At 64.0% G+C, this 57,671-nt stretch carries 30 protein-coding genes, 1 rRNA gene and 1 pseudogene (1 of these 32 running past the window's edge); 14 read left to right on the top strand and 18 right to left on the bottom strand.

The genetic code is table 11. The annotated features are described in order from the left end of the window. Window positions 1-793, bottom strand: the 5' portion of a protein-coding gene (locus AC07Y9_RS27270; protein WP_087092309.1) for an efflux RND transporter periplasmic adaptor subunit. Its footprint begins 527 nt before the window's first position; only the first 793 of its 1,320 coding nucleotides appear in the window; it begins with the start codon at window positions 791-793; the stop codon falls past the left edge of the window. Then, window positions 790-1,578: an efflux RND transporter periplasmic adaptor subunit gene (locus tag AC07Y9_RS27265; RefSeq protein WP_102680797.1), complete on the bottom strand. Its 789-nt coding sequence runs from the start codon at window positions 1,576-1,578 to the stop codon at window positions 790-792. The genes AC07Y9_RS27270 and AC07Y9_RS27265 overlap by 4 nt, the downstream gene beginning before the upstream one ends. A gap of 241 nt (window positions 1,579-1,819) precedes the next feature. Between AC07Y9_RS27265 and AC07Y9_RS27260 the strand changes: the two genes are divergently transcribed. Continuing rightward, the gene (locus AC07Y9_RS27260) at window positions 1,820-3,991 is read left to right on the top strand and encodes a PA5441 family protein (protein WP_102680796.1); all 2,172 of its coding nucleotides are present in this window, start codon (window positions 1,820-1,822) and stop codon (window positions 3,989-3,991) included. A gap of 2 nt (window positions 3,992-3,993) precedes the next feature. Continuing rightward, window positions 3,994-4,713 carry a DUF3142 domain-containing protein gene (locus AC07Y9_RS27255; RefSeq protein WP_101336425.1) on the top strand — a complete coding sequence of 240 codons (720 nt, stop codon included), beginning with the start codon at window positions 3,994-3,996 and terminating at the stop codon, window positions 4,711-4,713. On the opposite strand, the gene AC07Y9_RS27250 is transcribed toward AC07Y9_RS27255, so the two are convergent. From AC07Y9_RS27250 to AC07Y9_RS27200, 11 genes are all read right to left on the bottom strand, one after another. Beyond that, window positions 4,676-6,145 carry an efflux transporter outer membrane subunit gene (locus AC07Y9_RS27250; RefSeq protein WP_102680795.1) on the bottom strand — a complete coding sequence of 490 codons (1,470 nt, stop codon included), beginning with the start codon at window positions 6,143-6,145 and terminating at the stop codon, window positions 4,676-4,678. The genes AC07Y9_RS27255 and AC07Y9_RS27250 overlap by 38 nt on opposite strands. After that, window positions 6,142-7,200: an HlyD family secretion protein gene (locus AC07Y9_RS27245; RefSeq protein ID WP_087092302.1), complete on the bottom strand. Its 1,059-nt coding sequence runs from the start codon at window positions 7,198-7,200 to the stop codon at window positions 6,142-6,144. The genes AC07Y9_RS27250 and AC07Y9_RS27245 overlap by 4 nt, the downstream gene beginning before the upstream one ends. Before the next feature lie 25 nt (window positions 7,201-7,225). Further along, the gene (locus AC07Y9_RS27240) at window positions 7,226-8,770 is read right to left on the bottom strand and encodes an MFS transporter (RefSeq protein WP_102680794.1); all 1,545 of its coding nucleotides are present in this window, start codon (window positions 8,768-8,770) and stop codon (window positions 7,226-7,228) included. A 222-nt stretch (window positions 8,771-8,992) separates the two neighbouring features. Next, window positions 8,993-9,910, bottom strand: coding sequence for a LysR family transcriptional regulator (locus AC07Y9_RS27235; protein WP_102680793.1), 918 nt, complete (start codon window positions 9,908-9,910; stop codon window positions 8,993-8,995). 248 nt (window positions 9,911-10,158) lie between these two features. Continuing rightward, on the bottom strand, window positions 10,159-11,025 hold the full coding sequence (locus AC07Y9_RS27230; RefSeq protein WP_025808568.1) for an ABC transporter permease: 867 nt from the start codon (window positions 11,023-11,025) through the stop codon (window positions 10,159-10,161). 20 nt (window positions 11,026-11,045) lie between these two features. Next, on the bottom strand, window positions 11,046-11,906 hold the full coding sequence (locus AC07Y9_RS27225) for an ABC transporter ATP-binding protein (protein ID WP_007928654.1): 861 nt from the start codon (window positions 11,904-11,906) through the stop codon (window positions 11,046-11,048). Window positions 11,907-11,911: 5 nt separating this feature from the next. Next, window positions 11,912-12,949, bottom strand: a complete 1,038-nt coding sequence (locus AC07Y9_RS27220) for an ABC transporter substrate-binding protein (RefSeq protein WP_102680792.1) — start codon at window positions 12,947-12,949, stop codon at window positions 11,912-11,914. Window positions 12,950-12,976: 27 nt separating this feature from the next. Then, entirely contained in the window at window positions 12,977-13,867 is an 891-nt protein-coding gene (locus AC07Y9_RS27215; protein ID WP_102680791.1) for a TauD/TfdA dioxygenase family protein, read from the bottom strand. Between the two features lie 322 nt (window positions 13,868-14,189). Next, window positions 14,190-15,557: an HlyD family type I secretion periplasmic adaptor subunit gene (locus tag AC07Y9_RS27210; RefSeq protein ID WP_007928658.1), complete on the bottom strand. Its 1,368-nt coding sequence runs from the start codon at window positions 15,555-15,557 to the stop codon at window positions 14,190-14,192. Then, complete coding sequence (locus tag AC07Y9_RS27205; protein ID WP_037035296.1) at window positions 15,547-17,703, bottom strand: type I secretion system permease/ATPase; 2,157 nt, start codon at window positions 17,701-17,703, stop codon at window positions 15,547-15,549. The genes AC07Y9_RS27210 and AC07Y9_RS27205 overlap by 11 nt, the downstream gene beginning before the upstream one ends. A gap of 38 nt (window positions 17,704-17,741) precedes the next feature. Then, window positions 17,742-19,091, bottom strand: coding sequence for a TolC family outer membrane protein (locus AC07Y9_RS27200; RefSeq protein WP_007928660.1), 1,350 nt, complete (start codon window positions 19,089-19,091; stop codon window positions 17,742-17,744). A 357-nt stretch (window positions 19,092-19,448) separates the two neighbouring features. On the opposite strand from AC07Y9_RS27200, the gene AC07Y9_RS27195 reads away from it, so the two are divergent. Continuing rightward, complete coding sequence (locus AC07Y9_RS27195; RefSeq protein WP_102680790.1) at window positions 19,449-38,090, top strand: immunoglobulin-like domain-containing protein; 18,642 nt, start codon at window positions 19,449-19,451, stop codon at window positions 38,088-38,090. A 147-nt stretch (window positions 38,091-38,237) separates the two neighbouring features. Further along, window positions 38,238-38,576 (top strand): hypothetical protein, encoded by a 339-nt coding sequence (locus tag AC07Y9_RS27190; RefSeq protein WP_007927325.1) that lies wholly within the window; start codon window positions 38,238-38,240, stop codon window positions 38,574-38,576. 66 nt (window positions 38,577-38,642) lie between these two features. On the opposite strand, the gene lapD is transcribed toward AC07Y9_RS27190, so the two are convergent. Together lapD and lapG are read right to left on the bottom strand one after the other, a co-directional pair. Further along, entirely contained in the window at window positions 38,643-40,589 is a 1,947-nt protein-coding gene (gene lapD / locus AC07Y9_RS27185; RefSeq protein WP_102680789.1) for a cyclic di-GMP receptor LapD, read from the bottom strand. Window positions 40,590-40,603: 14 nt separating this feature from the next. Further along, window positions 40,604-41,293: a cysteine protease LapG gene (gene lapG, locus AC07Y9_RS27180; RefSeq protein ID WP_007927321.1), complete on the bottom strand. Its 690-nt coding sequence runs from the start codon at window positions 41,291-41,293 to the stop codon at window positions 40,604-40,606. 276 nt (window positions 41,294-41,569) lie between these two features. On the opposite strand from lapG, the gene AC07Y9_RS27175 reads away from it, so the two are divergent. The 6 genes from AC07Y9_RS27175 to AC07Y9_RS27150 all read left to right on the top strand — a co-directional run bounded on the left by AC07Y9_RS27175 (window position 41,570) and on the right by AC07Y9_RS27150 (window position 49,419). Continuing rightward, entirely contained in the window at window positions 41,570-42,262 is a 693-nt protein-coding gene (locus tag AC07Y9_RS27175; RefSeq protein ID WP_007927320.1) for a GntR family transcriptional regulator, read from the top strand. A gap of 72 nt (window positions 42,263-42,334) precedes the next feature. Further along, window positions 42,335-43,090: a thioesterase II family protein gene (locus AC07Y9_RS27170; protein WP_102680788.1), complete on the top strand. Its 756-nt coding sequence runs from the start codon at window positions 42,335-42,337 to the stop codon at window positions 43,088-43,090. Between the two features lie 688 nt (window positions 43,091-43,778). Further along, on the top strand, window positions 43,779-44,555 hold the full coding sequence (locus AC07Y9_RS27165; RefSeq protein ID WP_053259165.1) for a DUF3050 domain-containing protein: 777 nt from the start codon (window positions 43,779-43,781) through the stop codon (window positions 44,553-44,555). Further along, the gene (locus AC07Y9_RS27160) at window positions 44,552-45,481 is read left to right on the top strand and encodes a diiron oxygenase (protein ID WP_102680787.1); all 930 of its coding nucleotides are present in this window, start codon (window positions 44,552-44,554) and stop codon (window positions 45,479-45,481) included. The genes AC07Y9_RS27165 and AC07Y9_RS27160 overlap by 4 nt, the downstream gene beginning before the upstream one ends. Window positions 45,482-45,496: 15 nt before the next feature. Continuing rightward, window positions 45,497-48,931 carry a non-ribosomal peptide synthetase gene (locus tag AC07Y9_RS27155; protein ID WP_102680786.1) on the top strand — a complete coding sequence of 1,145 codons (3,435 nt, stop codon included), beginning with the start codon at window positions 45,497-45,499 and terminating at the stop codon, window positions 48,929-48,931. Window positions 48,932-48,954: 23 nt separating this feature from the next. Beyond that, window positions 48,955-49,419 (top strand): SRPBCC family protein, encoded by a 465-nt coding sequence (locus AC07Y9_RS27150; protein ID WP_007927311.1) that lies wholly within the window; start codon window positions 48,955-48,957, stop codon window positions 49,417-49,419. 243 nt (window positions 49,420-49,662) lie between these two features. Here AC07Y9_RS27150 and AC07Y9_RS27145 read toward each other — a convergent pair whose 3' ends face one another. Beyond that, complete coding sequence (locus tag AC07Y9_RS27145; RefSeq protein WP_370686837.1) at window positions 49,663-50,448, bottom strand: methyl-accepting chemotaxis protein; 786 nt, start codon at window positions 50,446-50,448, stop codon at window positions 49,663-49,665. 69 nt (window positions 50,449-50,517) lie between these two features. Next, window positions 50,518-51,543, bottom strand: a pseudogene (locus AC07Y9_RS27140) (HAMP domain-containing protein); the annotation flags it as partial. 312 nt (window positions 51,544-51,855) lie between these two features. Between AC07Y9_RS27140 and AC07Y9_RS27135 the strand changes: the two are divergent. The 4 genes from AC07Y9_RS27135 (at window position 51,856) to AC07Y9_RS27120 (ending at window position 57,210) form a co-directional block, all read left to right on the top strand. Then, entirely contained in the window at window positions 51,856-52,356 is a 501-nt protein-coding gene (locus AC07Y9_RS27135) for a sigma-70 family RNA polymerase sigma factor (protein WP_009041561.1), read from the top strand. A gap of 5 nt (window positions 52,357-52,361) precedes the next feature. Then, the gene (locus AC07Y9_RS27130) at window positions 52,362-53,372 is read left to right on the top strand and encodes a FecR domain-containing protein (protein WP_102680785.1); all 1,011 of its coding nucleotides are present in this window, start codon (window positions 52,362-52,364) and stop codon (window positions 53,370-53,372) included. A gap of 103 nt (window positions 53,373-53,475) precedes the next feature. Beyond that, the gene (locus AC07Y9_RS27125; protein WP_102680784.1) at window positions 53,476-55,971 is read left to right on the top strand and encodes a TonB-dependent siderophore receptor; all 2,496 of its coding nucleotides are present in this window, start codon (window positions 53,476-53,478) and stop codon (window positions 55,969-55,971) included. A 63-nt stretch (window positions 55,972-56,034) separates the two neighbouring features. Beyond that, entirely contained in the window at window positions 56,035-57,210 is a 1,176-nt protein-coding gene (locus AC07Y9_RS27120; RefSeq protein WP_102680783.1) for a PepSY-associated TM helix domain-containing protein, read from the top strand. Between the two features lie 188 nt (window positions 57,211-57,398). On the opposite strand, the gene rrf is transcribed toward AC07Y9_RS27120, so the two are convergent. After that, a 5S ribosomal RNA gene (gene rrf / locus AC07Y9_RS27115) occupies window positions 57,399-57,514 on the bottom strand. Window positions 57,515-57,671: the final 157 nt, after the last annotated feature.

Below are 57,671 nucleotides of genomic sequence, written 5' to 3'. Positions count from 1 at the left end.
AATTGGCCTTCAGTTCCGCCTCGGCCACGCCCAAGGCGCGGGCGGCGACATCGGCCTGGGCATTGAGGGTGGTGTTTTCGAAACGCAGCAGCAGGTCGCCGGTCTTCACCGTCTGGTTGGGCTTGACCAGAAACTCGGCGATCACCCCGTCCAGCGGCGCCGCCACCACACGCCCGCCCAGCGGCACCACTTCGGCCGGCGCCAGCACCGACTGCCGCACCGGAATCAGCAAGCCCAGCAACACCACCGCCAACAGCGCCAGCCGGCGTTTGCGGTTCCAGCGCAGGCGCCACGGCTTGCGCGGTTGCAGCGCCAGCCAGGCGTGGCTGTAGGTGTCGCCCAGTTGCGCCAGCAATACTTGTTCGGAAGGGTTCCACGGGTTGTCGCGGGCCAGCCACAGGCCACCAAAGAGCACGCCCTGACGATCGATCAGCGGTAACCAGAACACTTGCGCCGCCGACAGGCTCTGCCAGTCGGCCCGTACCGGGGCGCTCAGTTGCTCGGCCGCGACCACCCGCGCCTGCTGCGCGAGTTCGAGCTTGAACAGTTGGGCCACCGCCTGTTCGACGAAAGCCACAAAGGGCGCATTCGGATCGAGCGCGCTGACGCCGGTCACCGCGCGGACCTTGCCGGCGATCACCAGCGCCGCGTGGCGATAGCCGAACAGTGCCTGGCTGTCGTTGACCAGGCTGTAGGCCAGTTGCTCGACCGTGCGCGCGGCGCGGGTCTGGCGCTCCAGGTCGAGGAACCGGGCGAAGACCTGCTCGGCGGCGCCCGCTACCGGCGCGTTCATTTGAGCTCCGCGAACCGCGCCGTGCCGCTCATGCCCGCCAACAGGCCCTCGGCGTTGGGTACGGCCGCCACCAGCAGCAGCGTCTGGCTGCCTTCGTCGATCCGCGCGCCGAGGCGCTTGACCGTGGCGGCCAGCGGCTTGCCGGTTTCATCGGGGACGAAGCTGAAGGTCTGCCCGGCCTTGAGCTTGCCCATCCAGCTCGACGGCACCAGCAGGTGGATTTCCAGGGAACGGTTGTCGACGATTTCCAGCAAGGGCGAGCCGGCCGTCACGCTTTCGTAGCGCTGTACCTTGCGCGCCACCACCTGCCCATCGAACGGCGCGATCACGCTGCAACGCTTGACCTGCACCTGATAGACCTGGGATTGCGCCTGGGTCTCGGAGACCTTGGCCGCGGCTCGCGCCACTTCGAAGCGGCCGACCGAGTTGAGCGAAGCCAGTTGGCGGTTGTGCGCCAGCTCTTCGTTGGCGCCACGGCTGGCGGCCTGGGCGGCATTGAGCTGGGCCTGGTAGGCCGAGCAATCGAAGCGCGCCAGCACCTCGCCTTTCTTGAAGGACTCGCCTTCGCTGTAGGGCAACTCGACGATGCGCCCGGACAGCTCGCCGGCCAGTACCGCCTGATCCTTGGCCCGCAGCACGCCGCGCGCTTCGCTGCCGCTGGCCACGGCGGCGCCGGCAGCGCTGTCATTGAGCAGTGGATCGTCTGGTGCAGGCGTCTGCGCCTGGGCCACGCACACCAGGCAGGTCAATCCGAATCCCAATCCCAATCCATGAAATCGCCGCATAACCGTAACTCCCTGACGGATGGGCGGAGTCTAAGACAGCAAGCGCAAGCGTCAAGCAAGTGGCCACTATCTTTATCGATCCCGACAACCGCATCGAGCACCCGCCTGACAGCATAGATGCCTTGTCCGGCGCGGCGTGTATCGGGTCGTGTGGGTATTTTAGATGCCAGCGAATGCCTTCTGTATGATTTGCACCACACTTGGACCTTCGGCTCCCATAGTTTCGGATTAAGGACAATTCATGCGTATCGGTCTTTTGTCGTCTTTGACACTGGCGCTCGGCGCCCTCCTCTGCAATCAGGCCCAGGCCAGCTCCGACGATTCCTGTTACCCGCACTGGACCCTGCTCAAAAAAAACCTCGACAGCTGCAGCAGCCTGCCGTTTCTCAACCCGGGCAACGACAGCCGGGTGAACCTGCGCCTGTTGCTGGCCGACAGCGGCGCCTTGCCCCTGGCGCCGAAAGCGCTGGACGCCGATAACCTGGACGAGGGTTATGGGGCGGTGCCGTTTCCAGTATTTCGCCTGCAACCCGCGCCCGGCCCTGAGGACGCGGATACCTCGCAAACCTCGGAGGACACTGACCTCAACGGCCGCCTGGAGTCCTTGCAGGTGGTGCGCGAAACCCCGCAAGCAGCCGGCGATGCCTTCCTGTCCGGCGAAGGCAGCCGCTGCCGCAGCAACTCGGACGCCAGCGCCCAGGCCTTCGTCGACCAACTGATCGCCGCCGACCTGCCGGCCAGCGAACGCCAGGCGCTGGCGCAAAGCCGGGTCAAGCTGCTCGCCGCCTGCAACTGGGACAGCCCGCAACTGGCCAGCCTGTTGCCGGCCGACCTGCAGACACCGCTGGGCAAGGGTTTCGCCACTTATCTACAGGCCGCCGGCGACTTCTACAGCGGCCGCTTCAGCGAGGCCGGCGCAGCGTTCGCCACGCTCAAGGACAGCCCGAATGCCTGGCTGAAAGAGACCGCGCTGTACATGAACGCCCGTACGCTCCTCAACAGCGCCCAGCAGAACGCCTTCGACGAATACGGCATGCCGGCGCTCGAGCATGTGGATAAGTCCACCCTGCAACAGGCCGAGGCCGGCTTCGACGCCTACCTGCAAACTTATCCACAGGGAGCCTACGTTGCGTCGGCCAAGGGCCTGCTGCGTCGGGTGCACTGGCTGGACAGCAACCCCGACAAACTCGCCGCCGACTACGCCTGGCAAATGACCCAGGCCAAGGACGAGCAGCGCAACCTGTCGCTGGACGATCTGGTGGAAGAAGTCGACACCAAGCTGCTGATGGTCAACCGCAACCCGGTCAGCACGCCCCTGCTGCTGGCGGTCAACGACCTGATGTGGATGCGCGAGCAAACCGAAGGCCGGCTGACCCGCGACGCCTTGCAACAACAGAAGGCGGTCTTCGCCGGGCAACCGGCGCTGTACGACTACCTGCAAGCGGCCTTCGCCCTGTACGTCGACAACGACCCGGACGCCGCGCTGAAACTTCTGCCCGCCGAGCCTGCGACCAACCTCGACTACCTCGCCTTCAGCCAGCAGACTCTGCGCGGCCTGGCCCTGGAAGCGAAGAACGACGCCTCGGGCGCGCAAGCCCTGTGGCTGCAACTGCTGCCCCTGGCCAAGCAACCGTTGCAACGGGAACAGCTGGAGCTGGCCCTGGCCATGAACTACGAGCGCAACCAGCAACTGGCCAAGGTGTTCGCCGCCGACTCGCCGATCCAAAGCCCGCAGGTGCGCTTCACCTTGCTGCGCCATGTGGCCGACGCCGAGTTGCTGCGCCAGCAGATCGGCCAGGCCGCCGACCCGGTGGAACGTAATACCGCGCAGTTCGTGCTGCTCTACAAGGACCTGCTGCGCGGCCAGTACGCGGCCTTTGCCAGCGACCTTGCGCAGCTTCCCGCCAGCGCCCCTGAAGACAAGCTTGGCTACAGCCTGGGTTACGTCTACAGCAACGGCCAGTCGCTCAAGCTGTTCCAGTGGAACGGCAAAGAGGCCGAGTCCGGCTACGTCTGCCCGAGCCTCGCAGAAACCGCGGCGGCATTGGAAAAGGATGGGAAAAGCCCGCAAGGCCTGAACTGCCTCGGTGAGTTCATCCTGCGCAACGGCCTGGACGGCATGCCGCTGGACAGCCAGCCCGACAAGCAGTCCCTGGGCGGCACGCCGTCGGCCTTCAAGGGCGAAGCGTTCTCCCGCCTCGAGGGCTACAAACAGGTGATCGCCAACAGCAAGGCGCCACGCGACGACCGCGCCTACGCCCTGTACCGCGCGATCAATTGCTTTGCATCCTCGGGCAACAACCGCTGTGGCGGCAAAGACGTGGAGCCCGCGGTGCGCAAGGCCTGGTTCCGCCAGCTCAAAGGCACCTTCGCCGACACCCAGTGGGGCAAGTCGCAGCAGTACTACTGGTAAGCATGAGCCGCTTCTGGCGATGCCTGCTGCCGGTCTGGCTGTTGCTGGCCGGCGGTGCCCAGGCGGCGGTCGACGCCCGCGATCACGATGCCTTCTGGCTGTGGAGCGGCGTCGCCCCGCAGCCGGTGCTGAACCAGGCCAAGACCCTGTACATCCTGCAAGGGCAGATCAGCCGTTCGCGTCGCGACCCGAGCGGCAACGTGCACTTCATCGCCCAGGGCATGGCCGTTCCGCGCCTGCGCCAGGGCGAGGTCTGGGTGGTCTATCGCGCCCACACCCTGCACTGGCCGGAGCCGGTCTACCGCCAGCTGCTGGGCCAGGTGCAGCGCTGGCAGCAGGCCGGCAACCCGGTGGTCGGCATCCAGATCGATTTCGACGCCCGCACCCGCTACCTCGACGAGTACGCCAGCTTCCTGCGCGACCTGCGCCAGCGCCTGCCTGCGCAGTACCGCCTGAGCATCACCGGCCTGATGGACTGGAGCAGCAACGCCAACCCCGAGGCCATCGCCGGGCTCAAGGGCGTCGTCGACGAAGTGGTGGTGCAGACCTACCAGGGCCGCCACAGCATCCCCAACTACGCCGCCTACCTGCCCCGCCTCGACCGCATGGGCCTGCCGTTCAAGGTGGGGTTGATCCAGGGCGGCGAATGGCAGGAGCCGGGCTATCTGCGAGACAGCCCGTGGTTCAGGGGGTATGTGGTGTTTTTGCAGAACCCGCGCTAGCCAACGGATACACCGACTCCCAGCCGCCGCCCAGGGCCTTGTACAGGCCGACCATGGCCAGGGAAACGCCGGTCGAGCTTTCCACCAGTTGTTCCTGGGTGGCGAGCAAGGCGCCCTGGACGGTGAGGACGTTGACGAAGTCCACCACGCCTTCGACGTATTGCTGTTGCGCGGTGCGCAGGGCGATCTGGTTCTGCCGCACGGCTTCGGCGAGGCTGTCGCGGCGCAGCTGGCTGCTGTTGTAGCGGGTCAGCTGGTCGTCGATTTCATGCCAGGCGCGCAGCACGGTCTGCTGGTAGGCGACGGCCGCTTCCTGCTGCTGGGCTTCGCGCAGATGCAGCATGCCGCGCAGGCGGCCGCCGTCGAACAGCGGCAGGCTGAACTGCGGGCCGATGCCAAACTGGCGCGAGCCCCAGGAGCCGAAGTCCGACAGCTGCATGGCCTGGGAGCCGAAGTTGCCCGACAGGGTGATGCGCGGATAAAAGTCGCCCTGGGCCACGCCGATGCTGGCGGTGGCGGCATGCAGGCGGGCTTCGGCCTGGCGGATATCCGGGCGGCGTTCGGCCAGTTGCGACGGCAGGCCGATGGCGACCTGGCGCGGGGTTTGCGGCACCGGCGCATCCGCCGCGAGTTCGGCATGCAAGGCCTGGGGCGGCTCGCCCATCAGCAGGCTCAGGGCGTTGATCAGTTGCGCCTGGCGCTGCTGCAAGGCCGGTAGTTGCGACTCGATGGTCGCCACCTGCGCGGCGGCTTCGGCCACGTCCAGGTCGGTGGCCACACCGTCGGCCAGGCGCAGCTGCGAGAGCTTGAGGCTGTGGCGGGCGACGTCGAGGTTCTGCTCGGTCACCGCGCGGGTGCTCTGCACGCCGCGCAGCTGGATGTAGTCCTGGGCGGTCTCGGCCAGTACCGACAGCAGCACCCCGCGCCGATCATTTTCCGCGACTTCCAGGGTCGCGTCGGCGGCCTCGGTTTCACGCCGCACGCGGCCCCAGAAATCCAGCTCCCAGGACGCCGAGAAGCCGGCGTCCCACAGGTTGAAGGCGGACTTGCCCGCGTGCCCCGACGGGTCGTTCAGGCCTTCGCCGCTGTTACGTTTGCGTGCGTAACCGCCGCTGGCGCTGCTGGTCGGATAACGCTCGGCGGTGACCACCTGGCGCGCCGCGCGGCTCTGTTGCAGGCGGCTGGTGGCCAGTTGCAGGTCGAGGTTGTCGGTCAGCACGCGCCGGCTCAACGCCGACAGCTGCGGATCGTTGAAGACCTCCCACCAGCGCTCGTCCAGGGGGCTGCTCACCACCTGGCTCGGCGCAGCCTTTTGCGGGGTGGCCCAGGCCTCGACCCGCGGCCCTTCGGGACGCTGGAAATCCGGGCCGACACTGCAGGCGGCCAGGGACAACAGGCTCAGGGCGAATACCGGCTGGAGCAGACGACTCATCGCTTCACCACCTCACGCGCGGAGCTGGCCTTGCCCAGGGTATCGACGCTCGCTTCCACCGACATCCCGACCCGCAGACGCTCGGCCATCGGCTGGCCGGGCTCCAGCAGGATCTTCACCGGAATGCGCTGCACCACCTTGGTGAAGTTGCCGGTGGCGTTGTCCGGCTTGACCGCGGCGAAGGTCACCCCGGTGGCCGGCGCCAGGCTCTCGACCCGGCCGTGCAGGGTTTCGCCGTCCAGGCTGTCGACCCGCACCTGCACCGGTTGCCCGGGGTGCATGTGGGCCAGCTGGGTTTCCTGGAAGTTGGCCACCACATAGGCCTGCTCCAGCGGCACCACGGCGAGGATCTTGCTGCCCGGCGTGACGTAGGCGCCGACCCGCACCGCGCGTTCGCCGACCATGCCGTCCACCGGCGCGACGATGCGCGTGTAGGACAGTTCGTAGCTGGCCATTTCCAGGGACGCCTGGGCGCGCTTCAGCCCGCCCTCGGCGGCATCGCGCTGGGCGGTGAGGATCTCCACCTGCTTGCGTTCCGCCGCCAGCGCCGCGGTGGCCGTGGCCAGCCGCGCGCTGGCCTGGTCGATGCGGGTCCGGGCCTGCTGGGCATTCTGCACCGTGCCGGCGCCGACCCCGGCCAGGTGGTTGTAGCGGTTCAGTTCATGTTCGGCGAAGGCCATTTCCGCCCGCGCGGCCACCACCGAGGCCTGGGCCTGGGCGATCACCGAGCTTTGCCGGTCGAGGGTGGCGCGGGCGTTCTGCAACTGCGCCTTGGCCACCAGGGTTTCGGCGTCCGCCGCCTGGGCCGCGGCGCGCAGGTCGCGATCGTCGATCAACGCCAGCAACTGGCCGGCCTTGACCCGCTGGTTGTCTTCCACCAGCACTTCCTTGATGAAACCCGCCACGCGCGGGGCCACCAGGGTGTAGTCGGCGCTCACGAAAGCGTCGTTGGTGGTCTGCTCGGTGGCCTTGCCGGTGACCAGGTACACCAGCACGCCGAGGACCGCGACCGCCGCCACGCTGACGGCGAGTTTGTGTTTGATGTGGATCGTCATAAAAACCTTCTGTCTCAGTGAACGTTCAAGTCGGCGCGCGTGGCGGATAGATCCGCGTCGGCAGCCAGAAAATCAGCAGGATCAAGGCCGCCGCCACGCCAGCCATGACGTAGTAGAGGTCGGCGGAGGTCAGCACCACGGCCTGTCGGTGCAGGCGCTGGGCGAGGTTGCTGGCGTCGACGGCGCTCAGCGGCGAGTTGCCGAGGCTGTCCACCAGCATGGTCGAGTGAAAGTGCAGGCGGTGAGTGGTCAGGGCATCCAGCACGCCGGTGGCGATCACCGCCGCCAGGCCTTTCACGGTGTTGAACCAGGAGGACGCGAACGGCCCCTCGATCGGCTGGATACTGCCGGTGGAAAGCATCAGCAAGGGCAGCACCGCCATCGGCTGGCCGAAGATCTGCAGCAGTTGCAGCACGTAGAAATCGTCGCGAATCCACGCCGAGGTCAGCTGCGCGCCGCCCAGGCACGACAGCACCAGCATCGTCAGGCCGATGCCCAGCACCCAGCGGCAATCGACCCAGCGCAGGTTGCACAGGGCCGCCACCAACGGCAGCGCGATCAGCTGCGGCAGGGCCATCACCAGCATCACCGGGGCGGTCTGCAACGGCCGGTAGCCCTGGACCTGGGCCAGGAAACTGGACGGAATGATGATCACCGCGGTCAGCACCACCAACACCCCGGCCAGGGTCAGCAGGGCAAACGACAGGTTGCGGATGCCGAGCATCTGCAACTTGAAGAACGGAATCGGTTGCGACCATTCGTTGATCAGAAACAGCACCAGCAACAACGCGCCCCCGCCCAGCAGCAGGCAGATCAGCGGCGAGCCGAACCAGTCCAGGCGATTGCCCTGGAGGATGCCGATCACCAGCATGCAGATCGCCGGGAACCCCAGCAGCAGGCCGCGCCAGTTGAAGGCCTTGAGGCGCTCCAGGCGCAGCGGGTCCTGGGGCAGACCGTAGGCCACCGCGAGCATCGCCAGCAGACACGGCGCCACCACCTGCCAGAACGCCCATTGCCAGCCGACGTATTCGGTCCACAGGGCGGCCAGCGGCGTGCCCAGGCTCGGGCCGAAGGTGGCGGTCAGGGCGTAGCCGGCCAGGCCGTAGAGCTTGACGTTGGCCGGCAGGAACCGCAGCGCCACGGTCATCAGCATTGGCGGCAACGCGCCGCCGGCCAGGCCCTGCACGGTGCGCAGCAGCAACAGGCTCTGGTAGTTCGGGGCGAACGGACAGAGCACGCCCAGCACGGTGAACAGGGCGATGGCGCAAAGAGTGAAACGGCGCAGCGAAAAGGTCACCGAACACCAGGGCGCGAAGGCCATGGCCGCCACCGAGGTGGCGGTGTAGCTGGCCACCAGCCAGGTGCCTTCGTCATAGCCGATGGCCAGGGCGCCACGGATGTCGGCCAGGGCGATCTTGGTCACCATTTCGTTGAGGCCCGACACCAGCACCGCCAGCAATACGCCGAGCAGGCCGATGATGATTCGCGGGCCGAAGACCGCGGGGCTGACAGCTGCCGGTTTGCTGGCCACTTCAGCGGGTGCCGGCACAGCCACGGCGAGGGAACTCATGAAGGGAACGACTCCGATAGAAATACCGAAGCAGTGTAAAAAGCCCGACAGCTGACGAAAACTGACTTATCGACAGCTTATAAGTGCACCGCACGCAATGATTGCGCCCTCCCGAAACCTGTAGGAGCGAAGCTTGCTCGCGATAGGGCCAGACCTGGCACCGCGATAAATGGCCGCTTCGCGGATCGCGGGCAAGCCTCGCTCCTACAGAGACATGGTTTTTCAGGGCTGGGCGGCGTGCCAGGTTTCGTTGCAGGAGGCGCGCAGGGTTTCGCGGAACCATTTGTGTGCCGGGTCCTTGTCGTAGCGCGGGTGCCAGGCCTGGGTCAGCACCAGGGTCGGCAGGGGAATCGGCAAGGCGAAGGAACGCAGGTGCAGGCCCAGGCGCGACACGCTGAGCAGGGTTTCCTTGGGCACCGGCAGGATCAGGTCCGAGTCCGGCAGCATGAACATCGCGGCATGGAAGCTCGGGGCAATCAGCGGCACCCGGCGCTGCAGGCCCAGGTCGCTGAGCGCCACATCGATCGGCCCGCGGGCGATGCCGCGCCGGGACATGCTGATGTGCGGGAAGGCGGCAAAACGCTCGGCGGTGATCTCCTCGTCGAGCAACGGATGATGCTCGCGCACCAGGCCGACAAAGGTGGTGGAGAACAGGTTCTGCACCTTCACTTCCGGGGTCAGCGGCCGGGTGTTGCTGATGCGCAGGTCGATCCGCCCTTCGCGCAGCGCCTCGTCGTCGCCATCGCCCTCCGGGACGAAACGCAGTTCGCAATGGGGCGCCTGGCGCTCCAGGGTATCGATCAGGCGGCCGCCATAGACGCCGACGAAAAAGTCGTTGGCGCGCACATTGAAGCGCCGGCGCAGGGTGCCGAGGTCGACCTGGTCGCCGGAACGGAACACCAGCGCCGCCTGCTCCACCAGGTCACGTACCTGGCCGCGCAGCTCCTGGGCCTTGGGCGTGGGCACCAGGCCGCGGCCGGCGCGCACCAGGATCGGATCGCCCAGCGCCTCGCGAATCCGCGTGAGGGTCCGGCTCATGGCCGCCGGGCTGAGGTTCATGCGCCGCGCCGCGCCGACCACGCTGCCCTCGTCGAGCAGGGCGTCGAGGGCGACCAGAAGGTTCATGTCCGGGAGTTGCATGCTGAGCACTCGTGGCTGATCGGGAATGAGTCAGGCGCAATGCTAGCAGGGTCATTTCAGTCATGGACACCACTCTTCTGTAGCCGCTGCCGCAGGCTGCGATCGAGGACGAAGTCCTCGCCAGACCTGCGCATGCGGTGTGCCAGGCAAAATGTGCGGTCAGCTTTTGCGCCGGCTGCGCCGTCGATCGCAGCCTCGCAGGCTCGGCAGCGGCTACGGGCGCTACGGGCGCTACGGGCGCTACGGGCTCAGCGTTGCATGCCCCAGCGTTTCACGGTGACCCGCTCCAGGGTGTCGAACACCAGGTTCTCCACCAGCAGGCCGATCAGGATCACCACCGCCAGGCCGGCGAAGACTTTGTCGGTGTACAGCTCGTTGCGATTCTGGAAGATGTACCAGCCCAGGCCGCCCTTGCCGCTGGTGGCGCCGAACACCAGTTCGGCGGCGATCAGGGTGCGCCAGGCAAAGGCCCAGCCGATTTTCAGGCCGGCGAGGATCGACGGCAGCGCCGCCGGGATCAGGATGAACAGCACGAAGCGCATGCCCTTGAGCCCGTAGTTGCGCCCGGCCATGCGCAGGGTTTCGGAAACCCCGAGAAAGCCGGCGTAGGTGTTCAGGGCCAGGGCCCAGAGCACCGAATGCACCAGCACGAAGATCAAGCTGTTCTCCCCCAGGCCGAACCACAGCAGGGCCAGCGGCAACAGGGCGATGGCCGGCAGCGGGTTGAACATCGAGGTCAGGGTGCTCAGCAGGTCGCGGCCCACCTGGGTCGACACCGCCAGGGTGGTCAGGGCAAAGGCCAGGACGATGCCGATCAGGTACCCCTTGAGCAGCACGACCAGGGAGATGCCGACCTTGCCCAGCAGCTCGCCGCTGAGCAGGCCGTCGTACAGCGCGCTGGCGGTCTGCAAAAAGCTCGGTAGCAGCAGGTCGTTGTTCTGGTAGCGGGCCACGGCCTCCCAGAGCAGCGCCAACACGATCAGGATCAGGCTCTTGCGCAGCCAGCCTTGTTGCCACAGGCGCTGGCCCAGCGGCAACTCACGCTCCAGCGGCACCGCCAGCAGGGGTTCGAGGGCAACTTCGTATTCCTGGCGAACCGGTGATGAATGGCTCATCGGGCGTTCCTCTTAAAGGCTCAATAAGCGATACGGATATCGGTGAAATCCAGCTCGCGCTCGGTTTCCGGCGACTGGCCTTCGTCGAACAGCAGCCGGTGGATACGCCGCGCCGTCTGCTGGAACGCCACGCCGCCGAGGCTTTGCAGGTCGTACTGATGGCTGTGGATTTCCGCCCGCACCCGCCCCGGGTGGGGCGACAGCAGCAGGATGCGATTGCCCACCACCAGCGCCTCCTCGATGGAGTGGGTGACGAACAGCAGGGTGAAGCGCACCTCCTCCCAGAGCAGCAGCAACTCTTCCTGCATCTTGCGCCGGGTCAAGGCATCGAGGGCGGCGAAGGGTTCGTCCATCAGCAGGATCTTCGGCTGCATCGCCAGGGCGCGTGCTATCGCCACCCGCGCTTTCATGCCGCCGGACAGGGTGTGCGGGTAGGCGTCGGCAAACGCCGCCAGGCCGACCTTGTCCAGGTAGTGCAGCGCCCGCTCCTCGGCCTCGCGGCGGTTGAGGGTGTTCGACGCCAGCAGCGGGAACATCACGTTCTGCTTCACGGTTTTCCACGGCGGCAGTTGGTCGAACTCCTGGAACACCACGATCCGGTCCGGCCCCGGCTGGCTGACCCGTTGCCCTTGCAGGCGAATCTCGCCCTCGCAGGGCTGGATGAAGCCGGCGACCGCCTTGAGCAGGGTCGACTTGCCGCAGCCCGAGGGCCCAAGCAGGACGAAACGGTCGGCGGGATCGATTTCGAAACTGACCTGGTGGGTGGCCCGCACCACGCGCTGCGGGGTGCGGTATTCCAGGCTGACCTGGTCGACCGCCAGCAGCGCCTGGGCTGCCGTGGTCGGGTTGCTGGCCGTGTGGCCTTGCAAGGGGGCGTTCATGGCGATCAGCTCCCTTGCAGCGGCGTGGTGTCCTGGAAGAAGTAGTCCTTCCACGATTGCGGCTTGTTCTTGATCGCGCCCACGCGGTAGAGGAATTCAGCCAGCGGGTAGGTGTTTTTCGGGGTGACGGTGAACTCGAACTGCGGGTTGTCGATGATCTTCAGCAAGGCTTCGCGGTCGATCTTGGCCTTGGTCACGCGGATGTAGGTATCCGCCGCCGCGCCCTTGTCCTTCTGGGCAAAGTCGGCGGCCTCGGCCAGCGCCTCGACGAAGGCCTTGTAGGTTTTCGGGTTTTCGCTGCGGAATTTCTCGGTGGCGAACAGCACGGTCGGTGAGTTCGGGCCCAGCAGGTCGTAGGTGTTGAGCACCACGTGCACATTCGGGTTGGCCAGCGCCTGGTCCTGGAACGGCGGGTTGGAGAAGTGCCCGGTCAGCTCGGTGCCGCCGGCGATCAGCGCCGCCGTGGCGTCCGGGTGCGGAACGGCGATGGTGTACTTGTCCAGGCGATTGAATTCCTTGTCGCCCCATTGCTTGGCCGCCGCGTACTGCAGGAACCGCGACTGCACGGAAACCCCCACCGCCGGCACCGCGATGCGGTCCTTCTCGGTGAAGTCGGCGATGGTCTTGACCTTGGGATTGTTGCTCACCAGGTAGTAAGGGAAGTTGCCCAGCGACGCCACCGCCTTGACGTTCTGCTTGCCGTGGGTGCGGTCCCAGATGGTCAGCAGCGGGCCGACGCCGGCCCCGGCAATGTCGATGGAGCCGGAGAGCAAGGCGTCGTTGACCGCCGCGCCGCCGGACAGCTGGGTCCAGTCGACCTTGATGTCGATGCCTTCTTCCTTGCCGTGTTTTTCAATCAGATTCTGGTCGCGCACCACGTTGAGCAGCAGATAGACGATGCCGAACTGTTCGGCGATGCGGATCTCGCCTTCGGCATGGGCCGCCGTCGGCGCGACCAGGCCAGCGGCCAGCAGGCTGAAGCCCAGGCCGATGGCGGCCGCCAGTTTGCCCAGGCGCGGGAGGCGTTGAGTAGGTTGGGACATGATGTTTCTCCTGCCGTGGGTGGCCGATCAGTAAGGGGCGTCGCCCTGGATGGTGGTGCGATAAAGCTTGCGGCGCAGATGGCTGGGGCAGCCGGCGGCCAGGTGGATCAGCGAGCGGTTGTCCCAGAACACCAGGTCATGGGGCTGCCATTGGTGGCGGTAGATGTTTTCCGGCAGCACGCTGTGGGCGTAGAGCTCGGCCAGCAGCTGGCGGCTCTCGTCTTCCGGCAGGCCGACGATGCGGGTGGTGAAGCCTTCGCTGACGAACAGCGCCTTGCGACCGTTTTCCGGATGGGTGCGCACGACCGGGTGCACCACTTCCCGGACCTGGGCCAGTTGCTCCGGGGTCAGGGTCGGGCGCCAGTTGCCCTCGAACTTGGTCTCGCTGTAGCGCGCGGTGTAGGAGTGCGCGGCAGAGCGGCCATCGACCGCCTTACGCAACGCTTCGGGCAGGCTGTCCCAGGCTTTGTGCATGTCGGCGAACAAGGTGTCGCCGCCCTCGGCTGGCAGCTCCTGGGCGTGCAGCATCGAGCCCAGGCTCGGCAGTTCCTTGTAGGAGAGGTCGGAATGCCAGAACTTGCCGGCGTCCCCCAGGCCGATGGACTGGCCGTTTTCGATGATGTTGGAAACGATGAGGATTTCCGGATGCCCGGCCAGCAGGAACTGCTTGAGTACGTGGATCTGCAGCACGCCGAAACGGCGGCTGAAGGCGATCTGTTGTTCGGGGGTGATGCGCTGGTCGCGGAACACCACAACGTGATGATCCAGGTGCGCGCGGTGAATGCGCGCGAAGTCCTGGTCGTTGACCGGCCGGGCCAGGTCCAGGCCGACGATCTCGGCACCGACGGCGCCGCTGAACGGGCGGATATCAAAAACTTGTGCGGCGATGGGCGCGGCACTTGGAGAGGGTACGGACATAAATCACTCCCACGCAGAGCACGCCCGGTGGCGCGCGCGTCGATCAGAAACTCACGGAGGTCCCGTGTGGGTTCATTTCGTGCGGCGCGCCGATTGGTCGGCAGGTACGCAGGGAGTCGACTTTATAGATATAAGAACCGAATTTTAAATACCTTTAAAGAATAACGATATGGCGATTCGGGCGCAGCCCCCAAGGCCGGCACGAGCGCCTGTAGCCGCTGCCGCCAGGCTGCGATCGGCCCCGAAGGGGACGTGACGATTTCAATATCGCTGAAGGCCCTTCGGGCCTTATCGCAGCCTGGCGGCAGCGGCTACAGATGGCTTAACGCTCGTGCAACGCCTCGGCACGGGCGCGGATGATCGGCTTGAGCAGGTAGCTGAGCACGCTTTTCTTGCCGGTGATGATGTCCACCGAGGCGACCATGCCGGGGATGATCAGCAACGGCTTTTCATCGGTGCCCAGGTGGCTGCGGTCGGTGCGCAGCTTGATCACGTAGTAGGTGGTCTTCTTGTCTTCGTCGGTGATGGTGTCGGCGCCGATCTGTTCCAGCTTGGCCTTCAGGCCGCCGTAGATGGTGTAGTCATAGGCGGTGAACTTGACCACCGCTTCCTGCCCCGGGTGCAGGAAGGCGATGTCCTGCGGACGGATCTTCGCTTCCACCAGCAGGGTGTCGTCCAGCGGCACGATCTCCACCATGTCGCTGCCCGGCTGGATCACACCGCCGATGGTGTTGACCATCAGTTGCTTGACGATGCCACGCACCGGCGAGGTGACCAGGGTCCGGCTGACCCGGTCTTCCAGGGCCTTGCCGGTGGCGCTGGCCTTGTTCAGTTCGGTGCGTGCCTCGTTGAGCTGGGTCAGGGCTTCGCTGCGGAACTTGCCGCGGGTTTCGTCGACCTTGCGCTGGACTTCCTTGATCGCCGATTCGGCACGGGGGATCGCCAGGGTGGTGGCGTCCAGTTGCCCACGGGTCTCGACTTCGGCGCGCTTGAGCCGCAGCACTTCCACCGGCGACACCGCGCCCTGGGCCACCAGCGGCTCGGACATGGCGATTTCCTGGCGCTGCAGGCTCAGTTGCTGGCGGTACTGCGCCTGCTTGGAGGTGAACTCGCGCAGTTCCTGCTGCTTCTGGATCAGTTGCTCCTGCAGGCCGCCGACTTCGTCATGCAACTGCTGGCGACGGCTTTCATACAGCGACTTTTCGCTGGCCGCCTGGCCGGGCACGGCGGCCATGGCATCGGCCGGGAAATTCAGTTCGCGGTTGTCGATCTCCGCGCTCAGGCGCTCGACCCGCAGCAGCATCGACAGGCGATCGGCCTCGGTCTCGCCGACGTTGGACTTGAAGCGCGTGTCGTCCAGGCGGATCAACGGGGCGCCGGCTTCGACGATCTGCCCTTCCTTGACGAACAGTTCGGAGACGATACCGCCTTCCAGGTTCTGGATTTTCTGCACCTTGGACGACGGGATCGCCTTGCCCTCGCCCTTGGTCACTTCGTCGATCACCGCGAAGTTGGCCCACAGCAGCAGGAACAGGAAGAAGCCGATGATGCCCCAGATGGTCAGGCGGATAACCCGCGGCGCATCCTCGATCAGCGCCTTGTTGACCTCGGGCAGGGGTTGGTCGTGCAGCGATTCGGTGCCTTTGAAGTAGCGCAGGATCGAGTCTTTGAAACCGGATTTAAGCAACACTGATCTGCCCCTTCTTCAACGCTTCCATCACGACTGCTTTCGGCCCGTCGGCGAGGATCTGCCCGCGGTCGATCACCAGCAGGCGATCCACCAGCGACAGCAGCGAGGCACGGTGGGTGACCAGCACCACGGTCTTGGCTTCCACCACGGCTTGCAGGCGTTGTTTCAAGCGTTCTTCACCCGTGTTGTCCATGGCGCTGGTCGGTTCGTCGAGCAGCAGGATTGGCGGGTTGAGCAGCAGGGCCCGGGCCAGGGCGACGTTCTGCCGCTGGCCGCCGGAGAGGTTCTGCCCGCGCTCGCCGACCTGCAGTTCGTAACCCTGCGGGTGCAGGCGGGCGAACTCGTGGACGCCGGCCAGTTCGGCGGCCTGCAGCACCAGTTCGTCTTCGACGTAACGGGCGCCGGAGGTCAGGTTGTCACGCAGGGTGCCGGCCAGCAGCTGGATGTCCTGGGCCACATAACCGATGTTATGGCGCAATTCGCTGACGTCGATCTGCCGGATGTCCACGCCGTCCACCAGCAAGGCGCCGGAGTCCGGGGCATACAGGCCCACCAGCAGCTTGGCCAGGGAGCTCTTGCCCGAGCCGCTGCGGCCGATGATGCCGATCTTCTCGCCCGGCTTGACCACCAGGTTGATGTTCTTCAGCGCCGGGTTCTGCTGCCCCGGGTAGGTGAAATTCAGCTGCCGGCATTCAATGGCGCCCTGCAGCACGTTGCGGCTCAGGGGACGCTCGTCGAAGTTGCGCTCCTGGGGCAGCTCCATCATCTGGTCGACCGAGGTCATGGTCACCCGCGCCTGCTGGTAGCGGGTCAGCAGGCCGGACAACGAGGCCAGCGGGCTGAGGGCGCGGCCGCTGAGCATGTAGCAGGCGATCAGCCCGCCCATGCTCAGGTTGCCGTCGATGATCTGGTACACGCCGAAGACGATCATGATCACCCCGGCCAGCTGCTGGATCAGCAGGGTGATGTTCATCGCCAGGCTGGAGAGCATCTTCACCCGCAGCTCGAGGCGGCCCAGGGTGCCAATGGTCTGTTCCCACTGGTACTGGCGTTCGCTTTCGGCGTTGTTGACCTTCACCGCGTCCAGCCCGGCCAGGGTCTCGATCAGGCTCGACTGGCGCTCGGCGCCCAGGGCCATGGTTTTTTCCATGGTGGCGATCAGCGGTTTCTGCAGGGCGTAGCCGATGCCCAGGGCAATCGGGAAGGCCAGCACCGGAATCCACACCAGGTGCCCGCCGAGGATGGCGATCACCAGGAAAATCAGCAGGGTGAATGGCAGGTCGATCAGGCTGGTGAGGGTCAGCGAGGCGAGGAAGTCGCGCAGGCTCTGGAACTCGTGGATGTTCTGGGCAAAGCTGCCGACCCGCGCCGGCCGGTACTTCATGGCCATGCCGACAATGCGCTCGAACAGCGTGGCCGAGATGATCAGGTCGGTCTTCTTGCCGGCCAGGTCCAGGCACAGGCTGCGCAGGCTCTTGAGAATCAGGTCGAACAGGTAGGCGCCAGTGATGCCGATGGCCAGCACCCACAGGGTGGCGGCGGCCTGGTTGGGGACCACGCGGTCGTAGACGTTCATCACGAACAGCGGCGCGGCCATGGCAATGACGTTGATCAGCAGGCTGGCGGCGATAGCGTCGGCGTACAGCCAGCGCGAACGCTTCAAGGTGTCGCGGAACCAGGAGCGGGCGCGAGGAATCAGCGAGCCATGGTTGACGTCGAATTTGTGTTGGGGCTGGGCGAAGAACACTTGCCCGCTGTAGTCGTCGGCCAGCATCTGGCGACTGACGCTGACCTCGCCACCATCGCTCTCGCTGAGCAGCAGGCGGGCCTTGTCTTCGCCCTGCCAGCCGAGCAGGACGGCGCTGCGGCCGTCCTTGAGCAAGAGCATGGCCGGCATGGCGATGGCAGGAATCTGCTCCAGCTTGCGCCGCAGCAAACGCCCCTGCAGGCCGGCGCGAGCGGCGGCGCGCGGCAGCAGCTCGGCGCTCAGGCGCTGGGAGGGTAAAGGCAGGCCGGTGGTCAGCATGGCCGCGCTGGCCGGCTTCTGGTGCAGGGAACACAGGGTTAGCAGGGCATCCAGCAGCGGGTCGTCATGCATGCCGCGTGGATCATGGCTAAGTTGCACTCGACTGACTTCTGATTCCACGCTCGGCACTCTTTAACTGTCTATTGGATGAAAAGTACTCAATTCATCCCAGGCAGTTGGACCTTGGGCTTCACATCGTTCTGCACGACGGAAGCCATGGGTGCGACCACTCCCTGGCTCTTGAGCAATTCGCCCATGGTCGCCTTGATTCGATATTGAGTAAATAACTGAATGTTCTTGATTTCCGCCAAACGGCGCGAGGCGGTGAACAGTTCATTCTCGCTATCGAGCAAGTCGAGCAAAGTGCGCTCGCCCAAACTGAATTGCTTCTGATACGCCTCGCGCACGCTGGCGCTGCGATCGACATATTGCTGGGCGATCGGCACTTGCGCATTGGCGTTGTTCAAGGCGTTCCACGCCAAGCCTAGCTCTTCATTCAGAACACGCAGGGCGTTGTTACGAATATCCAGCGCCTGGGTGGACTGATAGGCCTTGGATTCCAGGTCGGCCTTGTTGCTGCCGCCGGCGAACAGGTTGAAGCGCATGCGCAGCATGGCTTGCCATTCGTTGTTGTGGCCGTCGATGCCGTCCAGGTTGTTGTCGGCGGTACGCCCAAGCTCGGCATCGAAGCGCGGGTAGAAGGTCGACTTGGCGGCTTCGTACTGCTTCTCGGCGGCGACGATGTCGGATTCGGCCGAACGCAGGATCGGGCTGTTTTCCAGCATCTGGCGCTGGGCTTCGTCGAGGCTGGCCGGCAGCAGGGCCATGAAGCCGACCGGGCGCTCCAGCTGGTCCGGCATCTGGCCGACGGCGCTGAGGTAGTTGGTCTGGGCATCGGCCAGGTTGGTCTGTTCGGTGATCAGGTTGTTGCGCGCCTGGGCCATGCGCGCTTCCGCCTGGTCGAGGTCGGCGCGGCTGCCGACGCCACGCTGGGTGCGCAGCTGGATCTGATCGTAGATGCGCTCGTGATTGCGCATGTTGTCTTCGGCCAGGCGCACGAACTCGCGCCGGGTCAACACATCCAGGTACACCTGGGCCACGGTCAGCGCGGTGCGCTCGGAAGTGCCCAGCAACGAGTACGCCCGGGAATTGACGGTGGCTTGTTGACGCCCCACCTCACTGGAGGTGGCAAAACCGTCAAAAACCATTTGCTGGAGACGTAAACTTGACTCGCTGCGGTTCAGCGTCTCCCAGTGATTGCTCGATCCTGCACGGGTGGTCGGGCTGTCGGTGCCTTCACGACCATAACCGCCCAGCAAATCGACCCGCGGCAAATAGCCGCCCTTGGCCGCTTTGAGCTGGTAATCGGCTGCCAGGCGGCTGTTCACCGCGGCCTGGATTTCCGGATGGACATCCAGCGCTTTCTGCATGGCTTCGGGCAGGGTTTGTGCTTGGGCGAAACTGGCGGCGAGTACGAAGGGTAAGGCTTTGAACAACTGCGGACGCATAGAGGGGTTCCCAGGACTTCTTGTCCCAAATCACAGCAAAACGAGGCGCTGCATCGGATGATGGCAACCGGAATGACCGTATATCGGAAAGTTCAAACCATGAACTGGGTCACACACTTTTAGACAGGTCGCCGCATGAATATCAATGTGACATTACCTTGACGATTGTTTAGGATGACACTCAGAAGGTCAATAGTTTGGCATATGGTTAATAGCAAAAAAATATAGCCAAATTATTGACAAGCATTCGCGTCAAAATCACGTGTTTCTACACTCTGAAGAACGTCCAGACTGCGTCGGCGTATGCCCGTCAGGAACATGGAAGTCTACTGAACGGTACCCCCCGGAGAATCCTCAATGAGCAGTGTTGTTGCTACCGTCAAAAGCATTGTTGGCCAAGTTTTCGTCGTATCCCCCGAAGGGGTTCGCCGCGTACTCGTTGAGGGTGATCGCCTGTATGTAGGCGACCAGGTCGATACCGGCCTGGCGGGCGCCGCCAGCCTGGAACTGGCCGATGGCCGGACCCTGGACCTGGGTCGCGAAACGCAATGGAGCGGTAGCGCTCCGGACTCCAGCACCGACCTGGCCGAAGCCGCCGAGCAGGCTGCGCCGTCGGTCGCTGAGCTGCAGCAGGCAATCGTCGCCGGCGCGGACCCGACTACCGAGCTGGAAGCCACCGCAGCCGGCCCGACCGCCGCGGGTACCGGCGGCGCTGCTGGCGGCGGCCACAGCTTCGTGATGCTCGACGCCACGGCAGGCCGGGTCGACCCGACCATCGGCTTCCCGACCGTGGGCCTCGGCGCGGCGGGCACCGCGGCGCAAGACACCACCGGTGCGCTGACCACCAATGACAACAGCACCACCACCGAGATCCTGCGCGACTCGACCCTGAGCCTGAGCGCAACCCCGAGCATTACCGAAGCCGGCGGCGTACTGGTGTACACCGCCACGCTGACCCAGGCACCGCTGACCGGCCTGACCATCACCCTGTCCAACGGTTCGGTGATCGTGATTCCGGCCGGGCAACTGACCGGCACTGTCAACGTGCCGCTGGCACCGAACGACACCGTCTACAACGACCCGAAAGAGATCAGCGTGGGCGTCACCGGCACCACCGGCGGCGGTGGCCTGGTCGTGACCGTCGACCCGACGCCAGCCGTCACCCAGGTCACGGACACCGTGGACACCACCACCGTGACCCTGACCGCGGGTTCCAGCGTGACCGAGGGTGGCCAGATCACCTACACCGCGACCCTGACCAACCCGGCGCAGACCCCGGTCACCGTGACCTTATCCAATGGCTCGACCATCACCATCGACGCCGGCCAGACCGTCGGCACCGTGGTGGTCGACACCCCGCCGAACGACGTCTACAACAATGGCAGCACCGTCAGCACCAGCATTACCGGGACTACCGGCGGCAACTTCGAGAACCTGGTGCCGAACCCGACGCCGGCGGTGACCACCATCACCGACTCGCCGGACACCACCGGCCTGACCCTGACCGCCAACGGCACCGTCGTCGAAGGCGGCCAGATCACCTACACCGCAACCCTGACCAACCCGGCACAGACGCCGGTCACCGTGACCCTGTCCAACGGCTCGATCATCACCATCGACGCCGGCCGGACCGTCGGCACCGTGGTGGTCGATACCCCGGCCAATGACGTCTACAACAACGGCAGCACGGTCAGCACCAGCATTACCAGCACCACTGGCGGCAACTTCGAGAACCTGGTGCCAAGCACCACGCCGGCGGTGACCACCATCACCGACTCGCCGGATGCCACCGGCCTGACCCTGTCGGCCACTGGCAGCGTGGTGGAGGGTGGCCAGATCACCTACACCGCGACCCTGACCAACCCCGCGCAGACACCGGTCACCGTGACCCTGTCCAACGGTTCGACCATCACCATCGACGCCGGTAAGACCACTGGCACCGTGGTGGTCGATACCCCGGCCAACGACGTCTACAACAACGGCAGTACGGTCAGCACCAGCATTACCGGCGCCACCGGCGGCAACTTCGAGAACCTGGTGCCGAGCACCACGCCGGCACAGACCACCATCACCGACTCGGTGGACAACACCGGCCTGAGCCTGACAGCTACAGGCAGCGTTGTGGAGGGTGGCCAGATCACCTACACCGCGACCCTGACCAACCCGGCGCAGACCCCGGTTACCGTGACCCTGTCCAATGGCTCGACCATCGTGATCGAGGCCGGCAAGACCGTCGGCACCGTGGTGGTCGATACCCCCGCCAATGACGTCTACAACAACGGCAGCACAGTCAGCACCAGCATTACCGGCGCCACCGGTGGCAACTTCGAACAACTGACGCCCGACACCACGCCGGCGCAAACCACCATCACCGACTCCGTGGACGACACCGGACTGAGCCTGTCGGCCAGTGGTTCGGTCGCCGAAGGCGGCTCGATCGTCTACACCGCCACCCTGACCAACCCGGCCGGCACGCCGGTCACCGTGACCCTGAGCAACGGCGCCGTGATTACTATTGCCGCCGGTGCAACTACGGGCTCGGTGAGCGTTGCCGCGCCCGCCGATGACGTCTACAAGGACGCCGGCAAGGTCGAAGCCACCATCCAGGACGCCACTGGCGGCAACTTCGAAAACCTGGTGCCGAGCACCACGCCGGCGGTGACGGACATCACCGACACCATCGACACCTCGACTGTTTCGCTGACCGCGACGCCGTCCGTGGCTGAAGGCGGCACCGTGGTTTACACCGCGTCGGTGACTGCGCCAGTGACTGGCTCGCCGGTTGTGGTGACCCTGTCCAACGGCCAGACCATCACCATTCCAGTGGGTGAATCCTCCGGTACCGTCAATATCACGGCACCGAACGATGCCCTGGCCGGCGGCAGCTCCCTGAGCGCGACCATCACTGGCGCCACCGGTGGCAACTACGAGAAGTTGGATGTCGACGGCAAGCCTGCCGAGACTTCGGTTACTGATACTCCGGATACCACCAACCTGAGCCTGACAGCGACTGACACCGTCGCTGAAGGCGGTTCGATCGTTTACACCGCTACCCTGACTAACGCTGCCGGTACTCCGGTGACCGTAACCCTGTCGAACGGCGCGGTGATTACTATCGCTGCCGGCGCTACTACTGGTTCCGTCACCGTCGCAGCGCCTGCTGACGATGTGTACAAGGATGCGGGCAAGGTTGAAGTCAGTATTAAAGAGACTGCTGGCGGCAACTTCGAGAACCTCGTTCCGAGCACTGCCCCGGCCGTGACTGATGTCACTGACACCATCGATACCTCGACCGTCAGCCTGACCGCCACTCCTGGCGTCGCCGAGGGTGGCACCGTGGTTTACACCGCGTCGGTCACCGCTCCAGTGACTGGCTCGCCTGTAGTCGTGACCCTGTCCAACGGACAGACCATCACTATTCCAGTGGGTGAGTCGTCCGGCACCGTGAACTTCACCGCACCGAACGACGCCCTGGCCGGTGGCAGTTCCCTGAGCACCACCATCACTGGCGCCACCGGTGGCAACTACGAGAAGTTGGATGTCGACAGCAAACCGGCTGAAACCTCGGTTACTGACACGCCGGACACTACCAACCTGACCCTCAGCGCCACCGAAACCGTGGCCGAAGGCGGTTCGATCGTTTACACCGCGACTCTGACCAACGCTGCCGGCACTCCGGTGACCGTGACCCTGTCGAACGGCGCAGTGATCACCATCACTGCAGGCGCTACTACTGGTTCCGTCACCGTCGCCGCCCCAGCGGACGATGTGTACAAGGATGCGGGCAAAGTTGAAGTCAGCATCAAAGAGACTGCTGGCGGCAACTTCGAGAACCTGGTTCCGAGCACTACCCCAGCTGTGACTGATGTCACTGACACCATCGATACCTCGACCGTCAGCCTGACCGCGACGCCTAGCGTTGCTGAAGGTGGAGTTGTCGTTTACACCGCTTCCGTAACGGCTCCAGTGACCGGCTCGCCAGTAGTCGTAACCCTGTCCAACGGACAAACCATCACCATCCCGGTCGGCGAATCTTCCGGCACTGTGAACTTCACGGCACCAAACGATGCCCTGGCCGGCGGTAGCTCCCTGAGCACCACCATTACCGGTGCAACCGGCGGCAACTACGAGAAGCTGGACGTCGACGGCAAGCCTGCCGAGACCTCGGTGACCGATACGCCGGACACCACCAACCTTACGCTCAGCGCGACCGACACCGTGGCCGAAGGCGGTTCGATCGTTTACACCGCGACCCTGACCAATGCCGCTGGTACGCCAGTGACCGTCACTCTGAGCAACGGCGCGGTGATTACTATTGCCGCCGGTGCAACTACGGATTCCGTGACCGTGGCCGCTCCAGCCGATGACGTCTATAAAGACGCCGGCACCGTGCAAGCCACGATCCAGACCGCCACCGGCGGTAACTTCGAGAACCTGGTGCCGAGCACCACGCCTGCGGTCACCAATGTGACCGACACCATCGATACGTCGACTGTCAGCTTGACCGCCACGCCGTCCGTGGCTGAAGGTGGCGTGGTGGTGTACACCGCGTCCGTGACCGCGCCAGTGACTGGCTCGTCTGTAGTCATCACTCTGTCGAATGGCCAGACCATCACCATCCCTGTAGGTGAATCCTCCGGCACTGTGAACTTCACCGCGCCAAATGATGCCCTGGCAGGTGGTAGTTCCCTGAGCACCGCCATTACCGGTGCAACCGGTGGCAACTACGAGAAGCTGGACGTCGACGGCAAGCCTGCCGAGACTTCGGTTACCGATACTCCAGACACCACCAATCTGACCCTCAGTGCGACAGACACCGTGGCCGAAGGCGGTTCGATCGTTTACACCGCTACCCTGACCAACGCCGCGGGCACTCCGGTAACCGTGACCCTGTCGAATGGCGCCGTCATTACTATCGCTGCCGGTACTACTACCGGCTCCGTCACCGTCGCAGCCCCAGCTGACGATGTGTACAAGGATGCGGGCAAAGTCGAAGTCAGTATCAAAGAGACCGCTGGCGGTAATTTCGAAAACCTGGTGCCAAGCACCACTCCGGCGGTGACCGATGTCACCGACACTATCGACACCAGCACCGTTTCGCTGACCGCTACTCCGTCCGTGGCAGAAGGCGGCACCGTGGTTTACACCGCGTCCGTGACCGCCCCAGTGACTGGTTCGCCTGTAGTCGTCACTTTGTCCAACGGCCAGACCATCACCATTCCGGTGGGTGAATCGTCCGCTACCGTGAACTTCACGGCACCAAACGATGCCCTGGCGGGCGGTAGCTCCCTGAGCACCACCATCACCGACGCTACCGGCGGCAACTACGAGAAGCTGGATGTTGATAGCAAGCCAGCGGACACCTCGGTTACCGATACCCCGGACACTACCAACCTGACCCTCAGCGCCACCGACACCGTGGCTGAGGGTGGTTCGATTGTTTACACCGCGACGCTGACCAACGCGGCCGGGACTCCGGTAACCGTGACTTTGTCGAACGGTGCAGTGATTACTATTGCCGCTGGTGCAACTACGGGTTCCGTGACCGTGGCTGCTCCAGCCGATGACGTCTACAAAGACGCTGGCAAAGTCGAAGTCAGCATCAAAGAGACTGCTGGCGGCAATTTCGAGAACCTTGTACCGAGCACCACTCCGGCGGTCACCGACGTGACTGACACCATCGACACGTCGACCGTCAGCCTGACTGCCACGCCTAGCGTTGCTGAAGGTGGCATTGTTGTTTACACCGCGTCGGTCACTGCACCGGTTACTGGCTCGCCTGTAGTCGTAACCCTGTCGAATGGCCAGACCATTACCATCCCGGTCGGCGAATCCTCCGGCACCGTGAACTTCACAGCACCAAACGATGCTCTCGCTGGCGGCAGCTCCCTGAGCACCACCATTGCCGGTGCAACCGGCGGCAACTACGAGAAGCTGGATGTTGATAGCAAGCCAGCGGACACCTCGGTCACCGATACGCCAGATACCACCACCCTTAGCCTGACAGCGACTGATACCGTCGCCGAAGGTGGTTCGATCGTTTATACGGCCACCTTGACCAATGCCGCTGGCACGCCGGTAACCGTGACTCTGTCGAACGGTGCAATCATCACCATCGCAGCCGGTGCGACCACGGGCTCTGTGACCGTCGCGGCTCCAGCCGATGACGTCTACAAAGATGCCGGTAAAGTCGAAGTCAGCATCAAGGATGCTGCAGGCGGTAATTTCGAAAACCTGGTACCAAGCACTACCCCAGCTGTGACTGATGTCACCGATACCATCGATACCTCGACTGTTTCCCTGACCGCGACGCCGTCCGTGGCTGAAGGTGGCACTGTGGTTTATACCGCCTCCGTGACTGCGCCAGTAACCGGCTCTCCAGTAGTGGTCACTTTGTCCAACGGCCAGACCATCACCATCCCGGTCGGCGAATCTTCCGGCACCGTGAACTTCACCGCACCGAACGACGCCCTGGCGGGCGGTAGCTCCCTGAGCACCACCATTACCGGTGCAACCGGTGGCAACTACGAGAAGCTGGACGTCGACGGCAAGCCTGCCGAGACCTCGGTGACCGATACGCCAGATACCACCACCCTTAGCCTGACAGCGACTGACACTGTCGCTGAAGGCGGTTCGATCGTTTATACGGCCACCTTGACCAACACTGCGGGCACTCCGGTGACCGTGACCCTGTCGAATGGCGCCGTGATTACTATCGCTGCCGGTACTACTACCGGCTCCGTCACCGTCGCAGCCCCAGCTGACGATGTGTACAAGGATGCGGGCAAAGTCGAAGTCAGCATCAAAGAGACCGCTGGCGGTAATTTCGAGAACCTGGTGCCAAGCACCACTCCGGCGGTGACCGATGTCACCGACACTATCGACACCAGCACCGTTTCGCTGACCGCTACTCCGTCCGTGACAGAAGGCGGCACCGTGGTTTACACCGCGTCCGTGACCGCCCCGGTGACCGGTTCACCTGTAGTCGTGACCTTGTCCAACGGACAAACCATCACCATTCCGGTGGGTGAATCGTCCGCTACCGTGAACTTCACGGCACCAAACGATGCCCTGGCAGGCGGTAGTTCCCTGAGCACCACCATCACCGGCGCAACCGGTGGCAACTACGAAAAACTTGATGTCGACAGTAAACCTGCCGAGACCTCGGTTACCGATACTTCGGATACCACTACCCTCAGCCTGACTGCGACCGACACTGTCGCTGAAGGTGGATCGATCGTTTACACCGCGACCTTGACCAATGCTGCGGGCACGCCAGTCACCGTGACTCTGTCGAACGGTGCGGTGATCACCATCGCTGCTGGCGCAACCACGGGTTCCGTGACTGTCGCAGCCCCGGCGGACGATGTGTACAAGGATGCGGGCAAGGTTGAAGTCAGTATCAAAGAGACTGCTGGCGGTAATTTCGAGAACCTGGTTCCGAGCACTACCCCAGCTGTGACTGACGTCACCGACACTATCGATACCTCGACCGTCAGCCTGACCGCCACTCCTAGCGTCGCCGAGGGTGGCACCGTGGTTTACACCGCGTCGGTCACCGCTCCAGTGACCGGCTCACCTGTAGTCGTGACCTTGTCCAACGGACAGACCATCACTATTCCAGTGGGTGAGTCTTCCGGCACCGTGAACTTCACGGCGCCAAACGATGCCCTGGCGGGCGGCAACTCCTTGAGCACCACCATCACCGGTGCGACTGGCGGCAACTACGAAAAACTGGATGTTGATAGCAAGCCTGCCGAGACCTCGGTTACTGATACCCCGGACACCACCAACCTGACCCTCAGCGCGACCGATACTGTCGCTGAGGGTGGATCGATCGTTTACACCGCCACTCTGACCAACGCAGCGGGCACGCCGGTAACCGTGACATTGTCGAACGGCGCGGTGATTACCATTGCGGCCGGTGCAACCACAGGTTCCGTCACCGTCGCTGCTCCAGCTGATGATGTGTACAAGGATGCCGGCAAAGTCGAAGTCAGCATCAAGGATGCTGCAGGCGGTAACTTCGAGAACCTGGTGCCAAGCACTACCCCAGCTGTGACTGATGTCACTGACACCATCGACACCAGCACTGTTTCCTTGACCGCTACTCCTAGCGTCGCGGAAGGTGGCGTGGTGGTTTACACCGCGTCGGTCACCGCTCCAGTAACCGGCTCGCCGGTTGTGGTAACTCTGTCCAACGGCCAGACCATCACCATCCCGGTCGGCGAGTCGTCGGGCACCGTGAATTTCACCGCACCAAACGACGCCCTGGCAGGCGGTAGCTCCTTGAGCACCACCATCACCGGCGCTACCGGTGGCAACTACGAAAAACTCGATGTCGACAGCAAACCTGCTGACACATCGGTTACCGATACGCCGGATACCACTACCCTCAGCCTGACTGCGACCGATACCGTGGCCGAGGGCGGTTCGATCGTTTACACCGCTACCCTGACCAATGCCGCGGGCACTCCAGTGACCGTGACCTTGAGCAACGGCGCCGTGATTACTATCGCAGCAGGTGCCACTACTGGTTCTGTTACCGTCGCAGCCCCCGCAGATGACGTTTACAAAGATGCCGGTAAAATCGAAGTCAGCATCAAAGACACCGCTGGCGGTAATTTCGAGAATCTCGTTCCAAGCACCACTCCGGCTGTGACTGATGTCACTGACACCATCGACACCTCGACCGTCAGCCTGACTGCAACGCCGTCTGTAGCTGAAGGTGGCGTTGTCGTTTACACCGCCTCCGTGACTGCGCCGGTTACTGGTTCGCCAGTCGTTGTCACCCTGTCCAACGGCCAGACCATCACCATTCCGGTAGGTGAATCCTCCGGCACCGTGAACTTCACTGCGCCCAATGATGCATTGGTCGGCGGTAGCTCCCTGAGCACCACAATCACTGGCGCCACCGGTGGCAACTACGAAAAACTCGATGTCGACGGCAAGCCTGCCGAGACCTCGGTTACCGATACTCCGGACACCACCACGCTCAGCCTGACAGCGACTGACACTGTCGCCGAAGGTGGGTCCATTGTTTACACCGCCACCCTGACCAATGCGGCCGGGACTCCGCTAACCGTAACTCTTAGCAACGGCACGGTGATCACCATCGCTGCAGGCGCTACTACTGGTTCTGTCACCGTCGCCGCCCCAGCGGACGATGTGTACAAGGATGCGGGCAAGGTTGAAGTCAGTATCAAAGAGACCGCTGGCGGCAACTTCGAGAACCTGGTGCCGAACACCACACCGGCTGTCACCGACGTGACCGACACCATCGACACCAGCACTGTTTCGCTGACAGCCACTCCATCTGTGGCCGAAGGCGGCACCGTGGTTTACACCGCATCGGTCACCGCTCCAGTCACCGGCTCGCCGGTCGTGGTCACCCTATCGAATGGGCAGACCATCACCATTCCGGTGGGTGAGTCGTCCGGCACCGTGAACTTCACCGCACCAAACGATGCCCTGGCTGGCGGCAGCTCCCTGAGCACCACCATCACCGGCGCCACCGGTGGCAACTACGAGAAGCTGGATGTCGACAGCAAGCCTGCCGAGACATCGGTTACTGATACGCCAGACACCACCAACTTGACGCTCAGCGCGACAGACACCGTGGCCGAAGGCGGTTCGATCGTTTACACCGCGACCCTGACCAATGCCGCTGGCACTCCGGTGACCGTGACCCTGAGCAATGGCGCGGTGATCACCATCGCCGCCGGCGCCACCACCGGTTCTGTTACCGTCGCCGCCCCTGCGGACGATGTATACAAGGATGCCGGCAAGGTCGAGGCGACCATCAAGGACGCCACCGGCGGTAACTTTGAAAACCTGGTACCGAGCACCACCCCAGCCGTTACTGACGTTACCGACACTATCGATACCTCGACCGTCAGCCTGACCGCCACTCCTAGCGTCGCCGAGGGTGGCACCGTGGTTTACACCGCGTCGGTCACCGCTCCAGTGACTGGCTCGCCTGTAGTCGTGACCTTGTCCAACGGACAGACCATCACTATTCCAGTAGGCGAATCCTCCGGCTCCGTGAACTTCACGGCACCAAACGATGCACTGGCGGGCGGCAGCTCTCTGAGCACCACCATCACCGGTGCAACGGGCGGCAACTACGAGAAGCTCGACGTCGACAGCAAACCTGCCGACACCTCGGTCACTGATACCCCGGACACCACCAATCTGACTCTCAGCGCGACTGACACTGTTGCTGAAGGTGGATCGATTGTTTACACCGCGACGCTGACCAACGCCGCTGGCACTCCGGTGACCGTAACACTCTCCAACGGCGCAGTGATTACCATCGCCGCCGGCGCTACGACTGGCTCCGTGACCGTGGCCGCTCCTGCGGACGACGTCTACAAAGATGCCGGTACCGTAGAAGCCACAATCAAAACTGCTACTGGCGGCAACTTCGAGAATCTGGTGCCGAGCACGACTCCAGCCGTCACCAACGTGACCGACACCATCGACACTTCGACTGTGTCGCTGACCGCTACTCCGTCTGTGGCTGAAGGCGGTACCGTGGTTTACACCGCGTCCGTCACTGCTCCAGTGACCGGTTCGCCGGTAGTCGTCACTCTGTCGAACGGCCAGACCATCACCATCCCAGTGGGCGAGTCCTCCGGTACTGTGAATTTCACAGCCCCGAATGATGCCTTGGTGGGTGGTAGCTCCCTGAGCACCACCATTACCGGTGCAACCGGTGGCAACTACGAAAAACTCGATGTCGACAGTAAGCCTGCCGACACCTCGGTTACCGACACCCCGGACACTACTACTCTGAGCCTGACGGCGACTGATACCGTCGCCGAAGGCGGTTCGATCGTTTACACCGCGACCCTGACCAATGCCGCTGGCACTCCGGTGACCGTGACCCTGAGCAACGGCGCGGTGATCACCATCGCAGCGGGCGCCACTACCGGTTCCGTCACCGTCGCGGCTCCAGCTGATGATGTGTACAAGGATGCCGGCAAAGTTGAAGTCAGCATCAAAGAGACTACGGGCGGCAACTTCGAGAACCTGGTTCCGAGTACGACTCCAGCCGTTACCGACGTCACCGATACCATCGACACTTCGACTGTTTCGCTGACCGCCACTCCATCTGTGGCCGAAGGCGGCGTCGTGGTCTATACCGCATCGGTCACCGCTCCAGTGACTGGTTCGCCGGTGGTGGTAACCCTGTCCAACGGTCAGACCATCACCATTCCTGTAGGTGAATCCTCCGGCACCGTGAACTTCACCGCGCCAAACGATGCGTTGGCAGGCGGCAGCTCCCTGAGTACGACCATCACCGGTGCGACTGGCGGCAACTACGAGAAGCTCGATGTCGACAGTAAACCTGCCGACACCTCGGTTACCGACACGCCAGACACCACCAGCCTGACCCTCAGCGCGACCGATACTGTCGCTGAAGGCGGCTCGATCGTTTACACCGCAACCCTGACCAATGCCGCTGGCACTCCGGTGACCGTGACCCTGTCGAACGGCGCAATAATCACCATTGCTGCCGGCGCCACCACTGGCTCCGTCACCGTCGCGGCTCCAGCTGATGATGTGTACAAGGATGCCGGCAAAGTTGAAGTCAGCATCAAAGAGACTACGGGCGGCAACTTCGAGAACCTGGTGCCGAGCACGACTCCAGCCGTTACCGACGTGACCGATACCATCGATACGTCGACTGTCAGCCTGACCGCTACACCTAACGTTGCTGAGGGTGGCGTGGTGGTTTACACCGCCTCCGTGACCGCTCCAGTAACCGGTGCGCCGGTCGTGGTGACCCTGTCGAATGGCCAGACCATCACCATTCCGGTGGGTGAGTCGTCCGGCACCGTGAACTTCACCGCACCAAACGATGCCTTGGCGGGTGGCAGCTCCCTGAGCACCACCATCACTGGCGCCACCGGCGGCAACTACGAAAAACTCGATGTCGACAGCAAGCCTGCCGAGACTTCGGTGACCGATACCCCGGATACCACCAATCTGAGCCTGACGGCGACTGACACTGTCGCCGAGGGCGGCTCGATCGTTTACACCGCCACCCTGACCAATGCGGCCGGCACGCCTGTAACCGTAACGTTGTCGAACGGTGCAGTGATTACCATCGCGGCCGGCGCCACCACGGGCACCGTGACCGTGGCCGCTCCAGCCGATGACGTCTACAAAGATGCCGGCACCGTGCAAGCCACGATCCAGACCGCCACCGGCGGCAACTTCGAGAACCTGGTACCGAGCACCACGCCTGCGGTCACCAACGTCACCGATACCATCGACACCTCGACCGTCAGCCTCACCGCGACCTCGAACGTGGCCGAAGGCGGCACCGTGGTTTACACCGCGTCCGTCACTGCTCCGGTGACTGGCTCGCCAGTAATCGTGACGCTGTCAAACGGCCAGACCATCACCATTCCGGTGGGCGAATCCTCCGGCACCGTGAACTTCACCGCACCAAACGATGCCTTGGCCGGCGGTAGCTCCCTGAGCACCACTATTACCGGCGCAACTGGCGGTAACTACGAGAAGCTGGACGTTGATAGCAAACCGGCTGAAACCTCGGTTACCGATACGCCGGACACCACCAGTCTCAGCCTGACCGCGACCGATACCGTGGCAGAAGGCGGTTCGATTGTTTATACCGCCACTCTGACTAACGCCGCGGGCACGCCAGTGACAGTGACGCTGTCGAACGGCGCAGTGATTACCATCGCAGCGGGCGCCACCACGGGCACTGTGACCGTAGCCGCTCCAACCGACGACGTTTACAAAGACGCCGGCACCGTGCAAGCCACGATCCAGACCGCCACTGGTGGCAACTTTGAAAACCTGGTACCAAGCACTACCCCAGCTGTGACTGATGTCACCGACACCATCGACACCAGCACTGTTTCGCTGACGGCCACGCCGTCCGTGGCCGAAGGCGGCGTTGTTGTTTACACCGCCTCCGTGACCGCACCGGTTACTGGTTCGCCAGTAGTCGTCACCCTATCCAACGGACAAACCATCACCATCCCGGTGGGTGAGTCGTCCGGCACCGTGAACTTCACCGCGCCAAACGATGCCCTGGCGGGCGGCAGCTCCCTGAGCGCCACAATCACTGGCGCCACCGGTGGTAACTACGAAAAACTCGATGTCGACAGCAAGCCTGCCGACACCTCGGTCACCGATACTCCGGATACCACTACCCTCAGCCTGACAGCGACCGACACTGTCGCTGAAGGTGGTTCGATCGTTTACACCGCCACCCTAACCAACGCCGCCGGTACTCCGGTAACCGTGACCCTGAGCAATGGCGCGGTGATTACTATTGCCGCCGGTGCCACCACCGGCACCGTGACCGTGGCCGCTCCAGCCGATGACGTCTACAAAGACGCCGGCACTGTGCAAACCACCATCCAGACCGCCACAGGTGGCAATTTCGAGAACCTGGTGCCGAGCACCACGCCTGCGGTCACCAATGTGACCGACACCATCGACACCAGCACCGTTTCGCTGACGGCCACGCCGTCCGTGGCCGAAGGTGGCGTCGTGGTCTACACCGCATCGGTCACCGCTCCAGTGACGGGTTCGCCGGTCGTGGTAACCCTGTCGAACGGCCAGACCATCACCATCCCGGTGGGCGAGTCCTCCGGTACTGTGAATTACACAGCGCCAAACGACGCACTGGTTGGCGGCAGTTCCCTGAGCACCGCCATCACTGGCGCAACGGGCGGCAACTACGAAAAACTCGATGTCGACAGCAAGCCTGCTGACACCTCGGTTACCGATACCCCGGACACCACCAACCTGACCCTCAGCGCCACCAACACCGTGGCCGAGGGCGGCTCGATCGTCTACACCGCCACCCTGACCAACGCCGCGGGCACTCCGGTAACCGTGACCCTGAGCAACGGCGCGGTGATCAACATCGCCGCCGGTGCCACCACCGGCACCGTGACCGTGGCCGCGCCGAGTGACGACGTCTACAAGGACGCCGGCACCGTGCAAGCCACCATCCAGACTGCCACCGGCGGCAACTTCGAGAATCTGGTGCCAAGCACCACGCCGGCTGTGACCAACGTCACCGACACCATCGACACCTCGACCGTCAGCCTCACCGCGACTTCGAATGTGGCCGAAGGCGGCACCGTGGTTTACACCGCGTCGGTCACCGCTCCAGTAACCGGTTCGCCGGTCGTGGTCACTCTGTCCAATGGCCAGACCATCACCATTCCGGTCGGCGCCAGCAGCGGTACCGTGAATTTCGTGGCGCCTAACGATGCCTTGGCGGGTGGCAGCTCCCTGAGCACCACCATCACCAACGCCACCGGCGGCAACTACGAAAAACTGGCGGTCGACAGCAATCCGGCCAACACCACGGTCACCGATACGCCGGACACCACGTCCCTGACCCTCAGCGCCACCAGCACCGTGGCCGAGGGTGGCTCGATCGTCTACACCGCCACCCTGACCAACGCCGCGGGCACTCCGGTGACCGTGACTCTGAGCAACGGCGCGGTGATCAACATCGCCGCCGGCGCCACCACCGGCACCGTGACCGTGGCCGCGCCGAGCGACGACGTCTACAAGGACGCCGGCACCGTGCAAGCCACCATCCAGACTGCCACCGGCGGCAACTTCGAGAATCTGGTACCGAGCACTACGCCTGCGGTCACCAACGTCACCGACACCATCGACACCTCGACCGTCAGCCTGAAGGCGACGCCATCGGCGGTCGAAGGCGGCGCCGTGACCTACACCGCCACCGTGACCTCGCCGGTCACCGGCAGCCCGGTCGTGGTGACCCTGGCCAATGGCGAGAAGATCACCATCGCCGTCGGCCAGACCACCGGGTCGGTGAGCATCACCGCGCCTAACGATGTCCTGGTTGGCCACACGCCACTGAGCAACTCGATCAGCACCGTCAGCGGCGGCAACTTCGAGAACCTGGTGGCCGACAAGACGCCGGTCAGCACCACCGTGACCGACACTCCGGACACCACCAACCTGTCGCTCAGCGCCACCAGCACCGTGGCCGAAGGCGGTTCGATCGTCTACACCGCGACCCTGACCAACGCCACCGGCACGGCCATGACCGTGACCCTGAGCAACGGCGCGGTGATCAACATCGCCGCCGGCGCCACCAGCGGCAGCGTGACCGTGGCCGCACCGAGCGACGATGTGTACATCGACGCCGGCAACGTCAGCGCCAGCATCGCCAGCACCACCGGCGGCAACTTCGAGAACCTGGTGCCAAGCACCACGCCGGCCGTGACCAGCGTCACCGACACCATCAACACCACCACTGTGAGCATCAACGGCAGCACCTCGGTCACCGAAGGCCAGGCCGCGACCTACACCGTCAGCCTGACCAGCCCGGCGCAAACCGAGGTCACCCTGAAGATCAGCTACAGCGGCACCGCCGCCGACGGCTCGGACTTCACCGGCGTGTACACCGTGAAGATCCCGGCGGGCTCCAGCAGCGCCAGCTTCAACGTCGCCACCATCGACGACAAGATCACCGAGGGCACGGAAAACTTCGTGGTCAAGATCGACTCGGCCACCGGCGGCAACTTCGAGAACCTGGTGGTCAGCGGCACCAATGGCAGCGTCACCACTTCGATCATCGACAACGATGCGCCACCGGTCCTCGACCTGGATGCCAACAACTCCAGCGGCGCCACCGGGGCCGACTACAAGGTGACCTTCACCGAAGGCACCAGCGGCCCAGGCGTGTCCATTGGCGATACCGACCTGTCGATCACCGACCCGGACAGCACGATGCTGACCGGCGCCACCATCGTGCTGACCAACCGTCAGCCGGGCGATGAGCTGAACCTGGGCAACAGCGTCAACGGCATCACCATCAATGCCAACAGCCAGGCGGGCACCATCACCCTGACCCTGTCCGGCAATGCGACGCTGGCCGACTACATGCAGCAGATCAAGAACATCACTTTCACCAACAACAGTGAGGACCCGAGTACCACGCCGCGGACCATCACCGTGACGGTGACCGATGGCAGCAACTACTCCAACGTCGCCACCACCACGGTCAACGTGGTGGCGGTGAACGACGCGCCAGTGGCCACCGGCGGCGCCGTGACCGGCACCGAAGACACCGCCCTGACCCTGACCTGGGCCACCTTCGGCGTCAGCGACGTGGACAGCCCTGCGGCCAGCCTCGGGGTGAAAATCACCCAGCTGCCGGGCGACGGCAAGCTGCAGTACCTCGACGGCTCGACCTGGAAGGACGTGGCCAGCAACCAGACCTTCAGCAAGGCCGATATCGACGCCGGCAAGCTGCGCTTCACCCCGGATGCCAACGAGTCGGGTGTCGACGGCTACAACGGCAGCGGCGTGGGCAACCAGCAGGCCGACTACGCGCAGATCAAGTTCCAGCCAACCGACGGCCAGGCCCTGGGTACCACCGGCACCGTGAAGATCGACATCACCCCGGTGGCCGATGCGCCGACCCTGGGCGTGGCGAGCAACAGCGTGAACTCCATCGGCCTGCTCAAGGAGTCCTGGACCAGCCTCAGCGGCCTGGGTACCAACGGCAACGGCATCACTGGCGATGCGCTGAAAACCGTGTTCAACAACTCCGGCAACCCGACCAGCAGCACGACGGTGACCAACGCCCAGTCCGACGCCAGCGTGGCCGGCGGCAGCGGCTCGAAGACCTCCGGCCTGATCTACCTCGAAGCCGGCAAGACCTACAGCTTCAGCGGTGTCGGCGACGACAGCCTGCTGATCACCATCGGCGGCAAGAACGTGGCCACCGCGACCTGGGGGGCCGGTGGCAGCATCAGCGGTTCGTTCACCCCGACCACCAGCGGCTACTACACCCTGGACATCTACCACGCCAACCAGAGCGGCCCGGGCACCTATGACGTCAACCTGTCGGTCAATGGCAGCACACCGGTCGACCTGAGCAACGCCAACATCCCGATGTACCCGAGCGAAACCGCGCTGAACAATGCCGGCGTCACCCTTTCCGAGCTGCACGGCAGCAACGGCGAGGGCTACTACGACGGCTACAAGCTCAACGAGGGTGCCGAAGGTGGCAGCGTCAAGCTGTCGAAGATCACCACCGCCCTGACCGATACCGACGGCTCGGAAAGCCTGAGCGTGAAGATCGGCGGCATTCCGGCCGGCTCGGTGCTCAGCGATGGCGCCGGTCATACCTTCACCGCGGGCGGCAGCGTCAGCGAAGTCAATGTCACCGGCTGGAACCTGGGTACCCTGACCCTGACCCCGCCGTCGCACTACAACGGCTCGTTCAACCTGACCGTGACCTCGACCTCCACCGAATCCCTGGGCGGCTCGGCCAGCAGCACCGCGCAGATCCCGGTCACGGTGTACCCGGCAACCTACAGCGCCAGCGTCGCCACGGCGGGCGACGACAACTTCGTCGGCACCGAGGGCAACGACATCATGGTCGCCGACGTCGCCGGCCTGAACGTGGTGCAAGGCAAGAACTACAACATCGCGTTCATGGTCGACAGCTCCGGCAGCATGAGCGACGCCTCGCTCACCGCCGCCAAGAACTCGCTGACCACGGTGTTCAACACCCTGAAAAACAGCCTGGGCAGCAGTACCTCGGGCACCGTGAACATCTTCCTGGCGGACTTCGATACCCAGGTCAACAAGCAGGTTTCGGTAAACCTCAACGATCCGAACGCCCTGACCCAGCTCAAGGCGATTCTGGACAGCATGGCGTCCGGCGGCGGCACCAACTACGAGGACGTGTTCAAGACCACGGCCAACTTCTTCCTGAGCAGCGCGGCCACCAGCAATACCAACGCCACCAACCTGACGTACTTCATCACCGACGGTAAACCGACGTACTACCAGTCCGGCGAGCAGACCAACCCGATCCTGTACGGCAGCGTCAGGCTCGATAACGTGATCACGACCAGCAACTATCAGCTGGGCGATACCGTCCGGCTGCAACCGGACAGCACGCACCTGATCGATATCAACAGCAGCGGCAGCGTCACGGTATGGACGCAGGCCTGGGGCAGCTGGTCCAGTTACAACGCTGGCACCCTGCATGCCCAGGGCGATGGCACCTATGAACTGTCCAGCCTGGGCGGCGCGGGCAGCTACACCAACAACGCCACCACCAGCAACTCCAGCAGCAGCTTCACCCTGCTGAGCAACCTGTCGCAGGTGGAAGCGATCGGCCTGAACAACGATGTCAGCCTCAACGACCTGCGGCCGTACGACACCGACAGCACACCACAGACCAATATCGACCCGTCGAACCTGGCCGACGCTATCCTCGGCCATACCGAAGCGACCATGCCGGGAGCCGACACGGTCAACGGCGGCAACGGCAACGACATCATCTTCGGCGACCTGGTGAGCTTCAACGGCATCGCCGGCGAGGGCTACCAGGCCATGCAGGCCTTCGTGGCGCAGAAGACCGGCGTGGCCGCGAGCAGCGTCACCACCAGCAACGTGCACCAGTACATCACCGAGCACTACACCGATTTCGATGTGTCCGGGGCCCATGACGGCAATGACACGCTGCTGGGCGGCGCCGGCAACGACATCATCTTCGGCCAGGGCGGCAACGACCTGCTCGACGGTGGCAAGGGCAACGACATCCTGTTGGGCGGTACCGGCAACGACACGCTGATCGGTGGCGCGGGCAATGACATCCTGATCGGCGGCTCGGGTGCCGACACCTTCGTCTGGAAGGCCGGCGACACCGGCAATGACGTGATCAAGGACTTCAAGGCCAGCGAAGGCGACCGTATCGACCTGCGGGACCTGTTGCAGGGCGAGAGCGCCAGCACCATCGACAACTTCCTGAAGATCACCACGGTGGACGGTACCTCGACCCTGCAGGTCAGTTCCGAAGGCAAGCTCAACGCGGCCGGCGGCATTGCCAACGCGGACGTGACGATCAAGCTGGAGGGCAACAACTGGTCCAACACCAACATCAACTCGCTGATCGCCGGTAGCGACCCGACCATCAAGATCGATCACAACAACAGCTGATCCACGGTCGACCGGCCACCCGTCCTGGGTGGCCGGTTCTTCCCACCGTGACGATTGTGCCGCCACGTCGCATACTCGCGACCAAAGCGCGCCGTTGGCCTATGCTGCTGACAGCATGATGCCGGACCATATCTAGAGGGATTCCCCATGTTCTACGTGCAACGCGATGCACAGGGCCAACTGGTTCGCGTGGAGGCCACACCTTACGCCGAGGCCACGGAAACACTGGCGGCCGACCACAATGAGATCCAGCAGTGGTTCGCCAACGAGGTGGTGGAAGTCAGCCTGAAACAACTCAAGCAGAGCGACCTGGAAATGATCCGGGTACTCGACGACTTGATTCAGGTGCTGACCAGCAAGGGCGTGATTCGCGTCACCGACCTGCCACCGGCGGCCCAGGCCAAGCTGATGGACCGGACCCAGGCGCGTGAGGCGCTGGGTGGCCTGAGCCACCTGATCAACGACGACGAAACCGGCCTGATCTGATAATCGCCGGCCAGCGGTTCCCGCACCTGCGCGGGCGCCGCTGGCCGGCGATCCTCGTTCAGCGCCTCAGCGCCAGGGCGCGGGCTCGCCGAACAGGCGGCCCTGGACGCCGTACAGGCCCATCTCGCGAATCACCTGCAACTCCCCTTCGGTTTCCACGCGCTCGGCGATCAGCGGCAGGTCGATGCTGTGGGCGGCGCGCTGGATGGCTTCGATAAACAGGCGCTTGTCGCTTTCCTGGTCGATGTCGCGGATGTAGCTGCCGTCGATCTTCAGGTAGGCCAGGCCCAGGCGCGCCAGGTTGCCGATCATGCTGAAGCGCCCGCCGAAACGCTGCAGGCTCAGGGAGAAACCCAGCTCGCGCAGGCGGCGGGTCAGTTGTTCCAGCAGCGCTTGTTCAGGCAACTGCTCTTCGCCGATCTCCAGGGTCAGGCGCGGCCCCAGGCTGGAGTGCTGGCGCAGGATCTCGAACACCTTGTTCAAGGCCTGCGGGTCGGCCAGGGTCGCGGCCGACAGGTTCAATGCCAGCGAGTCCTGATGCCCGGCCATCTGCTTGAGCACCTGTTCGAGCATCAGCAGGTCCAGGCGCGAGGTCCAGCCAAAGCGCTCCAGCCACGGCAGGAAGCGTCCGGCGGCAATGGTCTGGCCCTGCTCGTCGAGCAAGCGCGACAGCACCTTGTAATGCAGCACCACCGTGGTATCGCGGGTCGCGACCACCGGCTGGAAATACAGCTCGAACCGCTGCTGGCTCAAGGCCCCGTCCAGCAGGGTGTGCCAGGCGTGATGGTCGTCGCCGACGCTGGCCGCCGCGTCGTGGTCCAGGCAGGCCCAGCTCGTATCGCCCTGGGCTTCGGCCTGGGCCAGGGCCTGGTCGCCCAGGCCGAGCACCGCCTGCGGTGAGTCGCCATGGACGAAAGGCGCCAGGCCGATGGAGGCTACGGACGCCACGTCGGTGGCGCCGGTGGCGTGCAGGCTGGCCAAGGCGTTTTCCAGGTTCTGCGCCAGCTGCAGCGCCTCTTCGCGCACCAGCCCCGGCGCCAGCACGGCAAATTCGCCACCGCGGATGCGGGTCACCAGGTTGTGGGTTTCCGGGTAGCGCGCGCATTCACGCTGCAATTGTTCGCCCACCGCCTGCAGCAGCTGGTCGGTGCGCTGCCCGCCCAGGCGCTGGTTCAGGCCGGCCAGGTCCTTGACCCGCAGCAACAGCAGGTAGCCGGAGCTGGCCTGTTCCGGGTTGCTCACCCGGGCATTGAGCTGCATCTCGAAGTAACGACGGTTGGCCAGGCCGGTCAGGTTGTCCTGGTAGGACTCGACCCGCAGCCTTTCGCTGCGCTCGGCCTGATCCTGGAACAGCGCCTTGAGTTTCTCGACCATCTGGTTCATCGCCTGCACCACGCGGCGCAGTTCCGGCGTGCGCGGCAACTCGGGCAGGCTGAGGAATTCGCGGCGGGCAATGGCGTGGGATTGCTGCACCATGTAGTCCAGCGGCTTGAGCTGGCGGCGCAGCAGCAAGGCCCCCAGCACCGCGCTCACGGCACCGCACAGCAGCAGCCAGCCGAGGCTGCCCAGGGCGCTTTGCCAGAGCTTGGCGACGGCGAACATCGGATGGCTGACCACCTCGACCCGCGCCGCCTGTTGCCAGCCACGGCTGACCAGGGCGTCGCCACCGGCCGGCTCCAGGCCGATCAGCCTGACGAACCAGTCCGGTACGTCGCTGACCTCGGGCGTGCCGCTGCGCTCGACCATGACCTCTTCGGTGACCTGGTTGATCACGCGAATGCTCGAGTAGTAGCCGCTGTCGAAAATCGAGCTGACCAGCAGCTCGACCATCGCCGGGTCGTCGATGTTCGGGGTCAGGGACAAGGCCAGCGCCGTGGCCGCGTCCTGGGCATGGGAACGCAGCTGGTTGACGTACTGGGTGCGCGAACTTTCCAGGCTGACCATGAAGCTGCCGCTGAAGGCGACCACCAGGAACAGACAGATTGCGATCAACAGTTGTTTGAACAAAGACATCTGAGCTCGTGCTCCTAGTGAGTCGTCTCGACCGGAAAACCTTCGGCCTGCATTTTCTTCAACACGTCCTGCCACCGGGACAGGCGCTTGGTGTCACCGACTTTCTTGCTGCCCTTGCCGGGCAGCCACAGGCCCTCGGCATTGAAGGCGTACACCGGCAGCAGGTCGGTACGCTGGCTGGCCGGCTGGATGGCGTCGATCAGGCTGTCGAGGACCAACGGCATGGCCTCCGGGCTTGAATAGTAGGTCAACACCATGTGCGCGCGGTTCTGGCGCAGGGCCTTGACGTAGGTGATGCGCAGCTTGTCACTGGAAACACCGAGGTGGCGCAGGCTGAAATATTTGGCGATCGCATAGTCCTCGCAATCGCCGGCGCCCTTCCACAGGGCCTCGACCGGGGTTTCCCAATAATCCACCTGATGCCACAGGTCGATGTCTTCCACGTAGCGCATGTTCTTGTTGAAGAACAGGTTGACCACCTTGAGCTGTTCCATCTCGCTGGCCTGGTTCTGGGTCGCCAGCAACTGCTGCCAGGCGTCGATGCGCTTCTGCCCTTCGCCCAGCGGCCCGTACAGCGCCGTGGCGCGGCGGCTGATCTGCGAAAAGTCCCAATCGGCCTGCAGGCCACCCAGCAGCAAGCCGGCCAGCAGCAGCGCCGAAAACAGCCAGCGCAGGGTCCGAGAAAGAGCTAAACGTGCCGCCAATGCGAAGAGTCCATGGGAGCTGTCGTGGGTCGAAGGATGGTGCAGGTTGGTCCGCCAAAAGACAATGGCACCTTACAATCACAGCCCCTCTGGAGACGCTAAGCTGAAAGCAGGGACCTGTTCGTTTATCGGCCAGTGCTTGAGCCTCAGGAGGGCTGCCCCGAGAATCAGCGCCGGCAAAATCCACGACAGGGCCCAGACAGCTGGTTTGACAAGCTGCAGGGCGCTATCTAGCGTCCATTGGATCCAAACCTCAGAAAACAGGATAGCGTTAACGTGACAGAAAAACCGAGGCCCTTGAGCAAGATCGCAGTCAGCGGGCCAATCCCCGCCCACCTCGCGCGCTCGGTGATCGAGGAAACCCTGCGCGCGGCGATTCTCGACGGCCGCCTGCCCAGCGGCACGGCGCTGCGCCAGCAGGATCTGGCCGACCTCTTCGGCGTCAGCCGCATGCCGGTGCGCGAGGCCTTGCGCCAGCTCGAAGCGCAATCGCTGTTGCATGTGGTACCGCACAAAGGCGCGGTGGTCGCCGAACTGATCGGCTATGACGCGGTGGAAACCTACGGCCTGCGCCTGCTGCTGGAACTGGAGGCGCTGCGCCTGTCGATCCCGCTGCTCGACGCCGAGGATATCGCCCAGGCCCGTGGCTACATCGCGCAGCTGGAAAACGAAACCGACCACGCCGAAATCGGCCGTCTCAACCGCTTGTTCCACATGTCGCTGTACCACCGGGCGCCGAACCAGAAGCTACTGCGCCTGATCGAGCTCGAGTTGAACGAGGAAGAACGCTTCCTGCGCTTCCATCTGTCCTCCATGGGCCTGGGCAAGTTGACCCAGGACGACCACAACGCCATGACCGACGCCGCCGAGGCCAAGGACGTCGAGCGAGCGGTGGAGGTGCTGCGCGGCCATCTGGAAAAGGCCGCGAAGACCATTCGCGACTACCTCGAACGGACCGCTGAGGGCTGACAGCGACAACGGCGGCATGACGCGGCCACCATGCAACACTCAATGACCGGCACACCGGCTTAAGGAAAAGCAGTGCACGCGCGCAATGACAAATGGCTGATGGTGCTCAACTCCGGCGAGCCGGCGAAAACCCGACTCATCTGCTTTGCGCAGACCGGCGCGGACCCGGAACAACTGCGCAACTGGTCCACCGGGCTGGGCGGACACATCGAGCTGGTGCTGGTGCGACTGCCCGGCCACGGCAGCCGCCAGGCCGAAACCCCGCTCGACGACTGGCCGCGGCTGCTGGCCGACACCTTCTCTGCACTGCGCCCTCTGCTGGCCAAGCCCCACGCCCTGTTCGGCCATGGCCTGGGCGGGATGCTGGCCTACGAAACCGCCAAGCACGCCCAGGCGCACTACCCCGGTCAGACCCGCCACCTGTTCATTTCCGCCTGCCGCAGCCCCGACTACCCATCACCCCGGCCGTTGCTGCACATGCTGCCCGCCGCGCCCTTCCAGGAAGCCATGCTGTCGCTGGGCGCCACACCGATCGAAATCCCCCGCGACCAGGCCAGCCGGAACCAGTACGAAACGCTGCTGCGCGCCGACCTGAAGCTGTTCGAATCCTGGCGCGATCTGTCGAGCGGCAACCTCGACATTCCCCTCACCGCCTTCTATGGCAGCGAGGACCCGCTGGCCCCCGCCAGCAACATGGCCAACTGGCGCGAGTTCACCCACCGTGAGTTCGAGCTGATCGAGGTGGCCGGCAATCACTTCTTCATCAAGTCCCAGCGCCAGCGCCTGCTGCAGATCATCAATATCCACCTGGGCCTGCTCGGCGAATAATCCGCCGTCTTCCTCCCCCGCTCCTGCCCTCACTGGCCCGCCGACGATGGCTCAGCCGTCGATTTGGGCCCACTCTTGCTGTCGCCGACTGAAAAAGGGACGTGAGCGGCGCGCAGGCTTGTCCGCACACGTCGATCTGCAGACCCACGCAAGGAGCCCAGCGACTGGAGGGCATGACCGGGATCGGCTCCCGCATGCCTTCTCCCAGATATTCAACGACTTCAACTCAGCGCTTCGAAGTTTGCTTCGAGTGAGGCATTCACTCAGCGTTAAAAATTCTGACTTATATAAGTCGGAAGGGGCAACTTCATCTCAACAAAACTTCAACCAGAAGTTTTGCAGCAACTTGTCGCGCGACAAAAATACAAGTTAGAAAAGTATTATAAAAACAACTTGCCCGACACTTTTTCCTGTATTAGTTTTTTCTCCGCCGACATTAAACAACGTCGAGCAGCCGTTCATGAGCACCTGGAAAGCCTCGGCCTTATTGGCTCTCGCAAGCCCATAGCGCCAAGACGACGGTTCTTTAACGGATAGACAGGCCAGCACTATAAAACTTTCCAGTTTATCAACTCAGGTTTGAGGCCCCTGTTCGCCCGCAATAAATAATTACTGATTAAAACGCCTATACGAGCCGCAACTAATCGGCCAATCAAACACATTTGAACATCTCAGACAGGTAGCCTAAATGAACGCCAGCAAAGAACTTCTCGACGCCCGCAAGGCCACACTCAGCGCCCATCCCATTTTTGCCGAAATCAACACACTCGCGGTTCTTCAACGCTTCATGCAGGCCCATGTTTTCGCCGTGTGGGACTTCATGTCGCTGACCAAGCGCCTGCAACAGGAACTGACCTGCGTGCGCCTGCCCTGGCTACCGCCGCGGGACCCTCGCGCCGCGCGGCTGATCAACGAGATCGTGCTCGGCGAAGAGTCCGACGATCGCCCCGGGCAAGGCCATTACAGCCATTTCGAGCTGTACCTGGACGCCATGCGCGAAGTCGGCGCCACCACCGGGGTCGTGGAACGCTTCGTCGCGCTGCAACAGGAGGGCGTGAGTTTCGACACCGCCCTGCACAGCGTCGACGCCGACCCGGCTGCCAGCGCCTTTGTCCGCCAGACCGTGCACACCGCCGTGCAGGCGCCGGCCCATTGCGTGGCGGCGGCCTTTCTCCATGGCCGGGAAAGCGTCATCCCGCGGATGTTCCAGCGCATCCTCGACGACTGGGGCATCGGTATCGAGCAGGCGCCGACCTTTCGCTACTACCTGCAACGCCATATCGAAGTCGACTCCGACGACCACGGCCCGGCCGCGGAACAGCTGCTGCAGCGGCTGGTGGCTGGCGACCCGCAACGCCAGCAGGAGGTGTACGCGGCGGCCATCGCCGCGGTGGACAGCCGCATCGCCCTGTGGGACGGGCTGCGCCTGAGCATGGCCGAATCGGCAATCGGGGTGAGCGCATGAACGCCCTCGACTACCAATCCTTCGCCGACACCTGGGAAGAGCGCGCGACCATCCGCACCCGGCCGCGGCGCATGCTCGAGGACGACGACAAGCTGATCTATCCCCTGAGTCGCCAGCCCCTGGTGCACAGCCAGAGCTTCCTCGACCACTGCGCCCATCTGCGGGATTTCGTGCTGGTGCAAAGCCTCTACAAGTTCATCAACGACGTGGTGATCTTCGAGACCGAGCTGGTGGACAAGACCGCCCGCAACATCGCCAAGAATCGCTTCGCCATTGCCTTCCCCTTCGCCTGTCGCTACGACGCCATGACCGTGGTAGTGGACGAGGACTACCACGCGCTGGTGGCGATGGACTTCATGCAGCAGACCATCGCCATGAGCGGCATCGAGCCCATCGAGCTGCCCCGGGAAATCGAACTCAGCCGGGCCATCCCCGCCGCCCTGCGGCTGGCCCCCGCACACCTGCGCGACGCAATGGAACTGGTCTGCGTGGCCATCGCCGAAAACACCGTGACCAACGATGTCGCCGCCTTCGCCAAGGACGACACAGTCAAGCAGTCGATCAAGGGCCTGATGGCCGACCACCTGCAGGACGAAGGCCGGCATTCGGGTTTCTGGTCGCGGCTGGTGCGCATCTATTGGCACGGCGCCAGCGATGCCGACCGCGCGGAGATCGCCCGGGTGCTGCCGCTGTTCATCACGCAATACCTGACCAACGACATTCAGAAGGACTTCGACTTGCGGCTGATCGAGCAACTGCCCGTCGTCGCCCCGATCAAGCAGGCGCTGCGCGAGGAGGCAGCCGCCCTGGCCTACCCGATCAACCGCCATCACCCGCTGATCGCCAACATCCTGCGCTTCTTGCGCAACAGTTCGATGCTGGATTCGGCCTGCGTCCAGGACGCACTGGCCGACTACCTACCCTAACGGAGGGACCCGAGCATGAGACGCCTCGACATCGTGTTGACGGGCCGCAGCCAGGCCCTGAACGAACTGGCCATGGAGCTGGAGCGCCACGGCCATCTGGTGCGGCGGCTGGACTCGCCGCAAGCCATCGCCAACGCCGAGGGGCTGCGGCCCCATCTGTTGATCGACGACGGCAGCCTGAGGGATTCACCACCCCTCGCGGCGGACACCACGCGCCTGGAGTTGCGCATCGCCCTGATCGCCCAAGCGGCGCCCGGGCTGCCGCAGGTACGCCTGTTCCACCACCACGGCACCCGGCTGATCGAGCAGGCGAGCCTGCCGCCGGAGGCCAGCGGCAATGGCCAGGCCCTGCGCGGCAGCGCGGTGGCCAGGCTGGTCGCCAGCACCACGCGGCTGATCAGTGGTTTTTCCCGCGGCGCGGCGTTTTTCCAGCAGCTCGCGGCCCTGGACGAACCCAGCGAACCGCTGCTGGGCCTGGAACACCTGGACTCGCTGGCCTTCGAGCACCGGCACAATCCACAGCCGGCACCGACCTTGCTGCGCGAGATGCAGGTGCCGATCGCCCAGCGCCTCGACCAGAGCCTGCTGGCCTTCGCCCAGCGTCCGGCCTTGAACATCCAGGGCGTCGACTACAGCTACCAGACCCTGCATCGGCTGAGCCGCAACTTGCAGCGGCAGATGCTGCGACACCTGCCTCCCGCCTCTGACCGACCACCGGTGATCGGCCTGTGCCTGCCCAAGTCGGCGGTGCTCTATGCCGCGATTCTCGCGACCTTCGGCTGTGGCGCGGTGTACTTGCCGCTGGACCCGGAGCACCCGGTGCAACGGCGGCGCTACATTCTCGACAACGCCGGCGCCGCCCTGCTGCTGCACGACGGCTGCGAAGACCTGGCCGACCTCGAGATGGCGCAACTCGATGTACGCCCCCTGTTGCATGACGCCGCCGAGGACTGCCTCCCGCTGCTGCGCCAGGCACCGCCGCCAGAGGCGCCCTGCGTGGCGATCTACACCTCGGGCACCACTGGCCACCCCAAGGGTGTGTTGCTCAGCCAGGGCAATCTCAGCCACTTCTGCGCCTGGTACAGCGGCCATGTCGAGCTGGATCCAGACAGCCGGGTGCTGCAGTTCTCCACCATCAACTTCGACGCCTCGCTGCTGGATATCCTGCCCACCTTCCTCTGTGGCGCGCTGCTGGTGGTCCCCGACCAGGACCAGCGGCGCGACCCGCGGCAACTGCTGGCCCTGCTCCAGCGCCAGCGGGTCAGCCACGCCTTCCTGCCGCCGGCGCTGCTGAGCATCCTGCCCCTGGAGCAGCCGCTGGGCCTGCGGCATCTGGTGACCGGCGGCGACGTCTGCGAACCCTTCGTCATCCAGCGCCTGGCCGACCAGTGCGCGCTGCACAACATCTACGGCCCGACCGAAACCACGGTGCTGGCCACCACCCGCCGCCTGCGCGTCGACGACAACCCGCGCAACCTCGGCCTGCCGATCGCCAACAGCCAGGTGCTGATCCTCGACGAACAACTGCAACCGCTGCCCGACCGTACCCCCGGCGAGCTGTACCTGGCCGGGCCGGGTGTCGGCCTCGGCTACCTGAACAACCCGGCGCTGAGCGCCGAACGCTACCTGACCCTTGACCTGCCGGACGGGCGCCGGCTGCGGGTCTATCGCACCGGGGACATCGGCCAGTGGACCGAGAGTGGCATCGAGATCTGCGGGCGACGGGACAACCAGGTGAAGATCCGCGGGTTCCGGGTCGAACCCGAGGAGATCGAGCATTGCCTGCGCGACGGCCAGCTGTTCCGCCAGGTGGCGGTGGTGATCGACGAACAGCGGCGGATCCTCGCCTACCTGGCCCAGCCGAACGCCGCCGGCGCTGCGCTGCAAACCCTGCGCGAGCAGGTGCGCCAGCGCTTGCCGGACTACATGCAGCCCAGCGCCTACATCGAGCTGCCGAGCATGCCCTGCACCGCCAACGGCAAGGTCGACCGCCGCGCCCTGCTGGCCCTGCCGCGTACATCCGGCAGCAACCGCCAGCGACGCCTGCCACAGAACGCCACTGAACGGCGCCTGCTGGAGTTGTGGGCCGAGCTGCTGGAGCTGCCGGCCGAAGACATCGGCACCGACGACAGCTTCTTCAACCTCGGCGGCCACTCGATTTTGCTGTCGCGCCTGCTGCTGGCGATGCGCGAACAGTTCGGCCGCGGCCTGTCGATCAACCGCTTTATCGAGGCGCCGACCCTGAGCAACCTGGCGACCCTGATCGACGGCGCCGCCCACGACGGCCCGGACGCGTCCCTCGATCAGGTGTTCGCCGATGCCAACGCCGAACTCGACCTGCAAGTGCTGCCCACCAGCCAACTGGGCGATGTGCACAAGGTGCTGGTCACCGGCGCCAACAGTTTCCTCGGCGTGCACATCGTCCAGGCGCTGCTGGAATGGGGCGCCAGCGAGGTGGCCTGCCTGGTGCGGGAAACGCCCACGCAATCGGCCGCCGCGCGTTTTGCCCAGGCCCTGCGCGACAACCGCCTGGAGCATCTGGACCTGAGCCGGGTGCGGGTGCATGCCGCCGACATCAGCCAGCCACGGCTGGGGCTGGCGGCGGATGTGTACGAACGCATCGACCGCGAATACGGCGCGCTGGTGCACAACGCCGCCAACGTCAATCACGTGCTCGATTACCCGGCGCTGGCGCGCGACAACGTCGAGCCGCTGTTCGAGTGCCTGCGCCTGTGCGAAGGGCGCAGCAAGAAGGTCTTCAACTTCGTCTCGACCCTGTCCGCCTCCAGCAGCGTCGACGCCCAGGGCCGGGTGCTCGAACAGCCGCCCGCGGCCACCCCGCCGATCTACATCCGCAACGGCTACAACCTGTCCAAGTGGGTCGGCGAGCGGATCCTGCAACGGGCCCGCGAACAGGGGGTGTGGGTCAATCTCTATCGCCCGGGCAACATCAGTTTCAACAGCCAGACCGGGGTCTGCCAGCCCCACCGCAACCGCCTGATGCTGATGCTCAAGGGCTCGCTGCAACTGGGCCAGGTGCCGCAGCTGGCGATGAACTTCGACCTGATGCCGGTGGACTTCCTCGCCCGCTTCATCGCCTTCCACGCCAACCGTTATCAGCCGGCCCACGCGGTGTTCAACCTGCACAACCCGCAGCCCTTGAGCTGGGAGGCCTATGTCGCCTCGTTCCGCGAGGCCGGGCGCGAGTTCCGCATGGTCAGCGTCGCCGACTGGCAGCGCCAGCTGGGCCGGGTCGACCGCGACAACGCGCTGTTCGGCGTCCTCGGCTTCTACCTCAACGGTTTCGAGGAAGACATCGGCGACATCTCGCTGATCGGCCACGCCAACGCCGAGGCCGGGGTGCGGCGCATGGGCGCCGACTACCCGCCCAAGGACCCGGCGCTGCTGCGCAAGGGCTGCCAATACCTGAAAGACATCCGTTTTATCTGAACCCACCCACGCTGGAGAACACCATGAAAAACCTGCAACCCGACACCCTGATCAAGAACCCGAACGCCTGCCAGGTCCTGTCCACCGTGGACATCGGCGCCGATGCCCGAAGCGTCTGGAACATCGTCGGCAACTTCGCCGGCTTCCCGGCCTTCATTCCCGCGTTGTCGCACATCGAAATGACCGGCGAGGGCGTGCGCTCGGTGCGCAAGAAGTTCTTCCACGACGGCAACATCGTGATCGAGCAACTCAACTCACGGGACGATCAGGCGCGGTACATGACCTGGAGCCTGATCTACGACACCCTGGGCATCGGCAACCTGTGGGCGGCCATGAGCGTCGAAGCCCTGCCCGGCGAACGGGCGCGCGCCACCTGGCGCATCGTCGCCGACCCGGCCGAAGGCGGTGCCGAGGTGGCGGCCTTCCAGGGGTTCCTGCAAGGGTTTGCCGATGAGGCAATGGGCAATGTGCAAAGGATGTTCGAGTAACGCTGAAAATGCCCCTGTAGCCGCTGCCGCAGGCTGCGATCGACGCCGAAGGCGGCGCAAGGGCTTGAGATCGCTGAAGGCCTGCGGCCTTTTCGCAGCCTGCGGCAGCGGCTACAGGGGTTCGGAGACCGGTGGAGAGGGAGGCGGTCCGAAGTACGGCAAGGGGTGCCGATGGGCTGGTCGGACAGGTAAAAAACGCGATGAGCCATACCGGCCTCATCGCGTTTTTCAGGGCAGTGCGGGTCAGATCTTGAAGCTGTCCACCAGTTGCTTCAGGCGGTTGGCCTGCAGCGACAGGGCATCGCAATCCTTCAGGGTTTCGTTGAGGTTGGCCACGCCCTGCTGGTTCAGCAGGTTGATCTGGCTGATGTCGACGTTGAGGGTTTCCACCACGGCGGTCTGCTCTTCGGTGGCGGCGGCCACCGACTGGTTCATGCCGTCGATCTCGGTGATGCGCTGGGTCACGCTGACCAGCCGCGCGCCGGCCTGGTTGGCCACTTCGACGCTCTCTTCGCTGGACGCCTGGCTGGCGTTCATGGTCGATACCGCTTCGCGGGAGCCGATCTGCAGCGAGGTGATCATCTTGTGGATCTCCTCGGCCGATTCCTGGGTGCGATGGGCCAGGTTGCGGACCTCGTCGGCCACCACCGCGAAACCGCGACCGGCTTCACCGGCGCGCGCTGCTTCGATGGCCGCGTTGAGCGCCAGCAGGTTGGTCTGCTGGGAGATGCCTTTGATCACATCGAGGATGTGGCCGATGTTGTCGGTGCTGGCGTTCAGGGTTTCGATCTGGGTGCAGGACAGGCTGATCTTCTGCGACAGCTCGGTCATGGCCAGGATGGTTTGTTCCACCACCTGGCGACCATCGTCGGCCTGCTCGCTGGCGCCGCTGGCATGCTGCGAGGCATCGGCGGCGTTGCGGGCGATTTCCTGGGTGGCGGCGCCCAGCTGGTTGATCGCCGCGGCCACGCTGTTGGTGCGCGCGCTTTGCTCGTCGGAACCGATGATCGACGCGTTGGACGAGGCCATCACGCGCTGGGACAGATCATGCACCTGGCGGGTGGCCGAGGACACTTCGGAAATCGACGCATGGATACGTTCCACGAACTGGTTGAACGAGCCGCCCAGTACGCCGAACTCGTCCTTGCTCTCCACCACCAGGCGGCGGGTCAGGTCGCCCTCGCCCTGGGCAATGTCCTGCATTGCGCGGCCCATGGTGGTCAGCGGACGCATCAGCACCTGGATCAGCAGGCTCAGCAGCACGGCAATCGCGGCCACGGCGATGAACATCGCCAGCAGCGCCGAGGTGCGGAACTTGCTCAGCGGGGCGAACGCCTTGTCACGGTCGATGGACAGGCCGATGTACCACTCGGCATTCGGCAGGCCGGTCACCGGGGTGAACGACAGGATGCGTTCCTGGCCGTTGAGCAGCACTTCCTGGGTGCCTTTCTGGATATGCACGTTGGCGCCCGGGTAGACATCCTTGAGGTTCTTCATCACCTGGTCCTTGTCCGGGCTGACGATCACCTGCCCGTCCGCGCTGACCAGGAAGGCATGGCCCAGGCCGCCGAAGTCCACCGAGTTGATGATCTTCACCAGGGTTTCCAGGCTCAGATCGCCCCCCACCACGCCCAGCAACTGGCCGTCCTTTTTCACCGGCATGGCGATGGTCACCACCAGCCCGCCAACGGCCGCCATGTAGGGCGGGGTCAGCATGGTCTTGTCGGCCGCCACGGCCTGCTTGTACCAGGGACGCTGACGCGGGTCGTAGCCGTCCGGCATCTTCGCGTCAGGTCGCTGGGTGAACACACCGTTGACCTGGCCCACGTAGGTGAACTGGAAGTTCGTGGTGAACGCCGGCTGGTCCACCAGCCCCGGGAAGTCAGCGTTGGCGCCCTGGTGGGCGACGTTCTGCGAGAGGTTCTCGAGCACCAGGATGCGTCCGCTCATCCAGTTCTGGACGCTGCTGGAAGTGAGGTCACCCGCCTGCTCGATGGACGATTCGAGGTTCTGGCGAATGGTGTTTCGCTGCAGATAGTCGTTGTACAAAGTGAACAACGCGAATGCCAGAACCACTACACCGGAGGCGGCCAAAAGGATTTTATGGCTGAACTTGAGATTCATGTCATGGGACTTCTTATGCCGAAAGTGGGGATGCGTACGGGATGCAACTTTCCATGTAACAACGCAGGCGGCGTTCTACGACCGCTCTACTTTGGTGCACGCATGGGTCTCACTGTCTGTCGGCACGAGACGGATAAATCTTAGCGATTTGTCAGAAATGTACCTGTTATCTGCAAAAAACCGCTGAACGGCAGGCTAGAGCGGTCGCGTCAGACTTTTCCGTAGCCGGTCGCCCTGCGGCTGTTGCAAAATCCCAACCCCTTGATGACAATGCGACTAATTATCATTTGTGACACCCGGGCAGTCGCATCCATGTCATCACCTGAGTTCGCGGTACAGGCGCTTTACAGCCATCACCATGGCTGGCTCAACACATGGTTGCGCAGCCGGCTGGGCAACGCCGCCGATGCCGCCGACCTGGCGCAGGACACCTTCGTGCGCCTGTTGCAGCGCACCGAACGCCTGGAACTCAAGGCCCCGCGCGCCTTCCTGCGGACCATCGCCCGCGGCCTGGTGATCGACCACTGGCGCCGCGAGGAAATCGAACGCGCCTACCTGGAAACCATCGCCCATCTGCCGCAAGCCCAAGCCCCCAGCGAGGAAGCCCGCGCCCTGGTGCTGGAGCTGCTGGAAAGCATCGCGCGCATGCTCGAAGGCCTGAAGCCGAAAGTGCGCAAAGCGTTCCTGCTGGCCCAGTGCGAAGGCCTGACCCACAAGCAGATCGCCGAACAGATGGGGCTGTCCCTGCGTTCGGTGGAGCGTTACGTGGCCGACGCGCTGTTCCACTGCTACCTGCTGCGCTATGAGGCGTGAGCGCTGTGGATAACCCCTCGATCAATCTGCGCCGGCCCGTGGACCCCAGGCACCTGGTGGTCAAGCAGGCCATCAACTGGATGCTGCGCCTGCGCAACAATGCCGGTAACCCCCGGCTGCTGCAGCAATGCGATACCTGGCGCGCGGCCCATCACGAGCACGAGCTGGCCTGGCAACGGGTGCAATCGCTGCAGCAGGAATTGCACAGCAACCTGCGGGCCGTGCCCGGTGCCCAGGTGGCCTTCGATACCCTGGAAAACAGCGCCCAGCGCCTCGGCCGACGCCAGGCCCTGAAGCTGCTCGGCGGCGTCATGCTGGTGGGCTCCGCCGCGTGGCTGGGCAAGGAGCAACTGGCCTGGCAGCAATGGAACGCCGACTTCGCCACCGCCACCGGCGAACGCCGCGGCTTCCAGTTGCCGGACGGCTCGCGCCTAGAGCTCAACACCGACAGCGCCGCCGACATGGACTTCAATGCCCGGCAGCGGCTGATCCGGCTCAGCCGTGGGGAAATCATGCTGACCTGCAGCCCGGACTCGCAGGCGAGCCCTTCCAGGCCGCTGCTGGTACGGACCCGCCATGGTCTGTTCGAAGGGGTCGACGCCAGTTTCGTGGTGCGCATGGAAGGCGACTGCACGCGCCTGAGTGTCACCGCCGGCAGCGTCGCCATTCATTCGCCGCACACCGCCGATGGCACCTCGGCCCGGGTACAGGCCGGGCAAAGCTACCGGGTCAGTGCATCCCAGGCGGTGCCGGTGCCGCCGCTGGACATGGACGTGGGCGCCTGGGCCGATGGCCTGATCGTCACCCGCAACATGCGGCTGGCGGACTTCATCCACGAGGTAGGACGTTATCGCCACGGTTACCTGGGCTGTGCCGACGAGATCGGCGACCTGCGCCTGTCCGGCGTGTTCCGCCTGGAGGACACCGACAAACTGTTGGCGATCCTCCCGCAAACCCTGCCCGTGCGCCTGCGTTATCGCACCCGCTGGTGGGTCACCTTGGAACGTCTGGCCTGAGACGCTTCAACCCGTTGAAATTTTTTTGGCGGCTTTTTCCCGTGAGTCCGGCTTAGACAGTAAGCACTTCCATCTGCCTTCAGCGACTCAACGGAACCCTTCCATGATTGTGCACTTCCACCACTCCTCTTCTGCACGGCCCATCCTCGGCCTGCGCCATGCCGTGCGCGTGGCCCTGCTTTCCTCGGCGCTGGGCGTCGCCGCCTTGCCTTGCCTGGCACAGGCGGCCGAGACGGGCGCGGCCAGCCTCAGCCACAGCTACAACATTCCCGGTGGCGCCCTGAGCGACGTACTCAACCGCTTCGCCCGCGAGGCCGGCATCACCCTGTCGATGACCCCGGCGCAGCTCCAGGGGCGCCAGTCCGCCGGCCTGAAGGGCGAGTACTCCACCGACCAGGCCCTGGGCCAACTGCTCAACGGCTCCGGCCTGGAAGCGCTGAGCCAGGACGGCAGCAGCTATGTGCTGCGGGCCTTGCCCGAGACCGGCGCCCTGGCGTTGCCGACCACCGATATCAAGGGTTTCGCCCTGGGCAATGCCTTGGGCAGCATGGAAGGCTACAACGCCACCCACAGCCAGATCGCCACCAAGACCAGTACCGCGCTGCTGGAAACCTCGCAAAGCGTGTCGGTGGTGACCCGCGAACAAATGGACGACCAGGGTTCGCAAACCGTGTCCCAGGCCATGCGCTACACCCCCGGCGTGCTGACCAACCCCTACGGCGCGACCCACAGGTACGACTACGTGGCCATGCGCGGCTTCAATGACGGCTCGGTGGACAACATCTACCTCGACGGCCTCAAGTCCATGGGCGACAGCGGTACCTACAGCACCATGCAGGTCGATCCGTACTTCCTGGAGCGGGTTGACATCCTCAAGGGGCCTTCGTCGGTGCTTTACGGCCGCAGCTCCCCGGGCGGCCTGGTGGCGCTGACCAGCAAGAAGCCGCTGTTCGAGCCCTACCATCAGATCCAGGCCACGGTCGGCACCCAGGGCCAGCGCGGCATGGGCTTCGACTTCAGCGGCCCGGTGGACGACGACAAGCGCATCGCCTATCGCCTGACCGGGCTGGCGGACCGCTCCGATACCCAGTTCGACCACAACAAGGAAAAACGCTACGCCCTGGCACCGACCCTGAGCATCGACTTCACCGATGACACCTCGCTGACCCTGCAGGCGTACCTGCAACACGATCCGGACGGCGGCTACCACAGCGGCATGCCGGCCGACGGCGCGTTGCACCCGCGCAACGGCCGGCGGATTTCCGAGAACTTCTTCGAAGGCGAACCGGGCATCGATCGCTACAAGCGCGATCAGCAGTCGTTCGGCTATCAGTTCGAACATCGCTTCAACGATGTCTTCACCGCGCGGCAGAACTTCCGCTATCTGGACTCCAAGGTGAAGCTGGACCAGGTCTACGGCTACGGCTGGACCACACCGACCAGCAACGAGCTGAACCGCTACTACACCGGCGGCGACGAGAAGCTGCATGCGTTCATCGTCGACAACATGCTGCAGGCCGAATTTCTCACCGGCGCGACCAAGCACACGGTGCTGATGGGCGCGGATTACCAGCGGCGCAAGACGGTGGTGGACTGGACCAGCGGCTCGGTGGCACCGATCAATGCGTTCGATCCGGTCTATGGCAACTCGGCCATCAGTTACTACGACCCGGTCAGCTATCTGCGTCGCCTCGAGCAGACCGGCGTCTATCTGCAAGACCTGATCGAGATGGACCAGTGGCGCTTCTCCCTGGGCCTGCGCCAGGACTGGGTGGAAACCTCGGACGAGAACCGCCTGGCCGAAGCCTCGCGCCCGGTGGGCACCGAGATCAATGACAAGCGCACCAAGCTGACGGGCCGCGCCGGGGCGCTGTACCTGTTCGATAACGGGTTGGCGCCTTACATCAGCTATTCCGAATCCTTCAACCCCAACTCCTACGCGGACAGCGCCGGCAACCCGCTGGCGCCTACCGATGGCACCCAATGGGAACTGGGCCTGAAGTACCAGCCACCGGGCACGGATGACCTGTACACCGCGTCGCTGTTCCGCATCGACCAGGAAAACCTGGCCACCAAGCTGCCCCAGGAAAACTTCTATCGCGCGGTCGGCGCCGTACGCTCCCAGGGCCTGGAACTGGAAGTGCACCTGCAGTTGAACGACAACCTCAAGCTGCTCGGCAGCTACACCTTCACCGATATCGAGTACTCGAAGTCGATGATCAGCACCTTGAGCACCGCCACCGACATCATCGAGAACAAGGGCAACTCGCCGACCCAGGCGCCGCGGCACATGGCTTCGCTCTGGGCCGACTACAAGTTCGACAGCGGCTCGCTCGACGGCCTGCGCCTGGGTGGTGGCGTGCGGTACGTCGGCTACAGCTGGGCGGATGCGGAGAACACCATGAAGGTGCCGTCCTACACCCTGTTCGATGCCTCCGTCGGCTATGACCTGGGCAAGGTCGGCCTGAAGGGCGTGGATGTCCGGCTCAATGCCAACAACCTGACCAACGAATCCTACATCGCCTCCTGTGCCAGCCTGAGCTTCTGCTATATGGGCGAGGAGCGAAACGTCGCGGCCACGGTCAGCTACCAGTTCTAATCATTTGTCATTCCCCCGAAGCCAGCGCATGCGCTGGCTTTGTCGTCTCTACGGGAAAATTCCATGCGCGCAATTCTGGTTCTACTGCATCGTTATATCGGCCTGGCCACCGCGGTGTTTCTGCTGCTGGCGGGGCTGACCGGCAGCCTTCTGGCCTTCAATCACGAGCTGGACGAGTGGCTCAACCCGGGGTTCTACGAGGCCCCCGCCGAGGGTCAGGCACTGCCGCCTGGAAGCCTGGTCGACCGTGTGCAGACGCAGCATCCGCGCCTGCAGGTCTGGTACATGGAGTACCCCAACGAGCCCGGACATACCGCGCTGCTCGCGGCGGTGCCCCGTAACGATCCGGCCACGGGCAAACCGTTCGACGACCCCAACCAGGTGTTCTATCTGGACCCGGTCAGTGGCGAGCAGACCGGCAAGCGGTTCTGGGGTGCCTGCTGTTTTCAGCGGGAGAATCTCATCCCCTTCATTCTCGAGTTCCACTACAACCTGACGCTGCCGGGTAACTGGGGGCTGGTGTTGATGGGGCTGGTGGCGATCTTCTGGGTCGTCGATTGCTTCATCGCCTTGTTCCTCACCCTGCCCCGTGGCCGGCCGTTCTGGAAGAAGTGGTCGACCGCCTGGAAGATCAAGGGCGGGCACGCCTATCGTCTCAACATGGATCTGCATCGGGCGGGCGGGTTATGGCTGTGGTTACTGCTGCTGCCGATAGCGATCAGCAGCGTGGCGATGAACCTGCCGAGCCAGGTGTTCAAGCCGGTGGTTTCCTTACTCTCATCGATCGAGCCGAGCGTCTATGAAGCTCGTGGGCGCATGCCCAGCGACCAGTTGGGGATTACCCGGCTCACCTATCAGCAGGCTTATGAACGGACCCAGGAAGAAGGCAAACGGCTGGGCCTGACAGCAGCGATCGGCGAGCTGTATTACAGCTTCGAATACAACTTCTATGGCGCCGGTTTCGGTCAGCACGATACCGAGGCCCACGGTAAGTCGTGGTTGTTCTTTCATGGCACCGATGGACGCCTGCTGGGGCAGGAGATCGCCGGGCAAGGCACCTTGGGCGAACGTTTTTATCGGCTGCAACTGCCGATCCATGGTGGCCGGATCATCGGCTTTACCGGGCAGGTACTTATTGCGGTGTTGGGATTGGTGATTGCGATGTTGTCCGTCACCGGGATCTACATCTGGTGGCGTAAATGGCTGGCCCGCAGAAGCAGCAAGATGCGTCAGCGGTGAGGTGAGGGACAGAGCGGAGGTGCTTCGCTCTGTTCTGATGCTGTGGAGCATAGGTTGGGGGCTGGAGGGGGATTCAGCTCACCTGCTAGGTGACCTGGAGACCTGGCTCGGATGTAAGCCTCAAGGCTTTCAGACGTACAAAAACAAAACCCCTGTCTGCGTCAGCAGACAGGGGTTTCGGAATTCAATCTTGACGATGACCTACTCTCACATGGGGAAACCCCACACTACCATCGGCGATGCATCGTTTCACTGCTGAGTTCGGGATGGGATCAGGTGGTTCCAATGCTCTATGGTCGTCAAGAAATTCTGTGGCCGGACCGTTGGCTCAATAGCCGAACGTGCCAGCAAAATCGGGAACTTCTACAAAAACAAAACCCCAATTGCTTTCGCAATTGGGGTTTCGGAATTTAATCTTGACGATGACCTACTCTCACATGGGGAAACCCCACACTACCATC

Source organism: Pseudomonas sp. GW456-L12, from assembly GCF_059424045.1.
Note: the sequence above shows the minus strand (reverse complement) of the source record. Positions and strands in the feature narration are given on the sequence as shown.

What these genes read in the sequence shown, in the direction of transcription:
- AC07Y9_RS27265 (WP_102680797.1), bottom strand. Translation starts at nt 1,578, where the DNA reads ATGCGGCGATTTCATGGATTGGGATTGGGATTCGGATTGACCTGCCTG.
- AC07Y9_RS27260 (WP_102680796.1), top strand. Translation starts at nt 1,820, where the DNA reads ATGCGTATCGGTCTTTTGTCGTCTTTGACACTGGCGCTCGGCGCCCTC.
- AC07Y9_RS27255 (WP_101336425.1), top strand. Translation starts at nt 3,994, where the DNA reads ATGAGCCGCTTCTGGCGATGCCTGCTGCCGGTCTGGCTGTTGCTGGCC.
- AC07Y9_RS27250 (WP_102680795.1), bottom strand. Translation starts at nt 6,145, where the DNA reads ATGAGTCGTCTGCTCCAGCCGGTATTCGCCCTGAGCCTGTTGTCCCTG.
- AC07Y9_RS27245 (WP_087092302.1), bottom strand. Translation starts at nt 7,200, where the DNA reads ATGACGATCCACATCAAACACAAACTCGCCGTCAGCGTGGCGGCGGTC.
- AC07Y9_RS27240 (WP_102680794.1), bottom strand. Translation starts at nt 8,770, where the DNA reads ATGAGTTCCCTCGCCGTGGCTGTGCCGGCACCCGCTGAAGTGGCCAGC.
- AC07Y9_RS27235 (WP_102680793.1), bottom strand. Translation starts at nt 9,910, where the DNA reads ATGCAACTCCCGGACATGAACCTTCTGGTCGCCCTCGACGCCCTGCTC.
- AC07Y9_RS27230 (WP_025808568.1), bottom strand. Translation starts at nt 11,025, where the DNA reads ATGAGCCATTCATCACCGGTTCGCCAGGAATACGAAGTTGCCCTCGAA.
- AC07Y9_RS27225 (WP_007928654.1), bottom strand. Translation starts at nt 11,906, where the DNA reads ATGAACGCCCCCTTGCAAGGCCACACGGCCAGCAACCCGACCACGGCA.
- AC07Y9_RS27220 (WP_102680792.1), bottom strand. Translation starts at nt 12,949, where the DNA reads ATGTCCCAACCTACTCAACGCCTCCCGCGCCTGGGCAAACTGGCGGCC.
- AC07Y9_RS27215 (WP_102680791.1), bottom strand. Translation starts at nt 13,867, where the DNA reads ATGTCCGTACCCTCTCCAAGTGCCGCGCCCATCGCCGCACAAGTTTTT.
- AC07Y9_RS27200 (WP_007928660.1), bottom strand. Translation starts at nt 19,091, where the DNA reads ATGCGTCCGCAGTTGTTCAAAGCCTTACCCTTCGTACTCGCCGCCAGT.
- AC07Y9_RS27195 (WP_102680790.1), top strand. Translation starts at nt 19,449, where the DNA reads ATGAGCAGTGTTGTTGCTACCGTCAAAAGCATTGTTGGCCAAGTTTTC.
- AC07Y9_RS27190 (WP_007927325.1), top strand. Translation starts at nt 38,238, where the DNA reads ATGTTCTACGTGCAACGCGATGCACAGGGCCAACTGGTTCGCGTGGAG.
- lapD (WP_102680789.1), bottom strand. Translation starts at nt 40,589, where the DNA reads ATGTCTTTGTTCAAACAACTGTTGATCGCAATCTGTCTGTTCCTGGTG.
- AC07Y9_RS27165 (WP_053259165.1), top strand. Translation starts at nt 43,779, where the DNA reads ATGAACGCCAGCAAAGAACTTCTCGACGCCCGCAAGGCCACACTCAGC.
- AC07Y9_RS27160 (WP_102680787.1), top strand. Translation starts at nt 44,552, where the DNA reads ATGAACGCCCTCGACTACCAATCCTTCGCCGACACCTGGGAAGAGCGC.
- AC07Y9_RS27155 (WP_102680786.1), top strand. Translation starts at nt 45,497, where the DNA reads ATGAGACGCCTCGACATCGTGTTGACGGGCCGCAGCCAGGCCCTGAAC.
- AC07Y9_RS27150 (WP_007927311.1), top strand. Translation starts at nt 48,955, where the DNA reads ATGAAAAACCTGCAACCCGACACCCTGATCAAGAACCCGAACGCCTGC.
- AC07Y9_RS27145 (WP_370686837.1), bottom strand. Translation starts at nt 50,448, where the DNA reads ATGGCCTCGTCCAACGCGTCGATCATCGGTTCCGACGAGCAAAGCGCG.
- AC07Y9_RS27135 (WP_009041561.1), top strand. Translation starts at nt 51,856, where the DNA reads ATGTCATCACCTGAGTTCGCGGTACAGGCGCTTTACAGCCATCACCAT.
- AC07Y9_RS27125 (WP_102680784.1), top strand. Translation starts at nt 53,476, where the DNA reads ATGATTGTGCACTTCCACCACTCCTCTTCTGCACGGCCCATCCTCGGC.
- AC07Y9_RS27120 (WP_102680783.1), top strand. Translation starts at nt 56,035, where the DNA reads ATGCGCGCAATTCTGGTTCTACTGCATCGTTATATCGGCCTGGCCACC.